We start from the raw sequence: 56,457 nt of genomic DNA on the forward strand, positions 1-56,457 counted from the left end.
GTGGCCGAGGATCGGCGAGGGCAGCGGATGCTCCTTGTCGCGGCCATGGGCGAGCGGGTCCTTGAGCGGTGCGCGGTCCACCTCGGGCCCGCAGTCGCCCGGCAGATGGACGGGCCCGCCGATGGGGTCGGTGAGCCGGTACAGGTTGCGCCAGCAGGCCACGTCGTGGTGCAGCGAGGTGAGCGCGGCGGGCCCGAAGTGGGCCGGGAACCAGCGCCCGTACAGGCGCTCCAGCGGTGAGCCGTACGTCAGCAGCGCGACGCGCCGCCGCACGGACGGCTCCAGCTGCCAGGCGGCGGCTGCCGCGAGGACGCTGCCCTGGGAGTGCCCGGAGATGACCAGGCGGCCGCCGGTGGCCTCGGTCCAGGTGGCCATCCGCCAGGTCAGGTCGGGCACGGCACGCTCGGCGTAGCAGGGCGGCGCGAAGGGGTGGGAGGCACGCGGCCAGAAGGTTCCGACGTCCCAGAGGATGCCGATGGTGCGCCGTGCGGCCTGGTCCTTGTAGGCGCGCCGCCCCCAGGTGACGAACAGCAGGAACCCGAATCCGATCAGCCAGGAGCCGAGCGCCTGGGCGGTCTCGGCGGCGCCCTGGACGAGCCCGTAGGAGGACCGTGAGGCCTCTCCCGGTGTGTCGTCGGTGAGCTGCGCTCCGGCGAGCGCGGTGGCGCCCAGGAGCAGCGTCGCGGCGGAGGTGATGCCGAGGATGCGTGGTGCCCGGTCGGTGAGGGCGGCCATCGCGCGCATGCTCGCGATCCGGCGGGTGCGCGCGGCGTCCATGGGCGCGCCGGAAGCGTCCGTGTAGTCCTGCTCCACGGCTGCCAGCTCGGCGCGGCGCAGGTGCAGGGTGCGCCGGGCCAGCCAGCCGATCAGGCCGAGGACGACCAGGATGACGGCCGGGATCACGGATGCCTGCCAGGTCAGCAGGACGGGCGGGCCCTCGATGGTGCCGCCGGTGCCGTCCAGCCAGTCGGCGACGCGCTGGGACACACCGCCGGACATCACACCGCCCAGCGCGCAGGCGAGCGTCGCCACGGCGGGCCCGGCCAGGCCGCGCATGGCGGCGCGCGGGTCCGGGTGGGAGCGGTACAGCAGGTGGGCGACGACGGCCAGCACGACGACGATGAGGCCCTGGAGGAGGGCGAGGATGCCGAAGGTCGTGTCGCCCGGAAGCCGCCCCGCCGATGCCCATCCGGGTCGGGACCAGCAGGCGTACACGGCCGTCAGGAGCAGCAGGGCCAGCGCGCCGCCCGGCAGGAGACGGACGAGGCGGGCGTCCAGTGCCTGGTCGAGGCGTCTCTCGCTGCGTCCCCGGCGGCACACCACCCACACCACGGCGACGGCACCGGCGGCCAGCGCCACGTACAGGAGCCCGGCGAGGGTCGCCAGGGTCGCAGGTCCGCCGGGTTCGCGGTCGTGCCGGGCGGCGGCGGAGCCCAGGGCGGCGGCGACCGTCAGCAGGCCGGCCGCGGTGTGCGCGGCGCGCAGCCGGGCGACCAGTCGCCGTCCGTACCAGAACCCGGGGCGCCCCAGCGCGGTACGGATGTTCTCGTCGGCGGGCTCGGGGGCGTGGGCCGGCGGTCGCTGGGACTCGTAGGCCCTCCAGGTGCGGCGGGAGAGAAACCACAGCAGGCCGGTGAGGGCGGCGGGCACCACGGCGGCCAGGGCGAGGCGACGGCCCGGCACGCTCCACCAGCCGCCGCCCGACTCGGTCGGCGCGAGGAAACCGAGCCATGAGTGTGCCTGGGCACACGCGCGCGTGCCCGCGCACTGCCAGGCCGTGAGGTCGAGGGCGACCTCGCAGGCGGCGGCGACCAGCAGGACGGTCAATGTCAGCCCGGCGAGACGCACCAGGAGGCCGTAGAGACGGACCGTGCGCTGTCGGTTGCGGGCGGTGGGACGCATCCAGTGGGCGAGGTTGACCACCATGAACGGCAGCAGCAACAGCCACAGGGCTCGGGTGCCGTTGCCGGAGGTGAGGTTGCACCAGACGTACGCCTCGCGCACCGGGGCGCCGCTCGGGTCGGCGGGCCGGTCCTCCGCGTCGGCGTCGTCCGCGCGCCGGAAGACGGCGGCCGTGTCGTCTCCGCTGATGCGGACGGTCCGCGGGTCGTTGAGCATCTTGTCGGGTGTGGCGCCGCCCACCCCGTGGACGAGTAATTCCAGGGCGATGCCGCTGGTCGCCTCGGCCACGCTGTTCGCCCCGGTCTTCGGGACTCGTTCCTGTGCAGGTTCCACTGTTCGCACTTCCCCCGTTGCTGGTGCTTCCCCCGTGCCGCGCCGACGGCCCGTGTCCTGTGGTGAACGACGCCGGGCGGGACTGGAGGATCTCCGCCCGGTGGGCTTCGTACACCTCTCGTCACGGAATCTCCCCGATCCGTGTGACGAGCGAGAAGCCCGTGTTGCCAGGGTGACATGTTCGCGTCGTCACGGGCAGTGGCGCGACGAGTGGTGGCCCATGCGAGTATGGGACGTCCGCCGGGCCGGTAGCAGGAGGAAAGTCCTTGTCGGAGCGGGTTCGCAACAGGTTCGCAGCGGGTGTGCGGGACGTGTCGGAGTTGGTGGGGGCGAGTGGACCGGCAGGCCCGGAGGAACCCCGGAAGGACGTGGAGCGGTCGTGAATGACAACCAGAACCTCCTCGCGGAGCAGCGCCGCGCCCTGATCCTCGACGAGGTACGGCGTCGCGGGGGCGTGCGCGTCAACGAGCTGACCCGCAAGCTCGGCGTGTCGGACATGACGGTCCGCCGGGACCTCGACGCGCTGGCCCGCCAGGGCGTCCTGGAGAAGGTCCACGGCGGTGCGGTTCCGGTGGTCGAGGCGAGCACGCACGAGCCGGGGTTCGAGGCCAAGTCCGGCCTCGAGCTGACGGCCAAGGAGGACATCGCGCGGGCCGCGGCGGAGCTGGTCTCGGCGGGCTCGGCGATCGCGCTGTCGGGCGGTACGACGACGTACGCGCTGGCGCACCAGCTGCTGGACGTGCCGGATCTGACCGTCGTGACCAACTCGGTGCGCGTGGCCGATGTCTTCCACACCGCGCAGCGCGTGTCGGGGCAGCGGCAGGGGGCGGCGACGGTGGTGCTGACCGGTGGGGTGCGGACGCCGTCCGACTCGCTGGTGGGGCCGGTGGCCGACCAGGCGATCGCGTCGCTCCACTTCGATGTGCTGTTCCTCGGGGTGCACGGGATATCGGTCGAGGCGGGGCTTTCGACGCCGAACCTGGCGGAGGCGGAGACGAATCGGCGGCTTGTGCAGTCCGCTCGGCGGGTGGTTGTGGTTGCCGACCACACCAAGTGGGGGACGGTGGGGCTCAGTTCGTTCGCGGCGTTGGAGCAGGTGGATACGTTGGTGACGGACTCGGGGTTGGTGCCGGAGGCTCGGGGTGAGGTGTCGGAGCATTTGCGGCGGCTTGTTGTCGCCGGGGAGGTCAGTGGTTGATGGGGGCGCCTGAGGGGGTGCCTTGGTAGGTGCGTTTGCGGGTGCGGGGGTGTTGTGGCTTGTCGCGCCCGCGCGGCGGAGCCGCAAATGTCACAGCCCCGCGCCCCTTTAGGTCAGTTGGGCCAGCTGCCTGTTTTCAGGAAGTCCCCGATGGTGCGGAGGTATGGGGCGATGTCCAGCCCTTGGTCGGCCAGCCACGTATCTGAGTAGTACTTGTCCAGGTAGCGGTCGCCCGGGTCGCACAGGAGGGTTACCACGCTGCCCTGTTGGTGCTGGGCGACCATCTCGGCGACGATCTTGAGGGCGCTCCACAGGCCCGTGCCCGTGGAGGCGCCCGCCTTGCGGCCGATGGTCTGTTCCAGGGCTCTCACCGCGGCGATGCTGGCCGCGTCCGGGACCTTCATCATGCGGTCCACCGCGCCGGGGACGAAGCTGGGTTCCATCCGGGGGCGGCCGATTCCCTCGATGCGGGAGCCGCAGTCGCAGGTGACGTCCGGATCGCCGGTGGTCCAGCCCTCGAAGAAACAGGAGTTCTCCGGGTCGGCGACACAGATGCGGGTGTCGCGCTGCGTGTAGTGGACGTAGCGGGCCAGGGTCGCCGAGGTGCCGCCGGTGCCGGCCGTGGCGACGATCCACGCGGGTTCCGGGAAACGTTCCAGCTCCAGTTGACGGAAGATGGATTCGGCGATGTTGTTGTTTCCGCGCCAGTCCGTGGCCCGTTCCGCGTAGGTGAACTGGTCCATGTAGTGGCCGCCCGTCTCCGCCGCGAGGGCTGCCGAGGCCTCGTACATCTTGCGGGGGTCGTCCACGAAGTGGCACCGTGCGCCGTGGAACTCGATGAGGCGGCACTTCTCGGCGCTGGTCGTGCGGGGCATCACCGCGATGAAGGGCACGCCGATCAGTTTCGCGAAGTACGCCTCCGAGACGGCGGTGGAGCCGCTGGACGCCTCGATCACCGGGCGGCCGGGGCGGATCCAGCCATTGCACAGTCCGTAGAGGAAGAGCGAGCGGGCGAGGCGGTGCTTGAGGCTGCCGGTGGGGTGGGTCGACTCGTCCTTCAGATACAGGTCGATTCCCCACTTGTCGGGCAGCGGGAAGCGCAGCAGGTGGGTGTCGGCCGAGCGGTTGGCGTCCGCCTGGACCTTGCGGACGGCCTCTTTGAGCCAGGCACGGTAGTCGGCATCGCTGCGGTCGACGTCGAGCGTGTCGACGGTTTCGGCGGTCCCGGTGGGGTCGGGGATGCTCACGTCAGGCTCCTTGTGGTGCGCTCGCCGACGGCTCCTCGGGCAGCCGGACACATCGATCATAGACACCTTTCACACGCCTCTCACCTGCATAAACACACCTTTGGGTGCCCCAAAGGCAGGCCTGGGGCGAGGGGGTGGGGACGGGGCTCGACGGTGCCCGGAACCACCGGGGCGCATCCCGGTGAGTGCTTCCGCCGGTTGTCCGAGAGCGCCGTACGCACTGGTGCTCCTCGCCGGGGGCAGGCAGACTGCACGGCACGGGGGCGCACACTGGATCACGTACCGACGCGGGATCACCATGTATCCCGGCGGGGGCCGACTAGGGGGCGGAGCATCATGGCGGAGCCGGAGTTCACGGCCACGGGCGTGCGGATCGGGAAGAGGCTGCGCTCCCTCACCCGGGCCGGACAGGTCCGGATCAGCGGCGGCAGGCTGGAGCTGCTCACCAGTTACGGCAGCGAGATCGACAGCGCTCCCGTGCAGGCGGTGCGCGCGTCGAAGCCCTGGTTCGCGAACGACGACCGGGCGCTGGCGGACCTCAACGGCACGCGCTACCAGCTGACTCTGGGGGAACACGACCCGGCGCCGGGCCAGCCCGGGCCGCCGACGGCGCGCAGGTTCATCGAGGCCGTACGCAGGGCGGCGGGGCGCGGGCACTGAACAGGGCGGGGACCGCGAGGCCGCACCTCGCGCGGACACCGGGCGTGCCCGGCCGACCGTGCCGCGAGTTGCGGGTTTCCGCCCCCTGAGCCACGCTTGTCACACATCACTCTGGGTTTACCGGCGATAACGCTGCGAACCAGCCCGCCGGCCACCGACAGCAGGCGGCCATTGCACGCAGGCACTCTGCTGGATCCGATCTCGTGTCTTCTTCCGGACCTCAATTCGGGGAGTCGCAAGCCGTGATCAGTCACCCAAGCAGGCACTGCACGGTGGAGCTCCAAGCCCTGCCGTCGCGGATCGGCCAGGTCCGCAGAATCGTCTCTGCGCAATTGCGCTACTGGCATCTGGACCCCTTGATAGACCGGGCCTCGCTCGGTGTGACCGAACTGCTGACCAACGTCCACCGGCACGCCCAGCCCGACAAGCTGTGCACCGTGGAGATCGAGGTGCTGCTCGACCGGCTCACGGTCTCGGTGCACGACCACGACCCTCGCATCCCGGAGTTGCGGGACGCGGATCCCACCGCGACCTGCGGACGGGGTCTGGCGATGGTCGCCGCGGTGAGCGAGAGCTGGGGAGTGCGCCCGGACGGCGAGTCGGGCAAGGTCGTGTGGTTCACGCTGCCGACGGTCACGCCGGTGGTGACGGCCCCCGAGACCAGGCCCACGACCGCCGCGCCCGTACGTCAGCCGTTCGAGGAACAGCTGTGCGACGCTGCGGGGTTCGACGAGCCGCCGTACGACAAGGGACACACGCCGGGGGTTCACCGGCGCAGGCCGGAACACGCGCCCGCCCGGTCGGCCGTTGCCGGCTGACCGGGCGGTGACCAGCGGGGTCCCGCCTCCCGCCTCCCTCCTTGATCGCGGTCGTACGTCATTCGGTGGCGACGGGCCGCAGTACGTCGAGGCGGGCCGCCCGCCTGGCCGGGCGCAGGCCCGCCAGGGCGCCGGCCGCGATGCCCACCAGGGCGACGATCACGAGCTGCGTGGGCGGCAGCGCGAAGGCGAAGTCGCTGTCGCTCGTGCCGTCCGAGGCCTTCACCAGCACCCAGCCGAGGAAGCCGCCGAGGGCCAGGCCGCCCACCGTGGCGAAGGCGGCGACGAGGACCGACTCCCAGCGGACCATGGCGCGCAGTTGGGCACGGGTCTGACCGACTGCCCTCAACAGGCCGAGTTCGCGGGTGCGTTCGTGGATGGCGAGGGTGAGCGTGTTGGCGATGCCGAGCAGGGCGATGAGCACCGCGAGGGCGAGCAGGGCGTAGACGAGGGTGAGCATCATGTCGATGCCTCCGGCCGACGACCGGGCGAACTCGTCGCGGGTCTGCACCTCGGAGTCGCCGTACCGTTCGGCGACCTGTTCCACGGCGGCCTTGCCCGCGCCGGTGCCGACGCCGTCCCTGAAGGACACCGCGATCAACGTGTCGGAGTCCTGGATGCGGTGCGGCGCCCAGGCTGCGCGGGTGATGACGTAGTCACCGGCGAGTTCCGAGCGGCCGTAGACCGCGCGGACCGTGAAGTTCTCCTTCTCACCGTCGGTGAAGGTGAGTCGGGTGGTGTCGCCGGTCTTCAGACCCTGCCGGTCCGCCTCCGCCTCGGTGACGGCGATTCCGTCGGTGCCGAGGCTGTCGAGTGAGCCGCGGATGTGGCCGAGGTCGAAGAGCCGGGCGAGGACGGCGGGGTCGGTGACGGTCAACGCCCTTCCCCTGCCGCCGACTTCGGCGACACCTCGGCCGAGTCCCACCGCGTCCGCCACCTCGGGGCGCTGGGCGATGGCGGGCGCGAGGCGGGGGCTGAGTCCGCTGCCGCCGGCCCCGAACGACGGGGTGCTCACGGCCACTTCGCCCGCGAAGGACCGCGACACCGTCTGGTCCGTGGTGGCCTTCAGCGAGGCGCCGAACACCGTGAACAACGAGACGACGGCCACGCCGATCATCAGGGCGCTCGCGGTGGCGGCGGTCCGCTTCGGGCTGCGCAGGGCGTTGCGCCGGGCGAGCCGTCCGGTGACTCCGCGCAGTCTGTCGAGGGGGCCGCCGAGCACGCGTACGGCCGTGGTCGACGCGACGGGGCCCAGCACCACGAAGGCCGCGAGAGCCAGGACCGCGCCAAGTCCCGCCAGCCACAAGGACGGTGAGAGCAGGACGCCGGTCAGGGTCATCGCGATCGCGAGGGCGCCGAGACCCGCGCCGATGACCGCCCGGACTGGTGAGGCGTCCGACTGGTCGACGGCCGTCTCGCGGAGCGCGGCCAGGGGTGCGGTGCGTCCGGCGCGTACGGCCGGCAACAGGGCGGAGCCCAGACAGACCACGGTACCGACCGCCAGCGGCAGCAGCATGGACGGGAGGCTGATCACCAAGTCGCCCTCAGGGAACGGGAATCCGATGGCCGGGAACAGTGCCTGGAGGCCCGCGGCGACGCCGATGCCGCCGGCGAGGCCCGCGATCGACGCCGTCACGCCTACCGCGCTCGCCTCCATGAGGGTGGCCGCGCCGATCTGCCGTCGGGAGGCGCCGAGGGTCCGCAACAGGGCGTTCTCGCGGGTGCGTTGGGCGATGACGATCGCGAAGGTGTTGTGGATGGAGAAGGTCGCGACCAGGATCGCCACGCCCGAGAAGACGAGGAGGAAGAGGGTGAAGACGGTCAGGAACCGGCTGGAGATCATCTCCGTGTTCTCCTCGGCCGACTGCTGGCCGGTAATGGCCTCAACTCCCCCGGGCAGTACGGGAGTCAGTCGGTCGACCAGCTCCCGCGGACCGATCCCCGGGCCCGCCCGCACCAGGATGGTCGCCGCCTCGCCGGGCCTCGCGGTCAGGTACCTCTCGGCGTCGGCCCGGGTCATCCCGGTGAACGTCACCTGGGCCATGCCGTCCTCACCGGCGAAGGTCGCGAGGCCGACGATCGTGACCCTGACCGGGTCGGGCGTACGCAGGATCGTCGTGTCGCCGATGTTCAGGCCGCCCTTCTCGGCCGTACCCCGGTTGACGACGACCTCGCCGGACATCACCGGGGCTCGTCCTTCGGCGAGTTGGTACGGGTTCAGCTTCGGGTCGGTGATCCAGTTGCCGGCGACGGTGGGCGGGCCCTTTCCGCCGACGGGTTCGCCGTCCGCGCCGATGAGCTGGCCCGCGCCCTGGATGTCGGGCGCGGCGGCGGCGACCCCGGGCACCCGCTCGAGGGTCTTGACCAGTTCGGTGGGGACCGGCCGGCGTACGCCCGCGCTCTCGCCGGGGGCGGTGATGGCGTCGGCGCTGCGGACGACGGCGTCGGTACCGCTCGTGGCCTCGCCGAACATCGTGTCGAAGCCGGCCCGCAGGGTGTCGCCCATGACCAGGGTCCCGGCCAGGAAGGCAACGCCGAGGAACACCGCCAGGAACGTACCGGCGAAGCGGCGTCTGTGGGCGCGCAGTGAGGACAGGCCGATGCGGAGGGTGGGGCGGAGGGCACGTGGACGACTGTTCATGACGGCGCCTCGAAGGCTTTCAGCCGGTCCAGGACCCGGTCGGCGGTCGGGGACTCCATGCGGTCGACCAGTCGGCCGTCGGCCAGGAAGAGGACCTGGTCGGCGTGGGCGGCGGCGCCCGGATCGTGGGTGACCATGACGACCGTGCGGTCCATCTGTCGCACCGCGCGGCCGAGCAGGCCGAGGACCTCCTGGCCGGAGCGCGAGTCGAGGTTGCCGGTCGGCTCGTCGGCGAAGACGACATCGGGCCGCCCGCCGAACGCCCTTGCCACGGCCACGCGTTGCTGCTGGCCGCCGGAGAGTTCGGCGGGACGGTGGTGGAGCCGGTCGCGCAGGCCGACCACGTCGATGAGCGCGTCGACCCACGCCGGGTCGCCGTCCTCGCCCGCCAGGTCGGTCGGCAGGGTGATGTTCTCCGCGACGGTCAGTGTCGGTACCAGGTTGAACGCCTGGAAGACGAAGCCGATCCGGTCGCGGCGCAGGAGGGCCAGGCGCCGGTCGTCGAGCGCGCCCAGGTCGGTGTCGCCGATGAACGCGGTTCCGGAGGTGAGGGTGTCCAGGCCCGCCGCGCAGTGCATCAGGGTGGACTTGCCGGAACCCGAGGGCCCCATGATCGCGGTGAAACGACCGGCCGGGAAGCCGACGCTCACCCCGTCGAGGGCCCGTACGGCGGTGTCGCCACCGCCGTACACCTTCACGGCGTCGACGACGTGTGCCGCCGTACGGGTCGTGGTGGCGGTGGTGGTCACAGCGCACCGCCCTTGCCCGGGCGGCCGCCCGTGGCACCGAACTGCTCGTCCAGGACGGAGAGGCGCCGCCAGTACTCGTCCTCGTCGATCTCGCCGGAGGCGAAGCGCCGGCCCAGTACGGCGAGCGGCGAGTCGCCGGAGAGCCGGCGGTCCTGGGCGTCGCGGCGACCGCCCATGGCACTCCACGGGCCACGGCGTCCGCGCCATACCGTGCGGCGCAGGACGGTGACGACGCCGATCACGACGGCCGCCCAGATCAGCGGGAAGAAGAGGATCCACGGCCCGGGGCCGCCGTTCCAGTTCGCGAGGGTCTGCATGTCGAGTCATCTCCCGGATCGGGTTTTTTCGGTGATGACTCGAGGTTCACGCGGGGTGGGGGTCCGGGTCGTCGTACGGCCGGGGGCAGTGCGCGTACCTCCCCGGGAGTACGCGGGCCCTTTGCGGCTGCTTCCCCGGGGTGTCGGACTACGTCAGCGCGCCGAGGGGGTCGTCAAGCACCGGCTGCCACGCCAACTCGGCCGCTCCGACAAGGCTGTTGTGGTCCAGTGTGCAGGCCAGGATGGGGACGCCACCGCTGCTGCGGCCCCACAGGCTGCGCTCGGCGACCACCGCGCGCAGCCGGCCCGGGTCGGCGTCGAGGAGGGTGCGGTGCAGGCCGCCGAGGATGATGCGGTCCGGGTTGAGGATGTTCACCAGGCCCGCCAAACCCAGGCCGAGGCGGTCGATCAGGGTCTCGACAGCCGTGCGGACCGCCGGGTCCGGTTGCCGGGCGCGGATCAGGTCGTTGGCCTGCTGGAGCAGGGACACCTCGGGGCCGGGGTCGCGGCCCGCCGCCGTGAGGAAGGCGAGCGGATCCGCCTCGACGTCCAGACAGCCCCGGCTGCCGCAGTGGCAGGGGCGCCCCTCGGGGTTGACGGTGAGGTGGCCGACCTCGAGCGCGAGACCCGAACTGCCGGTGTGCAGGCGCCCGTCGAGGACCAGCGCGCCGCCGACACCCCGGTGGCCGGTGGCCACGCACAGCAGGTCGCGGGCGCCGCGTCCGGCGCCGTGCCGGTGTTCAGCGAGCGCGGCGAGGTTGACGTCGTTGCCCGCGAAGGCGGGTCCCGCGATGCCCGCGGCCCGTACGCGCTCGGCGAAGATCTCCCGTACGGGTGAGCCCGCCGGCCAGGCGAGGTGCAGGGGGTTCAGGGCCAGGCCCTCGGGTTCGGCGACGGCGGACGGCACGGCGAGACCGGCGCCCACGCACCGGCGTCCGGTGTCACGCAGCAGTTCGGTGCCGGCGTCGACGACCGAGCCGAGCACCTTCGCCGGGTCGGCGTCCACGGCCTCACAGCCGGGCGCGGTGGCGACGATCCGTCCGCCGAGCCCGACCAGCGCGGCCCGGAACCCGTCGGCGTGCACCTGGGCGGCCAGGACGACCGGTCCGTCCTCGGCGACATCGAGCCGGTGCGAGGGACGCCCCTGTGATCGGGAGGCCGCGCCGGGCCGGGCGTCCACGGTGATCAGCCCGAGCGCCTCCAGTTCGGCGGCCACCGCGCCGGCCGTCGCCCGGGTGACCCCCAGCTCGGCGGTGAGCACGGCCCGGGTGGGCGCCCGGCCGGTGTGCACGAGCTCGAGGGCGGGCCCGAGCGCACCGCGCCCCCGGTCCAACCGCGTCCTTGAGGTCGTCGAGGTCGTCACCTCAGCCTTGCCGCTCATGAGGGCGAGTCTCCCATGATCCGTACGAACGGTGACCGCGCCCTCAACTCAGAACCCGCTGACCCGAAGGGTCACGTTCAACCGGCCGGTCAGCCCCAGTTCGGGCGGCGCCGTGCCCTCGTACACCCGGGGCACTCCGTGGTAGGCGAGCCGGGACGGGCCCCCGAACACGAACAGGTCGCCGCTGCGCAGCTCGACGTCCCTGTACGGGCGGGTCCTCGTCCCGGTGTTCCCGAAGCGGAAGACACAGGTGTCGCCGAGGCTCAGGGACACCACGGGCGCGTCCGACTTCTCGTCGCTGTCGCGGTGCATGCCCATGCGGGCGTCGGCGTCGTAGAAGTTGATCAACGCGATGTCGTAGTCGACGTCACCCTCGTACCCGGCCGTCCTGGTCGCTTCCCTGCCCAGCTCGCCGAGCCAGTCCGGGAACGGCTTCACGGGCGCGCCGTCGCCGTCGGCGACCGTGCGGGCGTAGCCGTACGGGTACCAGTGCCAGCCGAGACACACCTGGCGGGCGGTCATGGTGCCGCCGCCGGGCGTCCGGACCGTGCGCAGGCCGGCGGGCGGGCGCGCCCAGTCGCGGCAGGCGGCCAGCAGCTCGCGCTGACGCCCCGCGTCCAGCCAGTCCGGCACATGCACCGCGCCCGGCGCGATCTCCGTACGGTCCCTGGGGAACAGCTCGGCGTCCATGGTTCCCATCCTGCCCGATGGGGTGTGAGCTGCGGCTCGGTAGGGTGGGGCCACGATGAACGACCGTATGACGACTCCCTGGTCCGAGCTGACGCTGACCCGTTTCCCCGCCGACCCGCGTGAGCGGCTGCGGGCGTGGGACGCCTCCGACGAGTACCTTCTCGCGCATCTCGCGCAGGCCGGCACCGATCTGTCGGGCACGGTCGTGATCGTCGGTGACCGCTGGGGCGCCCTGACCACGGCGCTCGCCGCGCACCGGCCGACGCAGATCACCGATTCCTTCCTGGCCCAGGAGGCGACCCGGGCGAACCTGCGGCGGGCCGGTGTGGACGAGGATTCCGTACGGCTGCTCACCACCCGGGACGCTCCGCCCGAGTCCGTCGACGTGCTGCTGCTGCGGGTGCCGAAGAGCCTGGCGCTTCTCGAGGACCAGTTGCTGCGGCTGGCACCCGCGCTGAACGAGGGCACCGTCGTCGTGGGCACCGGCATGGTGAAGGAGATCCACACCTCGACGCTGAAGCTGTTCGAGCGGATCATCGGCCCGACCCGGACCTCTCTCGCGGAGCGGAAGGCACGGCTCATCCACTCCACGGTCACCGTCGGTCGGTCGGCGGAGCGGAGTGCCAGTCCCTGGCCTCACCGGTACGCGCTGCCCGACGGCATCGGCCCGGCCTCCGGGCACACGGTCGTCAACCACGCGGGTGTCTTCTGCGCCGAGCGTCTCGACATCGGGACCCGTTTCTTCCTCCAGCATCTGCCGAAGCCGTCGGGAGGCGCCCGGGTGGTGGACCTGGGCTGCGGAAACGGTGTGGTCGGTACGGCGGTGGCGCTGGCCGCGCCGGAGGCCGAGCTGCTGTTCGTCGACGAGTCGTTCCAGGCGGTGGCCTCGGCGGAGGAGACGTACCGGACCAACGAACTGCCCGAGGAGCGTGCCGAGTTCCGGGTCGGGGACGGGCTGGCGGGGATCGCGGACGGGAGTGTCGACCTCGTCCTCAACAATCCGCCGTTCCACACCCATCAGGCGACGACGGACGCCGCGGCCTGGCGGATGTTCACCGGCGCGCGCAGGGCGCTGCGGCCCGGGGGTGAGCTGTGGGTGATCGGCAACCGGCATCTCGGCTACCACGTCAAGCTGCGGAAGCTGTTCGGCAACAGCCGGCTCGTCGCCAGCGATGCCAAGTTCGTGGTTCTGAAGGCCGTCAAGCAGTGAATTTCGACCACTTCATGAAGCGGTGGTGGCTGACTCTCCCCGGAGGGCGCGTGGTGACGCGCCGAGTTCGCGGCGGCATGCCTTGTTGAAGGCCTGCAGGTCGGGGATGCCGACGGAGGCGGCCACGGCGGGGATGGAGAGCGTCGAGGCGCGCAGCAGGTGGTGGGCCCGGTCGAGTCTGCGGCGGCGGATGTAGCCCACCACCGTGTCATCGGTCGCGGCCTTGAACAGCCTGGTCAGGTGGTTGTGCGAGACGCCCGCCGCCTGGGCGACGGCGGGCACGGTGAGCGGGCCGGCCAGGCGCCCCTCGATGTACACGATGGCGGCGGTGACCGCCGGATGCGGGCCGGGGCCGGGGCGTTCGGTGTCCGGGGTGAGGTGGGCGATGCGCCAAAGCGCCGTCCAGATCTCGGCTCCGGTGCGCTCGGGGGTGCGCGGTACGGCGGCGATCGCGGAGAGCAACAGGTCGGTGAGGGTGGGGAGTTCGGGGCCTGCGTCCTGGACGACGGGCACCGTGCGGGAGGGGCCGACGGCGGGGATGCGCAGGTGCGCGTAGAGGTGCTCGGAGCGGCCCTGGTAGCGGAACCGGACCGTGGTGCCGGGCGGTACGAGGCTGACACGGCCGGGGCGGACGATGTGCGGTGTGCCGTCGACGACGAGCTCGGCCTCGTACTGGTAGAGGTGCAGCTGCCACAGCTCGGGAAGCCGGAAGACGTCGGTGCGGCTCGCGACGCCGTGCACGCCGACGCCGGCGTTCGCCACGTGGGGCGGCCGGCCGAGGTACAGCTCCGTTTCACGCATGGTGAAAAACTACCAGCCGCGGGAGCCTGTCAGCCGAGCACAGCCCTTGGGCTCGCGCCCAGTCGGCGGCGGCCCGGGGCGCGGCTGGGTTCTCGACCTATGGCAACCGCGACGCGTCGTCCATGTGGCTCACACGGCGCTTCTGCCGTTGTCCAGCCGTTCGACGCGGGCCACGTTCTCCCGGTCCTCGGGGTCCTCGCTCGCCTCGGCGGCGAACCAGGCGTCGAGGATCTCCTTGAGGAGCGGTTCGGAGGTCAGTCGAAGGCTGAGCGCGAGCACGTTGGCGTCGTTCCAGCGGCGCGCGCCGTCCGCCGTGTAGGCGTCCGTGCACAGGGCCGCGCGTACACCGGGCACCTTGTTCGCGGCGATCGACGCGCCCGTACCGGTCCAGCAGCACACCACGGCCTGGTCCGCGGTCCCGGCGGCGACCTCGCGGGCCGCGGCCTCGGAACAGGCGGCCCACTGGGGATCGGCGCCGGGGCTCAGCGCCCCGTACGTCACCACATCGTGTCCGCGGTCGCGCAGTTGCCCGAGGAGGGCGCGCGCCACGGGTTCGTCCATGTCCGAGGAAACGGAGATCCGCATGCCCCGAGACTACCCAGCCGTGGAACGACCGGCCGCCGCCAGTCGCGGGATGAGCGCCTCGGCGTTGCCCCGGTTGACCGCGTACAGCTGACCGGGGTCCCAACCGGCGTAGGTGTCGAGCCCGTTGTCGAAGCCGGCGCCCCATTCCTCGGGAAGCATGGGGAAGTCGCTGCCGAAGAGGATGTGCTCGGGGTTCGCGAAGGCCAGCAGCGAGGGCAGCGCCGCCGGGCTGCCGGCGAGGGCGGTGTCGAAGTAGAAGCGGCGCAGATCGGCGAAAAGGTCCTCGGGGGTGCTCTCGGGTACGAGGTGGCCGGCGAGGGCCAGCCGGTGGGCGGCGTACGGCAGGAAGCCGCCCGCGTGCGGAAGGATCATCCTGATCCGGGGGTGGCGGCGCGGCACCCCGCACATGACCAGGTGCAGGGCGGTCCGCGTGGTGTCGTAGGGAAAATCGACCAGTGGGCCGGGCGGCAGCGCCGGGTCGGGAGGGCCCGGCGGGGCCGTGGGGTGGACGAGTACGACGGCGGACCGGCGATCCAGCTCGGCCCACAGGGGTTCGAACTCCGGATCGCCGAGGTAGCGACCCTGGGCGTTGGACAGGACCATCACGCCGTCGGCGTTCAGCTCGTCCAGGGCGTGGGCGGCCTCAGCGAGCGCGCCGTCCACGTCCGGCAGGGGCAGCACCGCGAACAGGCCGAAGCGGTCGGGCCGGTTCTTGACCAGTTCGGCGGTGTACTCGTTGACGTTTCGGGCCCCGGTGCGGGCGCCGTCCAGGTCACCTGGGGCGGCGAGGGGCGCGGCGTAGGACAGCATGCCCGTGGCGATGGACCGGCGGTCCATCATCTCGAGCGCGCTCGCCTCGTCCCACGCGGGCGCGGGCCAGCCGAGGCCGGCCGCGCGCCCGGCCATCGCGCGCGCACGCTCGGGCGGGATCAGGTGCTGGTGGACGTCGATGCGGGTGGAATCCGACCGGATGGGGTCCGTCATGGGTGCCGCGCCTCCTCATACGTGCCGCAGCTGTTCGCATTTCGGCCCATGCGGTACGTGTGTGCGAAATCGGCCACCAAACGACGATACGCGACATGAGGTCCACGCCACATCTCGGCGGATCCCCTGCGGTCAGCCTCCGCTCTCGGGAGAGCAGCAGCCTTCCCGTCGCATCTGGTGGCTGACCTCCAGCCAGTCCTCGGCCGACGCCGCGAGCTGTGGGGCGTGGGCGCGCGTGGCGGTGGGCCCGAAGGCGTCGACCAGGTCAGCCTGCTCGAAGGGGACTCCGCCGCGCAGGACCGCCACGGTGCGGATCAGGGTGGCGAAGTCGGTGAACGGGTCGCCGTCCACGATGGTCAGGTCGGCGAGCTTGCCCTCCTCCAGGGTGCCCAGGTCGGCGTCGGCTCCGAAGACCCGTGCGGGCAGCAGGGTGGCGGTGCGCAGTGCCTCCGCCGGTGACAGGCCGGCGCGGTGGAGTGCGCGCAGGGAGAGGTGGAGGTGCAGGCCGACAGGGACGAGCGGCTGGTCCGTGCCGAGTGCGACCAGACCGCCCGCCGCGAGAATCCGACGGTAGATGTCCAACTCCCGGTCGAGGGTTGCCAGTTGGTTTTCGGTCGGCGGCAGTGCGGCCTGTTGCCGGACGAGCGCGGTGTCCCACGGCGGCATGAGTGTCGTCACGCGCTGGTCGTCCGCGAGCGCCGGGTCGGCGCCCAGCAGGGGAAGCGCGGTGAACGGGGTCGCGACGAGGTGGAAGTCGGTACGGGTGTAGATCTCGACCAGGTCCTGGTACGCGCGCCCCGTGGCGGTGGTGGCGTGCCCGAACTCCAGTCGCTGCGTGGCCTGCAGATGGGTCGTCAGATCCTGGCCCAACTGGACGCCGGGACTGCACAGATGGCTGCCGCTGCGCACTCCGAGCCGCTCGCGGGCGAAGTCGGCGGCCTCCTTCATCACCCAGCCGGGGGCTCGTACATAGGTCTTCACGAAGTCCCACTCCAGCGCCTTGGCACGCGCCAGCGATCGGTGCAGGCCCTCGGGGGTGCGGTGGGCGCGGGCCATGCTGTAGGCGACGCGCGTTCCGTCGAGCAGTTCACCGGTGGACAGCAGTCGTGGTCCGGCGAGATCGCCGGCGGCGACGGCCTCCCGGATGCGGGCCTGTTCGTAGGCGAAGCCGCCGAGCGAGACGGCCGTGGTGATGCCGTACGCGACCTGCAGCGCGGTCTGCCGGCCCCCGTAGGTGGACTGCCAGGGGTGGGTGTGCGCGTCCCACAGACCCGGGATGACGGTGCGGTTGCTCGCGTCGACCCGGCGCACGGCCGGGCGGCCCGCGCGGTGCGGGGCGACCTCGGCGATCCGGCCGTCGCGGATGACGACATCGATGTCCTCGCGGACGTCCGTCCCGGTGCCGTCCCAGAAGCGGCCCGCGTGCACGACCGTGTCGGCCGGGCGGGGCCTGCGGTAGTCCAGCGGGACGCGGACGGTACGAGTGCCGCCGTCGGCGATGTCGATCAGGCGCAGGGTGCCCGCCGAGAGGTAGAGGAGGGTGCGGGCATCGGCGGACCAGGAGGGGTGGTCGGCGGCCTCGGTGGTGAGCCTGCGGGGCTCGCCGTCCGGGGTGCCGTCGGCGCGGACGGGCAGCAGCCACAGTGCGGACTCGGCGACGACGGCCATCCAGCGGCCGTCCGGGGACCAGACGGGGCCGGAGTCGTAGCGGTCGGCGAGCGAGGTGTGCGGGGCGAGGGCGTGCAGGGCGGCGGTGCCGGTGGTGGTGTCGACGACCCGGATGAGGTTGTAGCCCTCGCGGAAGCGCTGGTTGACCCGGTTCCGGTCGCACAGGGCGACGTACCGGCCGTCCGGCGACCAGCTGGGGCGGCCGGGCAGGCCGCCCGCGCCGAGCGCCGCGGCGAGGACGCGTTCGCCACCGTCCGGCAGGTCGCGCACCACGAGGTTGCCCGACATGTCGAGGCAGGCGAGCCGGCTCCCGTCGGGCGAGAGGGCGGGGAAGACCCGGCCGCCTCCGGCGAGGACGGTCTCCGCGCCGGAGCGGAGGTCGCGGCGGCGCACGGCGAACAGTCCGTCACGGTCGTCGGCGTACACCAGCGCTGTGCCGTCGGAGGTCCAGGTCGGCGCCACCACATAGCGTGTGGCGGGGACTTGGAGAACCTTGCGGGGCGGACGGCCGCCCTTGACACCGACGGTCCACAGCGCGTTCAGCGCGGCGAAGGCCACGGACCGGCCGTCCGGGGAGAGCGCGGGCAGATGCAGGGCGCGCACGGGTCGGACACCGGTGCCCGCGCTGTCGAAGTCGTACGCCTTGACGCGGTAGTCGGGCCGGTGCACGGGCAGTGCGGCCGTGAACGGGATCTCCTCGCCGTCGTCCGGCGCGGCCGGGTCGACCAGGCGGAAGTGGCCGTCGATGTTCAGCAGCAGCCGCTCGCCGTCCGTCCAGCGGGGCGGCGCCGGGAGGACGTCGCCCTCGACGGCGACCGGGGTGCCGTCCACGACGAGGGTGCAGGTGGCGGCGGGGGCGGCCGTGGTGCGCAGGTAGGCGAGGCGTCCGCCGGGTGAGACGGCAGGGGTCATGAGTTGGGCGCCGGAGTCGTCGGTGTGCTCCGTGGTGACCGCGCCCGAGCCGTCGGCGGCGACGGACGCGACGGTGGCAGCGCGGAGGGTGCCCGGCGCCGGAACGGTCCCGCGCACGAACAGCACCCGCCGGCCGTCGGGCGACCAGGTCGGGTCGAAGTCCTCCCAGGCGGTGTCCTGCCCGGGACCCTGCTGCCCCGGCCGCCCGGTGAGCCGGGTCAGCTCGCCGGTGCGCACGTCGACGACCCAGACGCGGTACGGGGCGCCGGTCACGGTGTCGCCCCCGCGCTCGGAGGCGAAGGCGATCCTGGTGCCGTCCGGCGACCAGGCGGGACCGCGGTCGTCCCACGGCCCGTCGGTGAGCTGCCGGAGCCCGGTGCCGTCGGGCCGGAGCGTCCAGAGGTGGAAGCCGCCGCCCCGGTAGGCGCATACGACGAGTCGGCTGCCGTCGGGCGAGAACTGCGGGCGGGTGGGTTCGAGACCGGGCGAGGTCAGCGCGACGGCGTTTCCTCCGCCGCGCGGCACGGACCACAGCACGTTCTGGATCTCGGCGACCAGCCGGTCACCGGAGGGGGCGAGGGTCGCGGAGCCGCCGGTGGCGGCGGTGAAGGTGAGGATGGTCGCCTTACTGGGCTCTGCGTACGCGACCGGCGTACCGACGGTGGCGAGTGCGGCGGCGCCGGCGGTGGCGCCCGCGGTGGCCTGAAGGAATCTGCGTCGCGAGAGTGGGCCGGACCCGGTGTCGTCGTCCGTGGTGTCCTTGGTGTTCGAGGTGATGTCTTCGGTGGCCAAGAGGGCTCCCAGTGCGCGGAGTTGGCGTGTGGGGCAGGTCAGGCAGGAACGATCACTGACCAGAACGTACGGGGCGGAAGCCTCCTCGGGCGACCCCGCCCTGCGTTATCGGCCGAATCTTCACTCCGACGAGAGGGCCGACACGGAGGGCCGACGTGATGTCGGAGGTCTTGTCGCCCGCTGCTCGTAAATCTAGACTCGGGCAAAATGAAGCTAGTTCAGTTCAGGAACCAGGGAGCAGACTCATGCTGGGTTCCCTCAGCGGCAAGACCGTCCTGGTCACCGGCGCGGGGCAGGGCATCGGGCGGGCCATCGCAGTGCGGATGGCCCAGCAGGGCGCGTCCGCTGTGGCTGTCGCCGACCGGAACGAGGAGACCGCTGCCGAGACCGCGGAGCTGGTGCGCGGTGCGGGGGCGCGGGCCGAGGCGATCGTCTGCGACCTGCGCCTGCGGGGCAGCATCGAGGAGTCGGTGGCGCGTACGGCGAGGTGCTTCGACGGACTCGACGTCCTGGTCAACAACGCGGGGGTGATCGAGACCGCGTTCACGTCGGACCGGGAGCGCGGGGTCGACTCGCTCTCCGAGGAGGTCTGGGACGCCGTGTACGAGGTCAACCTCAAGGCGGTGTGGCTGACCACCAAGTTCGCCGCACCTCATCTGCGCCGGTCGTCGCGGGGGCCCGCCATCGTCAACACCGCCTCCGTGTCCGGTCTCACCGGCTTCCCCAACGCCCCCGCCTACGGCGTCACCAAGGCCGGTGTCATCCATCTGACGAAGGTGACCGCCGTCGACCTGGCCCCGGTGCGCTGCAACTGCTTCTGCCCCGGCGTCATCGACACCCCACTCGCCCAGGACTACCTCGCCGCCGCCCAGGACCGTGCCGCCATGGAACGGGAGCTGACCGCACCGCAGTTGGTGAAGCGGCTCGGGCAGCCCGACGAGGTCGCCAAGCTGGCCTGCTTCCTCGCCTCCGACGACGCGGCGTTCATCACGGGGGCGTCGTACGTGATCGACGGCGGCGCCCTCGCCTGGCTCGGGGTGCGGACTGAGGACGCGCGACACCACTGCTGATCATGGAGAGATGAGGGGATTCGATGCCATCGAGGCTGGCTGGGAAGACGGCTCTGGTGACCGGCGCCACGGGAGGCATCGGGGACGCCGTCGTGCGGCGGCTCGCGGCGGAGGGCGCGGCGGTCGTGGTGACCGACCTTGACGCGGACCGCTGCGGGAAACTCGCCGAGGAGGTCGGGGGCGGCGCTCTGGGACTGGCCCTGGACGTCTCCGACGAGTCGGCGTGGCGTGAGGTCGTCGCGGCGGCGACCCGTGCACTGGGCGGCCTGTCGGTGCTGGTCAACAATGCCGGAATCGCGACGATGCACACGGTCGAGACGGAGACCATGGAGTCCTGGGAGCAGGTGCTCGGTGTGACCCAGACCGGGGTGTGGCTCGGCATGAAGTACTGCGGCGAGGCCATCGAGCGCTCCGGCGGTGGCTCGATCGTCAACGTCGCGTCGATCTTCGGCACGGTGGGTGGGTTCGGGTCCCAGTTCTCGTACCACGCGGCCAAGGGCGCTGTGCGGGTGATGTCCAAGAACGCCGCGTTGCACTGGGCGAAGCGTGGTGTCCGGGTGAACTCGCTGCATCCCGGGTTCATCGAGACGGCTCGGTCGCGTGAACTGTGGCGTGACACACCGCGGTTGACGGCGATGGTCGAGGGGACACCCCTCGGGCGGCTCGGTACGCCGGAGGAGGTGGCCGCGGTGGTGGCGTTTCTCGCGTCCGAGGACGCGAGCTTTGTGACGGGGTCCGAGTTGTATGTCGATGGGGGGTGGACCGCGCATTGAGGGAGCGTTCGGAGGGCGTTGGAGGGGGCCTCAACGGGCCCCTTCCTCGAACGCCGGACGCCAGGAGCCCGCGGCAGTGTACTGGTTGACGCCGTCGGTCGGTGTGCATCGGGCCTGGGTGCGGGCGACCAGTACGTCCAGGTGGGCCGCCGTTTCGTTGACGGCGAGCATCTGGTTGAAGTCGTTCAGGTCGGTGAAGGGCAGCTTTCGGCGGGTCCAGCCCAACTCGCCCGCCACCTCGTACGCGGTGCGTGTTCGCTCGCCGAGCACGGTCAGTGTTTCGGTGAGCCGGTCGTCGTGATGGGCGAGGAGTTCCTCGGCCCGTGCGTGCACGCCGGCACCGGCAGGGCCGTGCGCGGGCATGAGTTGGGCGTCGGCGAGGGTGGTCATCCGGCGCAGCGAGTCGAGGTAGTCACCCAACGGCAGTGCGCCGCCGCCGAGTTCGAACCCGATGGACGGGGTGATGTGCGGCAGGACATGGTCCCCCGAGAACAGCAGTCCCCTCGCCCGATCGAGGTACACGACATGGCCCCGGGTGTGGCCGGGCGTCGGAACGACCGTCAATCGCGTGTCCCCGAACCGGAGTTCCTCCTCCTGCAGCCAGCGGTCCGGCGCCTCCCACACGCTGGGGTCGAAGCCGCCGTGCTCCATCGCCCCGACCCGTTCGGCGAGGTCGTGGGCCCCGGCCCGGCGCAGGGTCTCGAGCGAACCGGCCGGCTGGTCCGAGCGCAGCTCCCCCAGCAGTTCGAGGCCGCGCCGCTCGCCCGCGCCGAGGTAGACCCTGGAGCCGAGCAGTCTGCGCAGTTCGACGGCCTGGGTGTAGTGGTCCCGGTGGATGTGGGTGACCAGGATGTCGCTGATCTCGCCCAGGTCGTGGCCCAGTCGGGCGAGGGCGTCCTCAAGCGCCTTGCGGGACTCGGGGATCGACCACCCGCCGTCGATCAGGACCAGCCCCTCCGTCAGCCCCTCGAGCGCGTAGACGTTGACGGCCCGAAGTCCGTCGTCCGGCAGCGGAAGCGGAATGCGGTGGACCCCGGGTCGTACGGTCTCGGGTCCGCCTTCCGCCCACCGTCCGCGGTCGAAGCGAGGGGTGGGGGTCGTGGGGGTGGCGGGGGTGGTCATGCATCTCCTTGCGGGTGCTGGTCCTGTGGTGCGGCGAGCCGTGCGTGCAGTTCGCGGGCGAGCCCACGGGCTCCCGACCGGTCGAGCTTGCCCACCGTGGTCTGGGGCAACTCGCTGACGGTGAAAGCGAATTCGGGCCACTTGGCCTTGGACAGGCCGGTGCGGGCGAGATGTTCGCGGAGCTCGTCCAGGCCGAGTTCGGCACTGCTGTCCTCGGGCACGAGGAGGACGGCGGCGCGTTCGCCGAGGAGAGGGTCGGGGAGCGGGGTCACACAGACGCGGGCCACCGCCGGGTGGGTGGCGACGGCGCGTTCGATCTCGGTGATGTCGAGGTTGCGTCCGCCGCGGATGATGACGTCCTTCTCCCGGCCCATGACGGTGACCGTGCCGTCCTCGTCGGTCGTCAGGAGGTCTCCGGTGGGGAAGAAGCCGTCCGGGGTGAGGGCCGGCGGTTCGGTCTTGCCGTCGCGTGCGTAGCCGAGGAAGAGGGACGGGCCGCGGACCTGGGCACGGCCGGTCGCGCCCGGTCCCAGGACGGTGCCGTCGGTGGCGACCGCCCGCAGTTCGGTGCCGGGGAAGGGCCGTCCGTCACGGCCGAGGCGGATCTCCTCGGGGTCGCCGGGTCGCGGCGAGGTGTGTCCGAGGCACTCGGACATGCCGAAGACCCGCAGGATCCTGGTTCCCAGAGAGCGTTCGGCACGGGCGAGGGCACCGCGGTCCATGGGGCCGCCGCCGACGGTGATCGAGCGAACCCCTTCGAGAGCCTTCGAGCCGCCGGCCGCCGAGCCCATCTGGAGGGCCATGGTCGGTACGCACATGGTCCACCGGACGTCATGGCCTGCCATCCGCGCGAGCGCCTCCTCGCGGTCCCAGTGGCCGGTCAGGACCAGGGGTCCGCCCAGCATGAGCGCGAGGCACACCCCGAAGCAGTAGGCGGCGGTCGAGGAGAGCGGGACCACGGCGGCCACCGCGTCGCCGTCGCGCAGACCGTTGACGTCGATCGTGCAGGAGCACGCGTAGCGCAGGGCCTCCTCGGACTGGACGACCCCCTTGGGCCGTCCGGTGGAGCCGGAGGTGAGTCCGATGACGGCGCCACCCGACCAGCGGGAGACATCCCGGGGGCCGAGTCCGGCCCGTACCGTCCAGCCGTCCAGGACCGCGGTGGTCCACGCGTCCGGCACGGCCCGCTCGACGCCCCACTCCTCCATCGCGGGCGGTTCGGCGATCACGGCGTCCGGCCTGATGTCCTCCATCGCGGCGGCGAACTCGGCCGGCGTCGTGTGCCGGTTGACCAGGGCCAGCACGCCGCCCGTCAGTCCGACGGCGAGGGTCGCGGCGACGGTGCGCCAGGAGTTGTCGGACTGGAGGAGCACCGTGCCGGCCGACACCCCCTCCGGGGTCATCGCCTCGGCCAGATCCGCCGCACGCTGGAGCAGGTCACGGGCACCGTACCGGCCGTGGTCGTCGACGACCGCCGTGAAGTCGGCCCGCCGGGACCGGTCGTAGAACTCCTGAACTGTCTGTCGCATCCGCTTGCTCGCCTCTTCGCGAAGGAGTGAAGCATCGTTTTGGGGGCGCGGGCCGGGGGCCGGTACCTCCGTGCCCCGGGCCGGCCCTGCTCAGCCCGCGTACATCTCCGTCTCGCCGCCCATGACGGCGATCCGGCGTCCGCGCATGTCACCCACCTGGGCGACGGCCGCCGACCACTCCGGGCTCCGCAGCGCCTCGCGCAGGTCGTCGGCGGTGTCGAAGCCCAGGACGGAGAGGCCGTCCCAGCCCTCCGAGCGCGGTTCGAGGGCCGCGTCGAGGTCGGTGTGCCGCCAGGACCTGAGCCCGGGCAGTTTGCGGGTGAGTTCGGCGTGGTCGCCGCGCCACCAGTCCATGAACTGCTCATGGGTCCACTCGGGTGGCCGGGCCGCCAGCAGTACGAGGTTGTACATCGGTCCCCATCAGGTGAGTCGGGTCAGTCAGGTGAACAGGACCGCGGGCGACCGCCCGATCAGCAGGCGCCGCACCCGGCCCTCGTCGTCGAGCCGGGCCGAGGCCACGAAGGTCGCCTCCGGTACGCCCGACCTGCGCACCTCTCCGAGGTACAGCTCGTCCCGGCCTACGGCGGACGCGGTGAGCAGGTGATGGGTACGGACGCCCACCTCTCGCTGGGCGAGGTAACCCTCCATCTCCGCCAGGCCGCCGTGGAAGTCGGTGCCCGCGTCGCCTCCGGTGGAGAACAGGATGGAGAAGGAGAAGTCGTCGGCGATGAGATCGAGGATCCGGTCGGCGTCGTCGCTGTCCAGGATGCCGAACCAGTTGGTCAGGAACGGCGCGGCGGAGGTGGAGGGGGTGGTCACGGCCGGTCCACCAGGTCGAAGTCGGTGGTGAAGAACGACTGGTAGCGCGCCATCAGGCCGGTGGGCGAGATCCGCACCGCCGACAGGAACGCACCTGTGGTCACCCCCTGCTCGACGACGAAGCCGTACGCCGTCTCGACGTCGGCGTCGACCGCGTACCGCGTGATCTCGTGGGTACGGTCCACCGCGGCGCGCCCCGCGATGTACTCGGCGAAGTCCGCACGGGACGTACCGGTCCGCCGGCCGCCGGGGAGGGCGATGAGGAACCTGAAGTCCGGCTCCAGGAGTTCGAGGGCTTTTTCCGGGTCCTGGCCGTCCATTCTGGCCATGTATTCGCGAAGCACCATTGCCTACCGCTCTCCCTCAGCGCCGTGAAACAACCTGAGTTCAATTCAGTTTGACTGTAAGGCAGGCGCCCCGCCGCCGACAAGAGGCGGGGCGTCCTCGACAGGGCCGCCTTTGACGGACCCCTGCTCAGCCCGGTACCGAGGACTCCTCGGCGACCATCCGCACCACGCACCCCTCGATCATCTCGCTGATCTCCGGCAGGGCGATCGCGCCGGTCGGGCGGTACCAGCGCCAGACGCTGACGATCATGCCGAGGACGGCGAGACCGAGGGTGTGCGCGTCCCGGACCGGGAAGGCGCCCTTGGCCATGCCGCGCATCAGCAGGGTCGTCCAGTCCCGCTCGACCATCTGCACCAGCTGACGGGCCGCGACGCGCTCGGTCTCCTCGCGCTTGGACTTCCGCGGGGTGGCGAGCAGGGACATGTTGGCCTGCAGGATGCGCATCTGGCGGATCTCGTGGTCGGTCACCGCGAAGGCCGACCGGACGGCCGCGCGCAGTTCCGCAACAGGCTCCGTCTCACCGTTCGTCACCTCGACGAACATGTCGTGGGAACGCTGGAGTTCCAGCCGCATGATGGTGAGCAGACAGTGGGCCTTGGACTCGAAGTAGTGGTAGAGGGCGGTCTGCCCGATGCCGACCCGGTCGGCCACCTCCGACCACTTGGTGTTCTCGTAGCCGTCCTCCCCGAACCGCTCGACCGCGGCCACGAGAATCGCGGCACGCTTCGACCTGGGCCCCTCCTCCGGATCCACGATCCGTGCCCTTGCCATCGTCTCTCCCTCTGCTCCACGACCGGTACCGGTCACCGGCCGGTCGTCCGAGAGTAGACCCAAGTTCAAGTCGGTTTCGAATCGACGATCACCCGGGTCGCCCGTGTGCCGTCCGACCGCGTGCCGTCCGACCGCGTGCCGTCCGACCGCGCGGCATCGGGCCGTGCGACGTCGGGACGGGTGAAGACCGCCGGGCGCCCCTCGATGAACGCCGCCACGCCTTCCCGACCCTCGGCGGACACCGCGGCGGCGGAAAGGTGACGGGCCTCCGCCTCGAGGTGTTCGGTGAGGCCCACGGACGACGCCCGGCCGACCAGCCACCGGGTCACGCCGTACGCCCCCGTGGCCCCGCGCGCCAGCACTGCCGCCGTCTCGACGGCCTCCTCGTACAACCGCTCGGGCTCGACGACCCGGCTCACCAGTCCCATCTCCAGCGCCTCGCGGGCCGGCACCCGCCGGTTGGTCAGCAGCAGGTCCAGGGCCCGCCGTGGTCCGACGAGCCGGGGCAGTGTCCAGCTGGTCCCGGCGTCCGGTGTGTATCCGATCGCGGTGTACGCGGCCATGAAACGGGCGTCGCTCGCCGCGAGGCACACGTCTGCCGCACTCGCGAGGCCCAGCCCCGCTCCCGCGACGGCCCCCTGGACGGCGGCGACCAGCGGAGCGTCCAGACCCGCGAGGGTCCGCAGCGCTCCGTGGAGGGCGTCGGTGACGGCGGCGAGATGTCCGGCCAGGCGTTCCCCGGGCAGCGCGGCGAACTCCTTCAGGTCGCCACCGACGCAGAAGGACGGGCCCCGGCCAGTGAGCAGCACCGCGCGCGCCCGCGCCTTCTCGCACTCCCGGGCTGCGTCCAGCAGCGCCCGGGCCGTCGCCAGGTCGATCGGGTTGCCCGCGCCCCGGCACATCTCGACGCGGACCAGCCGGTGGTCGTCGACCTCGACCGTGACCCTCATCGCGCCGTCCACCCGCCGTCCACGGTGAGCACATGGCCGGTGCAGTACGAGGACGCCTCCGAGGCCAGGAAGAGCAGAGCCCCGTCCAGCTCTCCCGGCTCGCCGCCGCGCCCCAGCATCGTGCCGCGTTCGACCCACCGCCGGGACCGTTCTTCGGAGAACAGTTCCTCGGTCATCTCCGAGCGGAACCAGCCGGGGGCCAGCGCGTTGACCCGCACCCCTGACGGGCCCCACTGTCCCGCCAGTTCACGGGTCAGTCCGATCAGCCCGGCCTTGGAGGCGGCGTAGGCCGCGCCACCCAGCGGGGCACCGGAGACCAGGCCCAGGACGGACGACACGTTCACGACCGATCTCGTACCGGCGGACGAGGGCTCCGGGTTCGTTGCCGGCGCTTCTGCCATGAGCCGGGCGAGATGGAAGGGCGCGACCAGGTTCACGGCGAGTACGTCCGCGAAGTCGTCGGCGCTCTCGTCCTCGGCGTGTACGGCTCCGGGCGCGCCGGCGTTGTTGACGAGCACGTCGATCCGGCCACTCTCGTCGAGCGCGGTCGCGATCAGTCCCAGCCGGTCCTCCTCCCGTAAGACGTCGCAGACGACGGGGTGGATACGTGGGCCGGTGTCGGCGAGTTCCTTCAGCCTCTCCGGTCTCCGGGCGGCGGCGAACACGGTGGCACCGGCCGAGGCGAGGACTGCGGCGAACCTGGCTCCGAGACCGGAGGACGCCCCGGTGACGACGGCCGTCCGCCCCCGCAGGGAGAACAGGTCCGCCACCAGCGCGGCCGCTGGACCGGTCACGGGCGTCACCCCTCCACCCCGATCGGCAGCACCGTCGCCCCGCCGTCCAGGACCAGCGTCTGTCCCGTCATCCAGGACGAGGCGTCGGATGCCAGGAACAGGGCCGCGTGTGCCACGTCCTCCACGGTTCCGAGCCTGCGCAGGGGCAGTTTCGCGGTCAGGATCGGCTCTCGTGGCTCCCAGACGGCTCTGGCAAGCTCGGTCTTGATCAGTCCGGGCGCGATCGCGTTGACACGTGCCTTCGGGCCGAGTTCGTAGGCGAGTTGCCGGGTCATGTGCAGCATGGCCGCCTTGGTGGCGTTGTACCAGCCGATGTGGGGATCGACGACCAGTCCACCGACGGAGGCGATGTTGACGACCACTCCCCCGTGCTCCTCCATCCAGGCCCGCCAGGCGTGTCTCGTCCAGGCGAGCATCCCGTACTGGTTGACCCGTACCGTCTTCTCCGCGCGTGGCAGGTCGAGGTCGATGAGGTCGCCCATGTAGGGATTGGTGGCCGCGTTGTTGACCACGATGTCGAGGCGCCCGAGACGGGCCACGGTCTCTTCGACACACCGTTCGGCGTCGGCCGGCTCTCCCGCGTTGGCGATCGTCCCGTGGACCTCGCCGTCGCCCTTGACACACAGCAACTCCGCGCGGGCGGCGGCGAGTCCGTCCGGTTTGCGGGCGGCGACGACCACATGGGCGCCCGCCTCCCGGTACGCCTTGGCGATGCCGAGGCCGATGCCCCGGGTGCCACCGGTGATCACGGCGACCCGGCCGCCCAGTACCTGCTCGTTCACGCCGACTCCTCGGGGTACTTGGCCAGTTCACGCCGGGCGACCGTCCGCAGATGCACCTCGTCGGGCCCGTCCGCGATCCGCAGTGCCCGGGTGATGGCGTAGAGCCGCGCGAGTACGGTGTCGTCGCTGACGCCTGCCGCACCATGGGCCTGGACCGCGCGGTCGACCACTCTGTGGGCGACCTCCAGAGCGGCCACCTTGATGGCGGCGACCTCGGTACGGGCCGCCGAGTTGCCCTGGGTGTCCATCAGCCAGGCCGACTTGAGGACCAGCAGCCGCAGCTGGTCGATCTCTATGCGGCTGCGCGCGATCCACTCCCGTACGACCCCCTGCTCCGCGAGGGCGCCGCCGAACGCGGTGCGGGTGAGGGTGCGGCGGCACATCAACTCCAGTGCGCGTTCGGCGAATCCGACGGCCCGCATGGCGTAGTGCATGCGCCCGGGCCCCAACCGCCCCTGGGCGAGGGCGAATCCGTCGCCCTGGCCGCCCAGCATGGCCGCCGAAGGCACCCGTACGTCCTCGAAGAGGACGTCACCGTGGCCGCAGCGGTCCGTGTAGCCGAACATCGGCAGGTCGCGCAGAACGGTGATGCCGGGGGTGTCCCGGGGGATCAGCAGCATGCTCTGCTGCCGGTACGTCGGCGCGTCCGGGTCGGTGACGCCCATCAGGATGATCAGCCGACAGTCGGGGTCCATGATGCCGGACGTGTACCACTTGTGGCCATTGACCACGTACTCGTCGCCGTCCCGGGTGATCCGGGTGCGGATGTTGCGCGCGTCGGAGCTGGCGACCTCCGGCTCGGTCATCGCGAAGCACGAGCGGATCTCGGCGGCGAGCAACGGCCGTAGCCAGCGGTCCTGTTGGGCGAGGGTGCCGTTGAGCGCGAGGAGTTCCATGTTGCCGGTGTCCGGGGCGGAGCAGTTGAACACCTCGGGTCCGATCACCGACCGGCCGGCCAGCTCGGCGAGGGGCGCGTATTCGAGGTTGGTGAGGCCGGCGCCCAGGCCGCCGTGTGCGAGGAAGAGGTTCCAGAGTCCTTCGGCGCGCGCCTTCTCCTTCAACTCGCGCATCACGGGCGGGAGTTCATGGGGGTCGGCCGCCTCGGCGAGTTGCCGGTCGTAGACGGCTTCGGCGGGCAGGACGTACTCCGCCATGAACGCGGTCATACGGGCGCGGAGTTCTTCGGCCTTCGGAGAGAGTCCGAAATCCATGGGTGGCGCTCCTTCAGGGCCGGGGGGCGAGGATGTCGCGCGCCGTGCGGATCATGGCCGCGATCGTCGGCGGCAGCCGCTCCTGGTCGGGGTCGTGGTGCTTGCCCTCGCGGTGTCGGCGCAGGTTGTGGCCCATGATCGCGGCCATCTTGGTCCGGGCCAGGGCACGGAACCAGTCGAGGGCGGGGGGTTCGGGGCGGCCGTCGAGGTAGGCGGCGAGCAGCTCCCTCTCGCCGGGCAGGCCGGGCACCGGGCATCCCAGCCGGGGGAAGTTGCGGTGGTCCGCGAAGAGAAGGAACCAGGCGAGGTCGATTCGGGGATCACCGACGGCCCAGATCTCCCAGTCGACGACGGCTGCCGGCCGCTCGCCCCGGCACAGCACATTGCCGAGGCGGAAGTCGCCGTGGGTCAGCACGGGCGGGGTGGCGGACGGCACGCGGGTGGCGAGCGCGTCCAGCAACTTCTCTGCACCGGGGCGGAGTTCGTGCGGCACGGCCCGCATGGTGCGGGTCCATCGCTCCAGTTCGCCGACCGGGTCCAGTGGCGGTTCGGCCACCGGCTCCGTTTCAGTACCGTGCAGGTCCCGCAGTACGTCGGCCAGCGCCAGCATCCGGGTCCGGCACAGTCCGGGATCGAGCCGGTGCTCGTCGAGGACCGGCTCGACGGCCTCGCCCGCCACGAACTCCATGGCGAACCAGGCGGGTTCGTGTTCGTCGACGGCGGCGACCTGGGGCACGGGCACCGGCGATCCGGCCAGCATGTTCAGCACCCGGGCCTGCCGGAGCACGTCGTTGCGGCCGACCGGACGCTGCCCGGGCGGTACCGCCTTCACGACGTACGACGTGGTCCCCGCCGTGATGGCGTACGTGAGCCCGGAGTGGCCGCCGGGCAGCGTGCGCAGGTTCCCGAAAGGCTCGCCCGGATGTCGGACGGACAGCTGTGCGCGGACCCTTGCGGCGAGTTCCGTCGCCTCGGTCGCGGTGCTCAACTTCCTCCTCCCTTCGGCTCCTTGGGCAGCCCCAGTACGCGTTCGGCCAGGATGGTGCGCTGGATCTCGTCGCTGCCGCCGGCGATGCGGTAGCCGGGAGCGCCGAGAAGGTGTTCCGTCCAGGCGAAGGTGCCCCACTCCCCCGTGTCGGCGGCGAGCCGCGGCCCCAGCAACTGCTGGACGAGGTCGGTGGTGGCGCGCATGGTCGCGGTGGCGTGGAGTTTGCCGACGGATGCCTCGGCGCCCGGTGCGCGGCCGGCGACCAGGGCTGCCGTGACGCGCAGGCCGATGAGCCGCTGGACGAGGGAGCGGACGAACAGGTCGGCCGCCTGCTGCTGTTCGCCGCCGGTGAGCGGCCGGGGCAGGTACCGGGCGAGTTCGAGAGCGCGGTCGGCGTTGTCCAGGCCCAGGCCGCCGGAGTCGAGGCGTTCGGCGGCGAGCACGGTGAGAGTGACCCGCCAGCCCTCACCGACGGGGCCGAGCCGGTCGGTGTCGGGGACGAACACGTCGTCCAGGTGGACCTCGTTGAAGCTGGAGCCGCCGGTCATCTGCCGGATGGGCCGTACGGTGACGCCCGGCGCGTCCATCCGGACGAGGAACACGGTGATGCCCGCGTGCTTGGGGGCGTCCGGATCGGTGCGGCACACGGCGACACCCCAGGTGGCGACTTTGGCACCGGACGTCCAGATCTTGTGGCCGCGCAGTATCCAGCCTTCTCCGTCCGGTACGGCACGGGTGCGGACGGCGGCCAGGTCTGAGCCCGCCTCCGTCTCGGAGAAGAGCTGGCAGGCGAGTTCGTCGGTGCGCAGCATGGGCCGTAGCCACCGCTGTTTCTGCTGATCCGTACCCCAGATCCGGATCGCCGGGGCGACGAGCTGCTGGGTGACGGGGAAGATCTCGGTGCGCCGGGGCACTTCGAAGGCGGCTTCCTCCACCCGGTACAACTGCTCGTAGTAGGTGGGCAGTTCACGCCCGCCGTACTCCTTCGGCCAGTCGAGGGCGCCCCAGCCGTGGTCGTACCGGGTGCGTTCCCACTCCCGTGTGCGGTCGGTGTGCTCGCGTTCCTCGGCCTCGGTCCGGTTCTCGAAGACGGCCACCGAGTCGTCGCCGCGGCCCCACTCCTGACGGGCGGTGCGGGCCTTCGCCGCGCCGGCCAGCCAGTGCCGGGCCTCGGCGCGGAACTCCTCGGGGTCGGGGGTGCCGTCCATGATCCTCCCTTTAGCGGGTCAGTACGGTGCAGGCACTGACGCCCGGGGCGCCGTACACATGGGTGAAGCCGCTCGACGGGCCGCCGGGCACCTGGCGTTCGCCCGCTCTCCCGCGCAACTGCTGGACGATCTCGTGGACCTGCCGCAGCCCGGAGGCGCCGATGGGCTCGCCGTTGGCGATGCAGCCGCCGTCGGTGTTGACCGGCAGGGCACCGTCGATCGCGGTCGCGCCGGAGGCGATGAGCCCCTCCTGGTCCCCGTGCTCGCAGAATCCGCACTCCGCCAGATGCATCACCTCGGCGCCGCTCTCGGTGTCCTGGAGTTGGCACACATCAATGTCGCCGGGCCCCAACCCCGCCTCCTCGAAGGCAAGTTGTGCGGCATCCGTGCTGACGCTGCTCGGTGTGCCGGACGGCGCCCAGGGGCTGAACACCTCGAACGAACCGAACCTGCGAGTCCGTACGACGGACGACCGCAGCGCGACCGGGGTGGCATCCAGCTCACGGGCGACCGCCCGACCGCACAGGATCAGGGCGACCGCACCCTGGCCGGGCGAGCAGAACATGTACCTGGTCAGCGGGTCGTTGACCATGCCGGACGCCAGGATCTCGGCCGCGTCGAGCGGTTGGCGGCGCCAGGCGTGGGGGTTGCGCGCCCCGTTCGCGTACGCCTTCTCGGCGACCAGCGCGAGGGTGCGTGCGCTGATCCCGTGGTCGTACATATAGCGCTGGATCTTCATGGCGAAGAACTGGGTGGTGACCATGAGCCCGTCGCGGCCGTACGCCTCGTCGAGCCCCCAGTCGGCCGGCCGGGGATCGAAGGCTCCGCGCGGGTGTTTGTCGAAGCCGACCGCGAGGGCGACGTCCGCCGCGCCGGAGCGGATGGCGTTGACGGCCGAGACGAGCGCGCTGCCTCCGGTCGCGCATCCGTTGCGTACGTTGACGAACGGCACGCCGGTCAGGCCGAGTTCGGCCACGAGTGTGTCGGCGTTCCCGGCCGCGTCGCTGCCGCCGTACGCCGCCCGGACCCTCGACCACGGCAGCCCGGCGTCGGCGAGGGCGGCCCGTACGGCTCGCACGGCGAGTTGCCTGCCGGTCGCCTCCGTACGGGCGAAGGAGGTGATCCCGGCGCCGCAGATCATGACGTCCTCGGCACTCATGGTGCGCCGCCCACGGCAGTGGCCCTGGGCACACCGTCCCCTGCGCCGATCCGCAGCCGCATGCCGATCGTGACGGCCTGAGGCGGTATGTCGAGGACGGCCAACACCCTTACCTCGTCACCGAGTTCGATGTATCCGAGGGTGAACGGGGTGAACCCGGCGGCAGGGGCGACGTACGGCGGTGACTTGGGTGCGTACCGCTGTACCGTCCATGTCCACAATGTGCCCGTGTCCGAGAGGAGGCCCGGCTGAGCCGGGCCCCCGCAGCGTGGGCACGCCGGGTCGGCCGGGTACACGGCCACGGCGCACGCCGCGCACCGGGAACCACGCAGCCTGCCGTCGGCGCGCGGTTGCCCCGCGACGCTCAGCGGCCCTTCCACTGTGGCTCCCGCTTCTCGAGGAATGCCGCGACGCCCTCCGCCGCGTCCTCGGAGTTGAGCATCACGCCGACCGCGAGGTGCTCCATGACCATCAGGGACTGGATGTCGGCGTCGAGGCTCCGGTCGATGGTCATCTTGGTGATCCACATGGTGAACGGGCTCTTGTCGATGAGCTGGTCGGCGAACTCCTCGACCGTCGCGTCCAGCTTGTCCGCGGGCGCCGAGGAATTGATGAGGCCGAACTCCGCGGCCTCGACCCCGCTGAGCAGCTTGCCGGTGAGCATGAGCTCCTTGGTCTTGCGGACGCCGATCATTCGCGGCACGCGGTAGATGGGGCCGGCGCCCCCGAACAGCGCCCGGCGGATGTGGAAGTCGCCGATCTGGGCGTCGTCCGCGGCGATCGCGAAGTCGCAGGAGATCATCAACTCGAAGCCGCCCGCGGTGACATGGCCTTCCAGTACGGCGATCGACGGGGTCCTCATCGAGTAGAGCCGGTCGCAGACCTTCGCCGAGAGCACGGCGACGTCGATGGCGTTGGACCGGCCGACGAAGTCGGCCTGGAGGCTGTCCAGGTCGAATCCGGAACAGAAGGTGTTGCCGCGCCCGCGCAGGATCAGCACGCGCAGTTCGGGGTCCGCGTCGACCTCGGTGATGATCTCGTCGAGTCGTTCGAGGATCGGCACCGTCACACAGTTCTTCTTGTGCGGCCGGTTCAGCCAGACCCGTGCCACGTGACCGTCCCGCTCGAACTGGATCTCGTCTTCGACTGCCATGAGCTCCTCCAACCTGAACTGAATTCAGTACGATTCTGGATGCGGTCGCGGACCCTGTCAATGGACGGGGCCCGACGATCAGGCGCCGCGGCCGGTGAGGCCGAGCAGTCCGGCCAGGCGCAGTCGGTGGTCGGCGGCGGTGCCCAGCAGCGCCTCGTCGGCCCGGGCGCGGCGGACGTACAGGTGCGCCGGGTGCTCCCAGGTGAAGCCGATCCCGCCGTGGAGCTGCACGTATTCGATGGCCGCCAGGCGATAGGCGCCGGTGCAGACCACCGCCGCCGCACTCGCCGCCACCGGCACCTCGTTCGTCTGACGGGCGAGACAGGCGCTCGCGTAGGCCGCTGCGGACCGGGCGCCCTCGATCTCGACGAGCAGGTCGGCCAGCCGGTGCTTGACCGCCTGGAAGGAGCCGATCGCTCGACCAAACTGAGTTCGGTGCGACACATATGTGAGTACGGCGTCCAGGGCGTGCGAGCTGCCACCGACGTGCTCGGCGGCCAGCGCCGCCCGGCCGGCGTCGAGGACGGCGTCGACGATCCCCCGTACCTGCCCGGGCTCGCCGACCGGATCCGCCGGCGCCCCCCGGAAGCGGATGAGGGCCTGGCGGCGCGTCGGATCGAGGACGCGGCGGGCGACACGGTCGCAGGTCGCGGCGTCCGGCTCGCAGGCGAACAGGCGTTGCCCGTCCGGCGCCCGGGCCGCGACCAGCAGCAGGTCGGCATCCTCGCCGTCGGGCACGAAATCGGCCTCGCCGCGCAGTACCCAGCCGCCGGGACCACGCTCGGCGGTCACCCCGGCCGGGTGCAGGAACCCGGCGACGGTGGCCGTGAGCGCGCCGGAGGCGATACCCGGCAGCCGGCGCGCGCAGGCCTCCCGGTCGCCGCTGTACGACAGGGCGTACCCGGCGAGGACGACAGTGGAGAGCAGCGGCGCGGGGCACAGCACCCGCCCGGTCTCCTCCAGGGCGACGGCGAGTTCGGCGAAGGTGCAACCGGCGCCGCCGTACTCCTCGGGCACCGCGAGCCCGTGCACCCCGATCTCGGCGGCCAGCCGGTCCCACAGCGACCGGTCGTGTCCGCGCGCACTCCGCGTCTGGGTGCGCACCTCCTCGGGCCCACAGGTCTCGGCCAGCAACTGACGGAGCACCTGGCGCAGTTGACGTCGTTCGTCGCTCTCCAGCAGCAGCGCGGGATCGGCATCGAGCCGGAACATCCAAGCCTCCTCAGATCGTGAAGCGTCCGCCGTTGGCGAGGAGGACCGCGCCGACGAGGTTCACTGCCTCGTCGCTCGCCAGGAACACGGCGATGTCGGCGATCTCCTCCGGCGCGGCGTACGGGCGTACGCGCGGATCGGCGAACCCGTGGCGCAGGGCGGCCGGGGTCCTGGCGGCCATGCCCGTCTCGGTCGGCCCCGGCGCCACCGTGTTGACGCGGACACCGAAGGCGATCGCCTCCTTGGCGACGGACTGGCTCAGCGCGTGCGCGCCCGCCTTCGAGGCCGCGTAGTGCGGATAACCGGCCTGGGTGTCGTAGGCCGAGGACGAGCCGACGGTGACGACGGCTCCGGACCCGCGAGGCGCCATGGCCCGAAGGGCGGCACGCAGGACATGGAAGGTGCCGTCCAGATTGACGCGCGTCACCCGCCGCCAGGCGTGGTCGCCGAGCCTTCCGGTCACCTCCGGGGGCCGGTCGGCGATCCGGGCCTCGGCGATCCATTCCTTTGCCGTGGGATCGTCGACTCCGGCCGCGTGCACCACGACGTCGATCCTTCCGTGCCGTTGCACGACCTCACCGAAGACCTGGTCGACCTCGGCGGACTCCGCGACGTCGACGGTCAGTGGGTGCGCTCGCGCCAGTTCCTTGGCGACGGCTTCGGCCGCACGGCCGTCGATGTCCGCGGCGAAGACCTCGGCGCCCTGCGCGGCGAGCCGCCGCACGACCGCCGCGCCGATGCCGGATCCGGCGCCGGTGACGAGGGCGACCTGTCCGTCGAAACGTCCCGGGTACTCACCGCCCATGCGCGATCCCCTCTCCCCTTGACAGTTCCTGAACTGACTTCATTTTTGCTAGCGTCTCAGGTATGTCAACAGCCAGGACAAGAGCGGTCAGGCTGACCCGCTGGGGCGGCCCACCGGTCGTCACCGAGGTGGCTCGGCCCGTCCCGACAGGTGAAGAAGTCCTGATCCAGGTGGAGGCGGCGGGCCTGTGCCGTTCGGACCTCCATGTCATCGACGCCCCGGCGGGCAGCCTCCCCTACCGAACCCCGTTCACCCTCGGGCACGAGACCGCCGGCCGGGTGGCGGCGCGGGGTCCTCGCGCCGCGGGACCCGCGATCGGCGAGCGCGTGGTCGTGTACGGCCCCTGGGGCTGCGGGAGTTGCGCGCGCTGCGCCGCCGGGGCGGAGAACTACTGCGATCGGCGTGCGGCGCTGGACGCGGACCGGGCCGGCACGGGGGTGGGGCTCGGACGCGACGGCGGTATGGCCGACTGGCTGCTCGTGCCGTCCGGGCGGCTGCTGGTCCCGGTGGGTGAGCTGTCCGCCGTACAGGCCGCGCCGCTTTCGGACGCCGGACTGACCGCGTACCACGCTGTCGCCACCGTCAGGAGCGCGATCGGCGAGGGCGCGAGTGTGGTCGTGCTCGGCATCGGCGGGCTGGGGCATCTGGCCGTCCAGATCCTGCGCGCCACGACACCCGCACAGGTGCTGTCCGTGGACGTACGGGAGGAGGCGCTCGCCCTGGCCGACCAGTGCGGCGCACACTTCGGCACACTCCTTCGGCCCGACAGCACGGCGGTCCTGCGACGCCTGACGGGAGGGGTCGGGGCGGTCGCCGTGCTCGACTTCGTCGGCAGCAACGCCAGCCTGGACCTTGCGACCGGCGTGCTGCGGGCGGGCGGAGAGCTGGCCATGGTGGGAAGCGACGGCGGGGAGGTGACAGTCCGCAAACCCGGAGCGCTTCCTCCCGGGACGCGGATCTCCCTGCCCTTCTGGGGCACCCTGCCCGAGCTGGAACAGGTCGTCGCCCTGGCACGCGGGGGCGCCCTGAGGGTGGAGGTCGAGCGGTTCGCGCTGTCGCGTGCGCTGGAGGCGATCGAGGGACTGCGCTCCGGCGGCGTACGGGGACGCGCGGTTCTCGTACCCGACTGACTCTCTCGACGGCACCACCTCCTCGACCGCGCTACCTCCTCGACCGCCCGCGCCCCGCGATCCGGCCGAAACCCGTACCGCTCCACGGCACTCGGTCCACCCCACCGAAGCCGACCCATCGACTCCAGAAGTGAGTTCAATTAGTGTCTTGCCCCATCCCGGTGACACAAGCGCGGACAGAGGCGGTGAGCCCGCTATGGGCGCGGAAGCAGTGGATCTTCTGGTGATAGGCGGCGGCATGGCCGGCCTCTCGGCCGCCGCCCAGGTGGCGGCCGAGGGCGGCACGGTGGCGCTGGTGGAGAAGGCGGAACGCACCGGCGGCTCCGCCCGTTTCGCGGGTTTCGTATGGACCGCCCCGACCGTCGAGGAGTTGCGCCGGGTCAACCCGGACGGCGACCCGGAACTGGCCGAGGCCCTGATCGACGGGTTCGCCGACGGCGTCGCGTGGATCAGATCGCTCGGTGTGGAGTGCCGGCCGCCGGTGCCCGTACTCGGCTTCGGTCGCGGCCACCAGGTCGACACCCATCACTACCTCGACACCTGTGAGCGGCTGATTCGCGACCGGGACCAGGAGGTGCTGACGGCCACCTGGACACGCGCCCTGCTGACGGAGAACGGTGTGGTCAAGGGGGCGGAGTGCCTCCTGCCGGACGGATCCACACGCCGGATCGAGGCCGCCTGGACCCTGCTCGCCACCGGCGGCTTCCAGGGCGATCCGGCCATGCGCGCCGAGCACATCCACCCTCAGGCCGCGGGCATCGGGCTGCGGGCCAACCCGGAGAGCCGCGGCGACGGCCTCGCGCTCGGCCGTGCCGTGGGCGCGGCGTTCGACGGAACGGACGCCGGGTTCTACGGGCATCTGATGCCCGCCGGTGTGTCCCTGGCCGACCCGGCACGTTTCGTGGACCTGGCGCTCTACTACAGCGAGCACGCCCTGCTGTTCGACATCACGGGCGAACGCTTCGTCGACGAGACGATGGGCGACCACCTGACCGCCATGGCGCTGCTGGAACGGCCCGGCGCCCGTGGCCTGCTGGTCGCCGACGCGCGGGTGCACCGCGAGTGGATCAGCGCCTCGTACGTGGAGGGCATCCCCGGCGTGGACAAGTTCCGGCTGTGCCATCGCGCCGGGGCCCGCAGCGCGGTGGCGGAGAGCCTGGACGACTTCGCGTCGATGCCCGAGGAGTGGGGCTATCCGGGCGCCGTGATCCGGGACCGCGTCAAGGAGTTCAACGCCACCACCGGCGGCGGGGCGCCGGTCCCGGGGCGACTCCTCGACGGCCGCCCGCTCGACGAACCGCCGTTCTACGTCCTCGAAGCGGCACCGGCGATCACCTTCGCCTTCGGGGGCCTGCCGATCGACGCCGGAGCGCGTGTCCTGTCCGCGGACCCGGCCGGGCACCGCACGATACCCGGCCTGCTCGCGGCCGGAGCGGACACGGGCGGACTGTACCGGCGGGCCTACGCCGGCGGTCTCGCGCCCGCCCTGGTGTTCGGCCTGGCGGCGGCATGGACCGCGCTCGGCGGGACACCGGCGTCCGCCGGACACTGAATTCCCGACGGGCCGCGCGGCATAAATCCTGTGCACAAGGCTTGCCCGTCCGGCACCGGAGTGCCTAGCGTACTGAATTGAGTTCACTTTAACTCGCTGCTCGGCTCCATGACTCGCAAGGTGAGCGGGCTTTCTGGCGTGTGGCGCGAAACGCCCTCTACCCCGGGCTCCCCGTGTCCCTGGTTCCGCAGGATCCGAGTTGCCGAGTTCCCAAGATCCCAAGTTCTCCGAGGGAGTGACTGTGAGTCAGTTCCTGCTCGTCCTGGTCAGCGGCGTGGCCGGCGGAGCCGTGTACGGCCTCATGGGCCTGGGGCTGGTCATCATCTACCGGGCCACGGACGTCGTGAACTTCGCGATGGCGTCCCTCGCGACCCTCGGCCTGTATGTGGCGGTCTCCCTCCACGACCGGGGCGTGGCGACGGTGCTCGGCATCCTCGCCGCCGTCTCGATCACCGTGGCGGCCGGTCTCCTGGTGCGCGAGACCGTGATCAGGCCGCTGGGGCAGGGCCAGCTGTTCTCCGCGCTCGTCGTGACCATGGGTGTGTCCCTCGTCGTGGAGAGCATGGCCGGATCGATCTGGGGCGACCAGCCCAGGTCCTTCCCCAGCCTGGTCGACGGGACGGTCCGCTGGTCGGGCGCCGCGGTGCCCGTCCAGAGCCTGGTGACGATCGCCGTCGCCGCCGTGGCGATGGCGCTGGTGGGTTATCTGTTCGCGCGCACCACGCTCGGCTCGGCCATGCGGGCGGTGGCCGAGTCCGCGGAGACGGCCCGCGTCGTCGGCCTCGGCGCGCAGCGCATCGCCAGGCTCTCCTGGGCCCTCGGTCTGGGTCTCGCCGCGCTCGCCGCCTGTCTGTACGCGCCCCGTTCCGGGCTCGTGCCCACCGCCCTCGTCGCACCGCTGTTCCGGGCCTTCGCCGGGATTTTCCTGGGCGGCCTGACCAGCATGTACGGCGCTGTCGTCGGCGGGCTGACCATCGGCGTCCTGGACAACCTGGCGGCGAACTACGTCTCCGCCAGTTTCCGGGACACGTTCGTGTTCTCGTTCACCGTGCTGGTCCTGCTGATCCGTCCGCAGGGCATGTTCGGCACCCGCACCTTCCAACGGGTCTGAGGGGTCGCATCCATGGTCTTCAACCGTTCCCTCCTGGCGAAGGCCGCCCTGGGGCCGGCCGCCGGCGCGGTGCTCATGGCGTTCATGGCGTCCGGCGCCGTCCCGGCGTACCAGATGTACTCGGTGGGGCTGGCGGCCGTGTACACCATCGTCGTGCTGTCGGTCGGCCTGCTGGCCGGCTGGTCCGGCATCTGGTCGGTGGGCCACCCCGCGTTCTTCGCCATCGGCGCCTACTTCGCCGCGTACGGCAGCGGCCATGACTGGACCCTGGAGGCGGTGGTCCTCGGGGCCGTCGCCACAGGTGCCGTCCTGGGCGGCTTCATCGGGTACGCGGGTGCCCGGTTCTCGGTGCTCTACATCGCCCTGCTGACGCTCGCCTTCACCACGGTGACCCTGGAACTGGTGAACCGCTGGAGCAGTGTGACCGGCGGCGACCAGGGAGTTCCGGTGCTGCAGCTGCGCAGCGCGCTCGGTCTCGGCACCCTGCTGGGCGGTGGCACCCACGCGCAGTACCTCGCGGTGGGCGCCGCCTCCGTGGTGCTCGGACTGGCCGTGCCGGCCGCCGCGTCGGGGCTGCGGATGCGGCTGGTGGCCGCCAAGTCGCATCCCCTGGCCGCCCGTACGATCGGTATCGCGCCCGAGGCGCAGTCGTCGCTGTCGTTCGCGGTGAGCGGCGCGTGCACAAGCTTCGCGGGGGTGCTTCTCGGCCTGCTGACCGGGTTCGTCAGCCCGGATCCGTTCTCGCTGACCTTCGGCATCTCGCTGATCGCGGCGTGTGTGCTCGGCGGGGTGGGGACAGTCGTCGGCGCGGTTGGCGGCGGTGTCTACCTGACCTGGAATCCCTCGCTCTCGTCGGCGGTCGGTCTGCCCCAGCCGGTGGTGCAGGGCCTCGTGCTGATCGGGGTGCTGCTCTTCCTGCCGGGCGGAGTCGTACCGTTCCTCGCCAGGCCCGCGCGCGGTGTCCTGCGACGCGTTCTGCGGCGGCCGATCGTCCGGCGCCCGTCGGTCTCCGAGCCGTCGGCGGACCTCGTACCGCTGCTGCCCGCGACTACCGACAGCCCGGTCCTCCTCCGTCTGGAGCACCTGTCCGTCTCCTACGGCGGGCTCAAGGCTCTGGAGGACGCCTCGTTGTCGCTGCGGCAGGACGAGATCCTGGCTGTCATAGGTCCCAACGGGGCCGGTAAGACCACCCTGTTGAACGCCCTGTCGGGGCTGACCGGCAACGGCCGGGTGAGCGGGTCCGCCGAGTTCGCCGGGCGGCCGTTGCTGACGGCGAGGGCGACCGCGCGGCGCCGGCTGGGCATCGGCCGTACGTTCCAGCACGCGGAGGTCTTCTCCGAACTCACCGTCGCCGAGAACGTGTTGTGCACCCGCCGCCGGGTCACGGCCCGGGACCGGGCCGAAGTCCTGCGGCTGCTGGATTCCGTGGGCCTCGCGGAGGTGGCGGACCGCCGCCCGACGGAGCTGCCGTTCGGCCTGCAGAAACGCCTCGACCTGGCGCGCGCGATGGCCGGGGAACCTCGGCTGCTGGTACTGGACGAGCCGTTCGGCGGCCTCGACGCGGGTGAACGGGCGCTGCTGGCCGGGCACATCAGGCGACTGCACGCGGGTGGGACCGCCGTGGTGGTCATCGACCACGTCCTCGACGACCTCTTCTCCGTCGCCCACCGGGTGATCGCGTTCGACTTCGGACGCACGATCGGCGGAGGCACCCCTGACACCGTCCTCCAGGACCCCAGGGTGCGGTCGTCGTATCTGGGAACGGTCGGCGGCAGGGCTCAACTACCGGAACAGGTAGGCGAGTCGAGCATGCTTCGGCTGCGCGGGATCGGCCACGCCTACGGCGGTGTGACCGCCCTGCGGGGCGTCGACCTCGATGTCCGCAAGGGAGTCGTGCTGGGGATCGCGGGCGCCAACGGCGCCGGCAAGAGCACCCTGGCTGGCATCCTGCACGGCTCCCTGAAACCCGCCCAGGGCGACCGGGAGACAGGTGACGCGGTCCGCACCAGCCTGGCACCGGAGGGGCGGGCCCTGTTCAAGACGCTTTCCCTGCGCGAGAACCTCGAAGTCGCGGCCTACGCGGCGGGGATCACCGGCGCTCCCCTGCGCGAACGGCTGGAGGAGACCGTCGAGTGGCTGCCCCCGCGGCTGCGCGACCGGATGAACGCCTCCGCCGCGGGGCTGTCCGGCGGCGAGCAGCAGATGCTCGCCATCGCCCGGGCGCTCATCGTCCGGCCCGACGTTCTGATCGTCGACGAACCGGCGCTCGGGCTGGCCCCGGCCCTGGTCGACGAGGTCTACGACCGGCTGGTGCGGCTGGCCCACGACGGCCTGACGGTCGTACTGCTGGAACAGCTCCTCAGCCGCGCCATGTCCGTCTGCCACGAGGTGGCCGTGCTGCACGAGGGCGTCGTCGCGGCCCACGGGCGGCCGGGCGAGGCCGGGTTCGCGGACCTGGCGGAAGCGGCGTACTTCAGCGGCGGCCCGGCAACGGCCGCCCCGACCGTGGCGGACGACGCCCGGATCTCCCCAGTTGTATGAAATCCCGTTGTGAACGAGGTGGACCGTGTTCCGGACAATGAGAAGATTCCGCCGCGCCGCAGGAACCACAGCCGTTCTGGCCGTGGTGGCACTGACGGCCAACGCGTGCGCCGACCAGGACTCCGCCGGAGCCGGCGGAGGTAGTCCGTCGGAGATCCACATCGGCGCGTGGCTCCCCCTCACCGGTGCCACCGCCGCGTACGGCGTGCCCCAGCGGGCGGGCGCCGACGCGTACTTCAAGATGATCAACGCGTCCGGCGGCATCAACGGACGCAAGGTCCGGTGGACCGTCAAGGACAACGCGGCCGACCCGCAGCAGACCGTGCAGATCGCACGCGAACTCGTCGGCCAGGACAAGATCGTGGCCGTCGTCAACGCCAACGGCACCTCCCAGGCCGAGGCCGCCTTCCCCTTCGTCCTCACCCAGTCCAAGGTCCCGATCCTCAACGAGGTCGGCGGCAGCGAGTCCTGGTACGACCCGCCGCGCCCCGGCCTGTTCGGCACCCAGACCCTGTACGAGGACCAGGCCGCGGCGGTCGCCGCGTGGGCGGTGCAGGACGGCGCGAAGAAGATCCTCGTCGTGCACAGTGACCCGGCAGCGTTCGTGAACGTGGCCGAGCAGGTCGAGCCCGTGGCCAGGAAGGTGGACCCCTCGGTCGAGGTCGAGCGCCTGCCGGTCAAGTACCAGACCACCGACTACACGCCGGTGATCAGCAAGGTCAAGGCCGCGAAGACCCAGGCGGTGATCCTCATCCTCACCTCTCCCGAAGCGGCCGCGTTCATGAAGGAGGCCAAACTCCAGGGGCTCTCCCTGCCCACCTACGCCTACGCGCCGGTGGCAGCCGAGTCGACGATCGCCCTGGCCAAGGACGCCGCCGAAGGCGTCAAGGCGGTTCAGCTGGTCAAGGCGCCCTCGGACCCGGATCCCTCGGTGAAGGAGTTCCGGACGGCGATGGCCGAGTACGAGCCCGGTCAGGACGCCGGATTCCTCGCACTGTGGGGCTGGAGCAACGCGAAGGTGTTCGCCGAGATCGCCAGGACCGTCAAGGGGACCGTCACGCCCCAGGCCCTCAGCGAGGCGTACCAGAAGGCCTCCGCCGTGGACCCTGGCGTGTCGCCGGTGATGAAGTTCGGGACGAGCAGCCATCTCGGTACGCGCAGTGTGCAGAGGGTGGAGGTGAAGAACGGCGTCTGGACGTCCGTCGGCGACTTCTACACTCCGCCGGCACGCGACTGAACCCAGTCGGCCCCCGGCTTCGACGGGCCGGGGGCCGGGTGTCAGCAGCAGCGGCTCTGGGGGTGGTTCTCCCGGTGCAGGGTGCGCAGTACCTCGTACTCGCGCCGGGTGGGTACCGGGGCCTGTGGGTGGTGGCCGAGGTGGCGCTCGCGGTAGCGGTCGTACTCGGCCTCGCCGGTCAGCTCGCGCAGGTACCAGTGCAGGTACCGAAGGAAGCGCGGGTACCGGAGGAAGGCCCGGGGCCGGGCCTTCACGAGCCGGCTCCCACCAGCGGTTCGGCGGCATCGTGGCGCACATCGATGCGGGATGCGACGTACGGCGCCTCGGTCGTCGGGAGCGGTACGGGGGAACGTACGGCTCGTACGCACACCACGGCCGCGTTGGCGATGACCACCGCGACCAGCAGCAGGAACAGGGCGATCAGGACGCCGTCGACCGTGGAGTTGGTGACCACGGTGTGCATGTCGTCGAGGGTTTTGGCGGGCGGCAGGACCTGGCCGGCGTCGATCCCGTCGGCGTACTTGGCGCGCTGGGCGAAGAAGCCGACCCGGGGATCGTCGGAGAAGATCTTCTGCCAGCCGGCGGTGAAGGTGATCGCGACCACCCAGGCGAGCGGAACACCGGTGACCCAGGCCCAGCGCAGCCGGCCGGACTTGATCAGTACCGTCGTGCAGACGGTGAGGGCGACGGCGGCCAGCAGCTGGTTGGCGATGCCGAACAGCGGGAAGAGCTGGTTGATTCCGCCGAGCGGGTCGGTGGCGCCGGTGTACAGGAAGTAGCCCCAGGCGGCCACGACGAGTCCGCTGCACAGCCAGATGCCGGGCTTCCAGTTGACGCGGCCGATGGGCTTCCAGACGTTGCCGAGCATGTCCTGGAGCATGAAACGTCCGACCCGGGTGCCCGCGTCGACCGTCGTCAGGATGAACAGTGCTTCGAACATGATCGCGAAGTGGTACCAGAAGGCCTTCAGGGCTGATCCGCCGAAGACGCCGGAGAAGATCTCCGACATACCGACGGCGAGGGTGGGCGCGCCGCCGGAGCGGGCGATCAGTGTCTGTTCCTCGACGGCCTTCGCGGCCTGGGTCAACTGGTCGGGGGTGATGGTGAAGCCGAGGCCCGCCACCGCGTGGGAGGCGGATTCGGCGGTGGTGCCGAGGAGTCCGGCGGGGGCGTTCATCGCGTAGTAGAGGCCGGGTTCGAGGGTGGCGGCGGCGATCAGCGCCATGATCGCGACGAACGACTCCATCAGCATGGCGCCGTAGCCGATCATCCGGACCTGGGACTCCTTCTGGATCAGCTTCGGAGTGGTCCCGGAGGCGACCAGCGCGTGGAAGCCGGACAGGGCGCCGCAGGCGATGGTGATGAAGAGGAACGGGAAGAGCGATCCGGCGAAGACCGGGCCCGTGCCCGAGGAGGCGAAGTCGCTCACCGCGTCCGCCCGCATGACGGGCGTGGCGACGACGACGCCGACCGCGAGCAGCGCGATGGTGCCGATCTTCATGAAGGTGGAGAGGTAGTCGCGGGGTGCGAGCAGCATCCACACCGGGAGGACGGAGGCGACGAAGCCGTAGCCGACCAGACAGAACACCAGGGTCGTCGGGCTGAGGGTGAAGGTGTCGGCGAGGGAGGAGTTCTGGATCCAGCTGCCGCCGATGATCGCGAGCAGCAGCAGGGCGACCCCGATGAGGCTGGTCTCGACGACCCGGCCTGGCCGGACGACATGCATCCAGAAGCCCATGAACAGGGCGATGGGGATGGTCATGGCGACGGAGAAGGTGCCCCACGGCGAGTGGGCGAGCGCGTTGACCACGACCAGGGCGAGCACCCCGAGCAGGATGATCATGATGGCGAAGACGGCGATCAGGGCAGCGGCGCCGCCTGCCCTGCCGATCTCGTCGCGGGCCATCTGCCCGAGCGACTTGCCGTCCCGGCGCATGGACAGGAACAGCACCACCATGTCCTGCACCGCTCCGGCGAAGATCACTCCGGCGACGATCCACAGGGTGCCGGGCAGGTACCCCATCTGGGCCGCGAGGACCGGTCCCACCAGCGGTCCGGCACCGGCGATGGCGGCGAAGTGGTGGCCGAGAAGCACCCGGCGGTCGGTCGGCTGGAAGTCGACTCCGTCATCGAGGCGTTCGGCGGGGGTGGCCCGGTTGTCGTCCGGCTCGAGTACACGTCGGACGACGAAGCGGGAGTAGAAGCGGTAGGCGATGGCGTACGAGCCGAGGGCGGCCATCACCAGCCAGACCGCGGAGATCTCCTCGCCCCGGGCCAGCGCGAGGACACCCCAGCCGACGGCCCCGACCAGGGCGACGGCGGTCCACAGCAGCATCGAGCGCGGGGACATACGGGAGGGACCCGAGGGCCTGGACGGCGGGTCTTCCGGCGCCGGGAGAGCGGATTCGGGCATGGCTGATACGGGCATGGCGGCTCCTCACCTTGACGGTGTGGTGGGTGATGGCTGAGCAGCTGGTCGGCTGTGCGCGGCTCAGCGGGGTGACGTCGGTGGTCGACCGGACGGCCGACCGGACCCGGTCAGGGGTCGCGGCCGTCCTTCCTGGTCAGCGCGTAGGCGGCGAGCAGGCAGAGCGCGCTGCCCGGGACCCAGGCGAGCTGGTACCAGTAGAAGAACGGTGTCCCGGTCAGACGCGGGCTCGCACCGGCGTACCAGGGGACCCACAGCAGTCCTGCCGTGGGCGCGAGGAGCAGCGCGGCGACGGCGACGCGCCGTAGCCGCTGGTGTTCGATCCGTGGCATGACCTGCGCTCCCTTCCCGCTCGCTGGGTGTCTGTGCAAGAGTTGCCCGCCCGCCGGAATCGGTTGACACCGAATTTCCAGAAGATTTCCCGCCGGTTCCCTGTCATCCGAACCGGCCACCCGCGCAACTCTCCGGCGAGGGGTTCCAGGCACACCAAGGACGGTGACCCATGGCGGACAGCGCCATGACCACGACGTTCCTCGCCGTGATCGGCGGGGCGTCGCTGCTCGCCGTGACCGCGCGCCGCCTGCGCCCCAACGACCGGCTGCCTTCGCTGGAGGGCTGGGCGCTGGCCGACCGGAGTCTCGGCCCGGTGTGGACCTGGCTGCTGCTCGGCGGCACGATCTTCACCGCGTACACCTTCACCGCGGTGCCCGGCCTGGCGTACGGCAACGGCGCGCCCGCCTTCTTCGCGGTGCCGTACACGGTGATCGTCTGCCCGCTCGCCTTCGTCCTGCTGACCCGGCTGTGGGCGGTGGCCCGGCGGCACGGTTATGTCACGGCCGCCGACTTCGTGCGCGGGCGGTACGGTTCTCCGCCGCTCGCCCTGGTGGTCGCGCTGACCGGGATCCTCGCGACGATGCCGTACCTCGCCCTTCAACTCCTGGGCATACGTGCCGTGTTGACCGCCGGGGGCCTCTATCCTCGGGGCGCCGCCGGGGACCTGGTCATGGTGGCGCTGTTCGCCGGGCTCGCGGTGGCGACGTACCGGCACGGGCTGCGCGCACCGGCTGTCATCTCGGCGCTCAAGGCGGTGGCCGTGTTCGTGTCGCTGGGCGCCGTCTGCTGGCTGGTCCTCGACCGGTTCGGTGGCCCCGGACCTGTCTTCGACGGGGCGGCGCGCCGCCTCGGCGGCACGGACGCCGCGCACTCCCCGCTGCTCCTGTCCCCCGCGCAGCAGCCGGCGTACGCCACGCTCGCCCTCGGCTCCGCGCTGGCGCTGCTGATGTACCCGCATGTGCTCACCGCCGGTTTCGCGGCCGACGGCACGCGCACTGTCCGCAAGGTCGCCGTGGCGCTGCCCGCGTGGACGGGGCTGCTGGCGCTCTTCGGTTTCCTCGGCATCGCCGCTCTGGCGGCGGACGTTCGAGCGCCGGAGGGCGGGGCCGAGGCGGCCGTGCCGATGCTCGTCGACCGGTTGATGCCGGGGCCGCTGGCGGGGCTGGTGTTCGGCGCGATCACTGTGGGCGCGCTGGTCCCGGCCGCGGTGATGTCGATCGCGGCCGCCACCAGTTTCGTACGCAATGTGTACGTCGAGTACGTGCATCCGACGGCCACGCCCAAGCGGCAGGTGCGCATCGCCAAGGCGGTGTCGCTGACCGCGAAGGTGGGGGCCGTGGCATTCGTGTTCGGGCTGCGCGACCAGGACGCCGTCAATCTCCAGCTGCTCGGCGGGGTCTGGATCCTGCAGATCTTCCCGGCCGTCGCCGTCGGGCTGTTCACCGGCCGGCTGCATCCGCGCGCGCTGCTCGCCGGGTGGGCCAGCGGTATGGCGGCCGGCACGTTCCTGGTGGTGCGCGAGGGCTTCTCGTCCATCGTGCCGTTCGGTCCGGCCGACCAGCCCCTGCAGATCTACGCGGGGCTCGCCGCCCTCGTGCTCAATCTGGCCGTCGCCGTACTCGGCACCGCGGTCCTCGAACGTCTCGGCGTCCCGCGCGGCGCCGATATGACCGACCTGCCGTCCCGCCTGACCGTCAGGCGGCGCCCAGAGACGGGAGCGAACCACCCGTGAGACGCAGACAGCACCCTCCCCTGCCGGTGATGCCCCCGCTGGCTGCGGCTGTGGCCGATCCGGCCGTCGCCACGGCGCCGCCCGTTCCGCGGCCCGCCTCCGTGAGCGAGGTCCTCGCTCCCGCGACGGTCGATCCGGCCGAGGCCGAACGGGAGGCGGCCCTCTCGGGTCTCTTCGAGCTGCACTATTCCTCGATGCTGCGACTGGCCGTCCTGCTCGGCGCGGACGACCCGGAGAACGTGGTGGCCGAGGCCTACTACCAGCTCTATCGGAAGTGGCGCCGCCTGCGGGAGACCGGGGCGGCGGAGGCGTATCTGCGTTCCACCGTGTGCAATCTGACCCGGATGCGCATACGTCACCTCCAGGTCGCCCGCCGTCATGTGGAGAACCCACCGCCGCCGGACGACGCCGTCGCCTCCGCCGAGAGCACCGCTCTGCTCCACGACGACCAACGTGTACTGATCGGCGCCCTCCAGCAGCTGCCCGCCCGACAGCGCGAGGCGCTCGTCCTGCGGCACTGGATGGGCCTGAAGGAGAGCGAGATCGCCGCCGCGATGGGCATTTCCTGCGGCTCGGTCAAGACACACACCGCACGCGGCATCGCCGCTCTGACCCAGGCGATGGAGACACGGCGATGAACGACACCAGCCCGGACCGGGCCCACGAGGACATCACGGAGCCGGATCTCCCGGAACGGCCCGACACGCATCGGCACGACACGCAACAGGGCCGCACGGAAAGGGAGTTGCGCGCCGCCCTGGAAACCCTCGCCGGCGGGGTGAGTGCCTCCCCCTCCCCCGACGCCTTCCGCACGGCACGCGGCGACTGGCTGCGCCGGGAACGCCGCAGACGGCTCGTCCTCGCCGTCCTGACCGCCGTCGTCTTCACCCTCGCCGTACTGATCGGCCTGTGGGTCCTCAACCACGCCCCCGCCGACCCCGGCGTCATCTTCTCGGGCACCCGCAACGCGGTGGTTCCCGGCGCGGTGTCGGGTGTCTCACCCTGACCGGTGCTCTTGCCCCGGCCGACGTCACCGCCCTAGCCTCAGTTTGTGCCACAAATAAACAAAACCCGAACGCACAACGCCGTGCCCGGGAACACCCTCACCCGCCTCCGGATCGCCCTCACCGTCTTCTTCGCCCTCGACGGCTTCGTCTTCGCCGGCTGGGTCGTACGCATCCCCGCCGTCAAGGAGCAGACCGACGCCTCCGCGAGCGCCCTCGGACTCGCCCTTCTCGGCGTCTCCGGCGGGGCCGTCGTCACGATGATCCTCACCGGGCGCCTCTGCCGTCGCTACGGCAATCATCAAGTCACCGTCGTCTGCGCCGTGCTTCTCTGCCTCAGTGTCGCGCTGCCGCCGCTCACCCACTCCGCCCTCGCGCTCGGCGCCGTGCTGCTGATCTTCGGCATGGCCTTCGGTGGTATCAACGTGGCCTTCAACAGCGCCGCCGTGGATCTCGTCGCCGCGCTGCGCCGCCCGATCATGCCCAGCTTCCACGCGGCTTTCAGCCTCGGCGGCATGATCGGCGCCGGGCTCGGCGGACTCGTGGCCGGCGTGCTGTCCCCCACGCGCCACCTGTTCGGCCTCACCGTGATCGGCCTGATCGTCACCCTCTTCGCGGGCCGCACCCTGCTGCGGCACCCGTCGCCCGGTGCACCGGCGGCCTCCGCGCGCCCGGCCGGCCCGCCACGCCGCATGGACTCCCGCACCCGCCGACTGGTGACCGTGTTCGGCCTGATCGCCCTGTGCACTGCATACGGAGAAGGCGCCCTGGCCGACTGGAGCGCCCTGCACCTGGAGCAGGACCTGGACGCCACACCGGGGCTCGCGGCGATCGGCTACTCCTGCTTCGCGCTCGCCATGACCATCGGCCGGCTGACCGGCACGACGCTCCTCGAACGCCTGGGCCAGACCCGCACCCTGGTGCTCGGGGGCACGACCGCAGCCGTCGGCATGCTCCTCGGGGCACTCGCGCCGTCCCTGTGGGCGGCGCTGGTGGGCTTCGTGATCACCGGGCTGGGGCTCGCCAACCTGTTCCCCGTCGCCGTCGAACGCGCCGGCGCGCTGGCCGGGCCCGACGGAGTGGCGATCGCGTCCACGCTCGGGTACGGCGGCATGCTCCTGGGCCCGCCCGCCATCGGCTTCATGGCCGACTGGTTCTCCCTGCCCACCGCCCTCACCAGCGTGGCCGCACTGGCCGCCCTCGCCGCCCTGATCGCGGTGACGACGCGCCGCACGGCGACGGACTGACGACACATCACTCGGGTCGGGCCCGACTCCTCGGGGGTCTTTCGGCGGACGCGACGTCGTTCTCGTCGACGTCCGCTGTCGGCCCCGCCGACTGGCTCCCGGCCCCCCAAGCCACGAACGCGCCGCTGACGCCCCCGATCTGAAGACAGGTCACTCCGGCCCGTCCGAACACCGAACACCTCGTCAGGCGAATCGACCGGCCCCGCGGATCCCTGGACCGCAGGCCCACGAAGGTGCCGCGAGATCGAACTCAGAGAACCAGGTCCGGCCGTCCACGATCTTCCCGGCGTACCTGCTCCTGCCCGCACTCCGACCGCACGCAAAACCCGGTTGCCCGGCCCGAGCAGCGCTGCGAAAGTCGTGCCCATGTCTGTCTTCTCCGCGTACGACGGAACCAAGCTGGCCTACCGCGTACTCGGGGAGGGACCACCGCTCGTCTGTCTGCCCGGCGGGCCGATGCAGGACTCCGTCTATCTCGGGGACCTCGGCGGTCTGTCCGCGCACCGGCGCCTGATCATGCTCGATCTCCGGGGCACCGGCCGGTCGGCGGTACCGGAGGACCCCGCGTCCTACCGCTGCGACCGCCTCGTGGACGACGTCGAGGCACTCCGTGAGCACCTCGGCCTCGACCGGCTGGACCTGCTGGGCCACTCCGCCGGCACGAATCTGGCCGCGCTGTACGCGGCCGGACACCCCGAACGCGTCGGCAGACTCGCGCTGATCACCCCCAGCATGGCGGCCGTCGGCATCACCGTCACGGGAGACGTCCGGGTCGGGACGGCCCGGCTGCGCCGCGACGAACCGTGGTTCCCGGAGGCGTTCGCGGCGCTGGAGGCGCTCGTCGCCGGCCGGGCGGGCGCGGACACCTTCCAGGCCGTCGCCCCCTTCTGGTACGGCCGTTGGGACGAGGCCGCCCGTGCCCACCGGGCCGCCGAGGACGTGCAGCGCAACAACGAGGCCGCGGCCCTCTTCGCCGCCGAGGGTGCCTTCGACCCGCCCGCCACCCGCGCGGCTCTCGCCCGTCTCACCGCTCCGGTCCTCGTGCTGGCCGGGGAGGTCGACCTCAACTCCCCGCCGCCCGCGGTGGCCGAGCTCGCGGGACTGTTCCCGTACGCCGAGTCGACGGTCCAGCCGGGTGCCGGGCACTTCCCGTGGCTCGACGACGCACAGCGGTTCGTGACGACCACCGAAACGTTTTTGAGCCACTAGGCAACCGCGATCCCGAACCGTATCTCTCATCCCTCATCCCTCATCTCTCATGCCGCATTGGAGACAACCTTGATCGAGACCGCGCGATTCGTGGAAACCCTCGCCGCCGAGGGCCAGTTGCTCGCTGACGCCGCCGAACGGGCGGGGACCGACGCCAAGGTGCCCACCTGTCCGGACTGGCAGGTGAGCGACCTGGTACGGCACACGGGCATGGTGCACCGCTGGGCCGCCGCCCATGTCGCCGAGCGGCGCATGACCCCCAACCGTCCCAGCGGTCCGCCCGACCTCGACGGCGATGCGCTGCTCACCTGGTTCCGGGAAGGCCATCGCATCCTCGTCGACACCCTCGCCTCGGCACCGCCCGACCTCGAGTGCTGGACTTTCCTGCCCGCCCCCTCGGCACTCGCGTTCTGGACCCGGCGGCAGGCCCACGAGACCTCCGTCCACCGGGTGGACGCCGAGTCCGCCCTCGGCACCGCGCGCACCCCGCTCGATCCGGACTTCGCCACGGACGGCATCGACGAGATCCTGCTCGGTTTCCACGCCCGCACCAGGAGCCAGGTCCGCACGGACGAACCGCGGGTACTGCGTGTCCGGGCGACCGACAGGGACGACGCGCTGTGGACCGTACGCCTGACATCGGAGTCGCCGGCCGCCGAGCGAGTCACAAGGCAGGCGGATCGGTCCGCCCAGGACGCCGACTGCGAGGTGAGCGGGACCGCCGCCGAGCTCTATCTGGCCCTGTGGAACCGGCAGCCGTTCCCCGGGGTGAGCGGCGATCCCGCACTCGCCGCTCTGTGGCAGGAGAAGTCCGCCATCTGAGCCGAACGGTCGTTTGTTGCACGAGCATTACATGCATTTGCATTCCTGCGTGTGCATGTACTGGCTCCGTCAACGCATTCCTGAGGCCGGTGACCCGGAGGGCCCCAGCGCCACTGCTGAAGTTGCCCCTGTCCGACAACGTACTTGGAGGACTTACCGCCGGACTGGCGGGACGTCAAGCCTGTGGAGACCTTGTCAGACCGCCCTCGGGTGGCAGAGGCCGATGAAGCAGGAACCCAAGGGAGCATCGCGTAGCGGTGCAGACCGGAATCTCCTGCGTTCACACAGGTGAGGATGTCAAATCCTGGGATACGGCGGACTCCTGCCTATCGGCGGCAGGAACCCCGACCTGCTCGGCCGCCGTCAGGTGTTCCTGACGGCGCTCGGCGTCTTCGCCCTCGCCTCGCTGCTCGGCGGGCTCGTCGACTCGGGCCCACTGCTGATCGCCAGCCGCTTCGTCAAGGGGCTCAGCGCCGCCTTCACCGCCCCGGCAGGCCTGTCCATCATCACCAGGACCTTCGCGGAGGGCCCGCTGCGCAACCGGGCCCTGTCCATCTACACCACCTGCGCGGCCACCGGCTTCTCGATGGGCCTGGTGCTCTCCGGCCTGCTCACCGAGGCCAGTTGGCGACTGACGATGCTGCTGCCGGCGCCGGTCGCCGTACTCGCCCTGTTCGCGGGCCTGAAGCTGCTGCCGCGCAGCGAACGCGAGAAGGACCACGACGGCCACGACGTCCCCGGCGCGATTCTCGGCACCGCCTCGATGCTGCTCCTGGTCTTCACCGTCGTACAGGCCCCGGAGGTCGGCTGGGCATCGGCGCGCACACTGCTGTCCTTCCTCGCGGTGGCGGTACTGCTGACCGTCTTCGTCCGCGTCGAGCGGCGCTCGGCCGGGCCGCTCGTCCGGCTCGGGGTGCTGCGCTCCGGCAACCAGCTCCGCGCCCAGCTCGGCGCGTTGACGCTGTTCGGCTCGTATGTGGGATTCCAGTTCCTGGTGACCATCTACATGCAGTCGCTGCTCGGCTGGTCGGCGCTCCACACGGCGCTCGCCTTCCTCCCCGCGGGTGCGGTCGTCGCCCTGTCCGCGACGAAGATGGGCGCGATCGTCGACCGGTTCGGCACCCAGCGGCTGATCGTGGCGGGCTTCGCGCTGATGATCACCGGGTACGCCCTGTTCCTGCGGGTCAGCCTCGACCCGAGCTACACCACCCTGATCCTGCCGTCGATGCTGCTGATCGGCGGGGCCTTCGCGCTGGTCTTCCCGTCGCTGAACATCCAGGCCACGAACGGCGTCGAGGACCACGAACAGGGCATGGTCTCCGGCCTGTTGAACACCTCGGTCCAGGTGGGCGGCGCCATCTTCCTGGCCGTCGTGACGGCGGTCGTCACCGCGGGCACGCCCGACAACGCCTCGCCGCAGGCCGTCCTCGACGCCTACCGGCCCGGGCTGATCGTGGTCACGGGCGTCGCCCTCGTCGGCCTGCTCGTCTCACTCCCCGGTCTGCGCACCCGGCGGCCGAGCCGGTCCGTCGTCGTCGCGAAATCCCCTCAGCGGCAGGAGGAGACGGTGACCGAACCGGTGGCGGCCCACGACTGACAGGGTTCCAGCGTCTGTGCCCGGCCGGGCGGCTTGCCCGGACGGGCACCCGCTTGTTTACTCGGCGGATGGACAACTACGGGGCACACATGGGGCAGGGCCGCACTCGGAGCACCCAGGCGCGGCGGGACGCGGTCACGGTGGAGATCGGATACGCCCTGTGCAGCGCCGCGTTCCTGGCGGCGCTCGTGTTCGCGGTGGTGGCGGGCCCCGCCTGGGTCTTCGGGCTGTCGGATGCCGCGCAGGGCCCGCTTGTCGGCTCGGGGGCGACGCTGGGCGCCGTCCTGTTCGCGGTGCGCGTGGTGAGTGTGCTGAACCGCTTCACGCGTGAGAACGACCGCACCGGCGTGACTCAGCCGAGCCAGCCCGGCCGCACCAACCCCGACTCGTAGGCCAGGACGACCAGTTGGGCCCGGTCGCGGGCGCCCAGCTTCACCATCGTGCGGCTCACATGGGTCTTCGCGGTGAGCGGGCTGACGACGAGGCGCCGGGCGATCTCCTCGTTCGACAGGCCGATTCCGACGAGGGCCATCACCTCGCGTTCCCGCTCGGTGAGCGCGGCGAGGGCGTCGGCGGCGGCCGGCTCCTTCGAACGGGCGGCGAACTCGCCGATCAGACGCCGGGTGACCCCTGGCGAGAGCAGCGCGTCACCCGCGACCACCGACCGGACAGCGCGCAGGAGTTCGTCCGGCTCGGTGTCCTTCACCAGAAAGCCGGAGGCGCCGCTACGGATCGCCTCGAAGACGTACTCGTCGAGTTCGAAGGTGGTCAGCATGACCACCCTGACCTCGTTCAGCGCCGCGTCGCAGGTGATCCTGCGGGTGGCGGCGAGCCCGTCCAGCACCGGCATCCGGATGTCCATCAGGACGACATCGGGGCGCAGTTCGCGTACGGCGCGCAGAGCCTCCTCCCCGTCGGCGGCCTCCCCGGCCACCTCGATGTCCGGCTGCGCGTCGAGCAGCGCCCTGAACCCCGCGCGGACCAACGACTGGTCGTCGGCGAGCAGTACACGGATCACCGGTCCTCCTTCACCCTGAGCGGCAGCACGGCCAGCACCCGGAAACCGCCGTCCTCGCGCGGCCCCGCCTCGATCGTGCCACCGAGGGCGGCGGCCCGCTCCCGCATCCCGGCCAGCCCGTTGCCGCTGCCACCCGCGTCGGCGCCGGTCGCGGGCCCGTCGTCGTCGACACGCAGCCGCAGAGCGCCGTCCGCCTCGTCGACGTCGACCCGCACGCGCGCGTGCCGCGAACCGGAGTGCCGTACGACATTGGTGAGTGCCTCCTGGACGATCCGGAAGGCGGCCAGATCGGCACCCGGCGGCAGCTTCGGGACCGTGCCCCGCACCTCGACGGTCAGCCCCGCCCCGGCCGCCTGCTCCACCAGCTCGGGCAGACGGTCCAGCCCGGGCGCGGGAGCGCGCGGCGCGTCCCCCGGCGTACGCAGTGTGTCGAGCACCTGGTGCACCTCGCCGAGCGCCTCCTTGCTGGCGTCCTTAATGGTGGTGAGCGCGGTGCGGGCCTGCTCGGGGTCGGAGTCGAGCAGCGCGAGACCGACCCCCGCCTGCACGTTGATCACCGAAATGCTGTGCGCGAGTACGTCGTGCAGCTCACGCGCGATCCGCAGCCGTTCCTCGTCGGCGCGTCGCCGCGCGGCCCGGGCGCGCTCGGCCCGCTCCCGGTCCCACTGCTCCCGCCGTACCCGGACCAGTTCGGCGACCGCCACGATGGCCACCACCCAGGCGGCGACGACGGCCTCCTGCCCCCAGGAGGCGGCCTCGTCCCCGGACGGCGGCAGCCACTGGTACAGCCAGTGCGCGATCAGCACATGTCCCGCCCAGAGCATTCCGACAGCCGTCCAGGCCGTCTTCCGGTGCCCGGCGACGACAGCGCTGAAGCAGCCCAGGGCCACGGTCAGGAAGACCGGCCCGTACGGGTATCCGGCGCCGAGATAGACCATGGCGGCGGTGGCGGTGCCGAAGACGACGAGCACAGGGTGCCGCTGCCGCCACAGCAGCAGCCCCGAACCGACGACGAGCAGGAGACGCGCGAAGAGGTCCAGGTGGGCGCGGTCGTCCGCCTGTTGCCCGGCGGCGAACCTCGAGCCGGCCAGCACGAAGGCGGTCACCAGCACCGTGGACCGCCAGGGCCACCGACCGACCCCCCGGTCCGTGCCGGATCCGTCCGCACCGTCCCGCCGGCCCCACCACCGAGGCGGGCCTCCGCCGCGCCCGCGCTGCTCGTCCATGTCGGCCACGCTAGACGGCACCGCCCGGCGTCGGCGTCCGCCGGACGAGGTGATCACTCGTACTCCCCGGGGAGTACGAGGCCGAGACCGCCCCTCCCCCGATCCCGCCCCTACTTCTCCCTCTCCCCCTGGCCCCCCTGTCCCTCATGGCCTTCCTTCTCCGGGAACACCAGGCCCACCTCATGCGCGATCCGGCTGACGGCATAGCGGAAGAACGTCTCCCGGTCCTCGATCACCCGGTTGAACTGGCCGAACAGTTCGAACCCGATCAGCCCGTACAGCTGGGCCCAGCCCGCGACGAGCACCACCGACACCTCCGGCGGCAGGTCGGGGGCGATGAAGGCGCCCACCCGGTCGGCCTCGGACCGCAGTTCGGCCGGAATCGGGGGCCGCGCCACGCCGGTGTGGCGGTGGGCGTCGCGCACGATGCCGATCAGCAGGAGGCCGACGCGCGAGGCGGCCGGCACGGTCGTCTCGGGCGCCTTGTAGCCGGGGACCGGCGAACCGTAGATCAGCGCGTACTCGTGGGGATGGGCGAGCGCCCACTCGCGCACCGCCTCGCACACCGTGACCCAGCGCCGCAGCGAGGTGGTCTCCGCGACGGCCGCGTGGGCGGACTCGGCGGCCTCACCCATGGAGTCGTAGGCGTCGATGATGAGAGCGGTCAGCAGGTCGTCCCGGCTGGGGA

Annotated in this window: 52 protein-coding genes and 1 pseudogene (2 of these 53 running past the window's edge); 19 read left to right on the plus strand and 34 right to left on the minus strand. The window is 71.6% G+C overall.

Going from position 1 to position 56,457, the window contains the following annotated elements; genetic code table 11:
• Window positions 1-2,235, minus strand: partial view of a hypothetical protein gene (locus tag PV396_RS10520; RefSeq protein WP_416071372.1) — the 5' portion only. Its footprint begins 135 nt before the window's first position; only the first 2,235 of its 2,370 coding nucleotides appear in the window; the start codon lies at window positions 2,233-2,235; its stop codon lies off the left edge, out of view.
• 379 nt (window positions 2,236-2,614) lie between these two features.
• Here PV396_RS10520 and PV396_RS10525 point away from each other — a divergent pair, with 379 nt between their 5' ends.
• A complete protein-coding gene (locus tag PV396_RS10525) occupies window positions 2,615-3,433 on the plus strand; it encodes a DeoR/GlpR family DNA-binding transcription regulator (RefSeq protein ID WP_319202893.1) in 819 nt (272 codons plus the stop codon).
• Between the two features lie 113 nt (window positions 3,434-3,546).
• Here PV396_RS10525 and PV396_RS10530 read toward each other — a convergent pair whose 3' ends face one another.
• On the minus strand, window positions 3,547-4,680 hold the full coding sequence (locus PV396_RS10530) for a PLP-dependent cysteine synthase family protein (protein ID WP_416071373.1): 1,134 nt from the start codon (window positions 4,678-4,680) through the stop codon (window positions 3,547-3,549).
• 336 nt (window positions 4,681-5,016) lie between these two features.
• Between PV396_RS10530 and PV396_RS10535 the strand changes: the two genes are divergently transcribed.
• Together PV396_RS10535 and PV396_RS10540 are read left to right on the plus strand one after the other, a co-directional pair.
• Entirely contained in the window at window positions 5,017-5,340 is a 324-nt protein-coding gene (locus PV396_RS10535) for a hypothetical protein (protein WP_319202895.1), read from the plus strand.
• A gap of 242 nt (window positions 5,341-5,582) precedes the next feature.
• Window positions 5,583-6,158, plus strand: a complete 576-nt coding sequence (locus PV396_RS10540; protein ID WP_319202897.1) for an ATP-binding protein — start codon at window positions 5,583-5,585, stop codon at window positions 6,156-6,158.
• A 58-nt stretch (window positions 6,159-6,216) separates the two neighbouring features.
• Here PV396_RS10540 and PV396_RS10545 read toward each other — a convergent pair whose 3' ends face one another.
• The 5 genes from PV396_RS10545 to PV396_RS10565 all read right to left on the minus strand — a co-directional run bounded on the left by PV396_RS10545 (window position 6,217) and on the right by PV396_RS10565 (window position 11,936).
• Window positions 6,217-8,799, minus strand: coding sequence for an ABC transporter permease (locus PV396_RS10545; protein ID WP_319202899.1), 2,583 nt, complete (start codon window positions 8,797-8,799; stop codon window positions 6,217-6,219).
• Window positions 8,796-9,548: an ABC transporter ATP-binding protein gene (locus tag PV396_RS10550; protein WP_319202901.1), complete on the minus strand. Its 753-nt coding sequence runs from the start codon at window positions 9,546-9,548 to the stop codon at window positions 8,796-8,798. Before PV396_RS10550 ends, PV396_RS10545 begins: the two co-directional genes overlap by 4 nt.
• Window positions 9,545-9,865 (minus strand): SHOCT domain-containing protein, encoded by a 321-nt coding sequence (locus PV396_RS10555; protein ID WP_319202903.1) that lies wholly within the window; start codon window positions 9,863-9,865, stop codon window positions 9,545-9,547. The genes PV396_RS10550 and PV396_RS10555 overlap by 4 nt, the downstream gene beginning before the upstream one ends.
• 148 nt (window positions 9,866-10,013) lie before the next feature.
• Window positions 10,014-11,246 (minus strand): ROK family protein, encoded by a 1,233-nt coding sequence (locus PV396_RS10560; protein ID WP_319202905.1) that lies wholly within the window; start codon window positions 11,244-11,246, stop codon window positions 10,014-10,016.
• A 48-nt stretch (window positions 11,247-11,294) separates the two neighbouring features.
• Window positions 11,295-11,936, minus strand: a complete 642-nt coding sequence (locus PV396_RS10565) for an alpha-ketoglutarate-dependent dioxygenase AlkB (protein ID WP_319202907.1) — start codon at window positions 11,934-11,936, stop codon at window positions 11,295-11,297.
• A 55-nt stretch (window positions 11,937-11,991) separates the two neighbouring features.
• On the opposite strand from PV396_RS10565, the gene PV396_RS10570 reads away from it, so the two are divergent.
• On the plus strand, window positions 11,992-13,146 hold the full coding sequence (locus tag PV396_RS10570; RefSeq protein ID WP_319202909.1) for a methyltransferase: 1,155 nt from the start codon (window positions 11,992-11,994) through the stop codon (window positions 13,144-13,146).
• A gap of 12 nt (window positions 13,147-13,158) precedes the next feature.
• On the opposite strand, the gene PV396_RS10575 is transcribed toward PV396_RS10570, so the two are convergent.
• From PV396_RS10575 to PV396_RS10590, 4 genes are all read right to left on the minus strand, one after another.
• Complete coding sequence (locus PV396_RS10575; RefSeq protein ID WP_319202912.1) at window positions 13,159-13,947, minus strand: AraC family transcriptional regulator; 789 nt, start codon at window positions 13,945-13,947, stop codon at window positions 13,159-13,161.
• A gap of 129 nt (window positions 13,948-14,076) precedes the next feature.
• The gene (locus PV396_RS10580) at window positions 14,077-14,532 is read right to left on the minus strand and encodes an RpiB/LacA/LacB family sugar-phosphate isomerase (protein WP_319202914.1); all 456 of its coding nucleotides are present in this window, start codon (window positions 14,530-14,532) and stop codon (window positions 14,077-14,079) included.
• Window positions 14,533-14,541: 9 nt separating this feature from the next.
• Window positions 14,542-15,516 (minus strand): amidohydrolase family protein, encoded by a 975-nt coding sequence (locus PV396_RS10585; RefSeq protein WP_319202916.1) that lies wholly within the window; start codon window positions 15,514-15,516, stop codon window positions 14,542-14,544.
• 132 nt (window positions 15,517-15,648) lie between these two features.
• Window positions 15,649-18,873: an amidohydrolase family protein gene (locus PV396_RS10590; protein ID WP_319204054.1), complete on the minus strand. Its 3,225-nt coding sequence runs from the start codon at window positions 18,871-18,873 to the stop codon at window positions 15,649-15,651.
• Between the two features lie 260 nt (window positions 18,874-19,133).
• Between PV396_RS10590 and PV396_RS10595 the strand changes: the two genes are divergently transcribed.
• Window positions 19,134-19,958, plus strand: a complete 825-nt coding sequence (locus tag PV396_RS10595; RefSeq protein WP_319202918.1) for an SDR family NAD(P)-dependent oxidoreductase — start codon at window positions 19,134-19,136, stop codon at window positions 19,956-19,958.
• A gap of 23 nt (window positions 19,959-19,981) precedes the next feature.
• Entirely contained in the window at window positions 19,982-20,731 is a 750-nt protein-coding gene (locus PV396_RS10600) for a glucose 1-dehydrogenase (RefSeq protein WP_319202920.1), read from the plus strand.
• A gap of 30 nt (window positions 20,732-20,761) precedes the next feature.
• Here PV396_RS10600 and PV396_RS10605 read toward each other — a convergent pair whose 3' ends face one another.
• The 17 genes from PV396_RS10605 to PV396_RS10685 form a co-directional block, all read right to left on the minus strand.
• A complete protein-coding gene (locus PV396_RS10605; protein ID WP_319202922.1) occupies window positions 20,762-21,853 on the minus strand; it encodes an MBL fold metallo-hydrolase in 1,092 nt (363 codons plus the stop codon).
• Window positions 21,850-23,382 carry a class I adenylate-forming enzyme family protein gene (locus PV396_RS10610; protein ID WP_319202924.1) on the minus strand — a complete coding sequence of 511 codons (1,533 nt, stop codon included), beginning with the start codon at window positions 23,380-23,382 and terminating at the stop codon, window positions 21,850-21,852. Before PV396_RS10610 ends, PV396_RS10605 begins: the two co-directional genes overlap by 4 nt.
• 90 nt (window positions 23,383-23,472) lie before the next feature.
• The gene (locus tag PV396_RS10615; protein ID WP_319202926.1) at window positions 23,473-23,793 is read right to left on the minus strand and encodes an EthD family reductase; all 321 of its coding nucleotides are present in this window, start codon (window positions 23,791-23,793) and stop codon (window positions 23,473-23,475) included.
• A gap of 27 nt (window positions 23,794-23,820) precedes the next feature.
• On the minus strand, window positions 23,821-24,201 hold the full coding sequence (locus tag PV396_RS10620) for a nuclear transport factor 2 family protein (protein ID WP_319202929.1): 381 nt from the start codon (window positions 24,199-24,201) through the stop codon (window positions 23,821-23,823).
• On the minus strand, window positions 24,198-24,548 hold the full coding sequence (locus PV396_RS10625) for a nuclear transport factor 2 family protein (protein ID WP_319202931.1): 351 nt from the start codon (window positions 24,546-24,548) through the stop codon (window positions 24,198-24,200). The genes PV396_RS10620 and PV396_RS10625 overlap by 4 nt, the downstream gene beginning before the upstream one ends.
• A gap of 127 nt (window positions 24,549-24,675) precedes the next feature.
• The gene (locus PV396_RS10630; protein WP_319202933.1) at window positions 24,676-25,320 is read right to left on the minus strand and encodes a TetR/AcrR family transcriptional regulator; all 645 of its coding nucleotides are present in this window, start codon (window positions 25,318-25,320) and stop codon (window positions 24,676-24,678) included.
• 65 nt (window positions 25,321-25,385) lie between these two features.
• Complete coding sequence (locus PV396_RS10635) at window positions 25,386-26,270, minus strand: enoyl-CoA hydratase/isomerase family protein (RefSeq protein WP_319202935.1); 885 nt, start codon at window positions 26,268-26,270, stop codon at window positions 25,386-25,388.
• The gene (locus PV396_RS10640; RefSeq protein ID WP_416071374.1) at window positions 26,267-27,064 is read right to left on the minus strand and encodes an SDR family NAD(P)-dependent oxidoreductase; all 798 of its coding nucleotides are present in this window, start codon (window positions 27,062-27,064) and stop codon (window positions 26,267-26,269) included. Before PV396_RS10640 ends, PV396_RS10635 begins: the two co-directional genes overlap by 4 nt.
• A 5-nt stretch (window positions 27,065-27,069) precedes the next feature.
• On the minus strand, window positions 27,070-27,846 hold the full coding sequence (locus PV396_RS10645; protein WP_319202939.1) for an SDR family oxidoreductase: 777 nt from the start codon (window positions 27,844-27,846) through the stop codon (window positions 27,070-27,072).
• Window positions 27,843-29,057, minus strand: coding sequence for an acyl-CoA dehydrogenase family protein (locus tag PV396_RS10650; RefSeq protein WP_319202941.1), 1,215 nt, complete (start codon window positions 29,055-29,057; stop codon window positions 27,843-27,845). Before PV396_RS10650 ends, PV396_RS10645 begins: the two co-directional genes overlap by 4 nt.
• Before the next feature lie 13 nt (window positions 29,058-29,070).
• Window positions 29,071-30,045 (minus strand): phosphotransferase family protein, encoded by a 975-nt coding sequence (locus PV396_RS10655; RefSeq protein ID WP_319202943.1) that lies wholly within the window; start codon window positions 30,043-30,045, stop codon window positions 29,071-29,073.
• Window positions 30,042-31,253 (minus strand): acyl-CoA dehydrogenase family protein, encoded by a 1,212-nt coding sequence (locus PV396_RS10660; RefSeq protein WP_319202946.1) that lies wholly within the window; start codon window positions 31,251-31,253, stop codon window positions 30,042-30,044. The genes PV396_RS10655 and PV396_RS10660 overlap by 4 nt, the downstream gene beginning before the upstream one ends.
• Window positions 31,254-31,263: 10 nt before the next feature.
• Window positions 31,264-32,412 carry a thiolase family protein gene (locus tag PV396_RS10665; protein WP_319202948.1) on the minus strand — a complete coding sequence of 383 codons (1,149 nt, stop codon included), beginning with the start codon at window positions 32,410-32,412 and terminating at the stop codon, window positions 31,264-31,266.
• Window positions 32,409-32,792, minus strand: coding sequence for a Zn-ribbon domain-containing OB-fold protein (locus PV396_RS10670; protein WP_319202950.1), 384 nt, complete (start codon window positions 32,790-32,792; stop codon window positions 32,409-32,411). Before PV396_RS10670 ends, PV396_RS10665 begins: the two co-directional genes overlap by 4 nt.
• Window positions 32,777-33,565, minus strand: coding sequence for an enoyl-CoA hydratase/isomerase family protein (locus PV396_RS10675; protein WP_319202953.1), 789 nt, complete (start codon window positions 33,563-33,565; stop codon window positions 32,777-32,779). The genes PV396_RS10670 and PV396_RS10675 overlap by 16 nt, the downstream gene beginning before the upstream one ends.
• A 78-nt stretch (window positions 33,566-33,643) precedes the next feature.
• Window positions 33,644-34,777, minus strand: coding sequence for an acyl-CoA dehydrogenase family protein (locus PV396_RS10680; protein ID WP_319202955.1), 1,134 nt, complete (start codon window positions 34,775-34,777; stop codon window positions 33,644-33,646).
• A 10-nt stretch (window positions 34,778-34,787) separates the two neighbouring features.
• The gene (locus PV396_RS10685; protein WP_319202957.1) at window positions 34,788-35,582 is read right to left on the minus strand and encodes an SDR family NAD(P)-dependent oxidoreductase; all 795 of its coding nucleotides are present in this window, start codon (window positions 35,580-35,582) and stop codon (window positions 34,788-34,790) included.
• 62 nt (window positions 35,583-35,644) lie between these two features.
• Between PV396_RS10685 and PV396_RS10690 the strand changes: the two genes are divergently transcribed.
• From PV396_RS10690 to PV396_RS10710, 5 genes are all read left to right on the plus strand, one after another.
• Window positions 35,645-36,712, plus strand: coding sequence for an NAD(P)-dependent alcohol dehydrogenase (locus PV396_RS10690; RefSeq protein ID WP_319202959.1), 1,068 nt, complete (start codon window positions 35,645-35,647; stop codon window positions 36,710-36,712).
• Between the two features lie 196 nt (window positions 36,713-36,908).
• Window positions 36,909-38,264, plus strand: a complete 1,356-nt coding sequence (locus PV396_RS10695; RefSeq protein ID WP_319202961.1) for an FAD-dependent oxidoreductase — start codon at window positions 36,909-36,911, stop codon at window positions 38,262-38,264.
• A gap of 241 nt (window positions 38,265-38,505) precedes the next feature.
• On the plus strand, window positions 38,506-39,375 hold the full coding sequence (locus PV396_RS10700) for a branched-chain amino acid ABC transporter permease (RefSeq protein WP_319202964.1): 870 nt from the start codon (window positions 38,506-38,508) through the stop codon (window positions 39,373-39,375).
• A 12-nt stretch (window positions 39,376-39,387) separates the two neighbouring features.
• Window positions 39,388-41,916 carry an ATP-binding cassette domain-containing protein gene (locus PV396_RS10705; RefSeq protein ID WP_319202966.1) on the plus strand — a complete coding sequence of 843 codons (2,529 nt, stop codon included), beginning with the start codon at window positions 39,388-39,390 and terminating at the stop codon, window positions 41,914-41,916.
• Window positions 41,917-41,953: 37 nt separating this feature from the next.
• Window positions 41,954-43,153: an ABC transporter substrate-binding protein gene (locus PV396_RS10710; RefSeq protein ID WP_319202968.1), complete on the plus strand. Its 1,200-nt coding sequence runs from the start codon at window positions 41,954-41,956 to the stop codon at window positions 43,151-43,153.
• A 41-nt stretch (window positions 43,154-43,194) separates the two neighbouring features.
• On the opposite strand, the gene PV396_RS10715 is transcribed toward PV396_RS10710, so the two are convergent.
• From PV396_RS10715 to PV396_RS10725, 3 genes are all read right to left on the minus strand, one after another.
• Entirely contained in the window at window positions 43,195-43,407 is a 213-nt protein-coding gene (locus PV396_RS10715; RefSeq protein WP_319202971.1) for a YbdD/YjiX family protein, read from the minus strand.
• Window positions 43,404-45,581 (minus strand): carbon starvation CstA family protein, encoded by a 2,178-nt coding sequence (locus PV396_RS10720; RefSeq protein WP_319202973.1) that lies wholly within the window; start codon window positions 45,579-45,581, stop codon window positions 43,404-43,406. The genes PV396_RS10715 and PV396_RS10720 overlap by 4 nt, the downstream gene beginning before the upstream one ends.
• A 110-nt stretch (window positions 45,582-45,691) precedes the next feature.
• Window positions 45,692-45,913, minus strand: coding sequence for a DUF3311 domain-containing protein (locus PV396_RS10725; protein ID WP_319202975.1), 222 nt, complete (start codon window positions 45,911-45,913; stop codon window positions 45,692-45,694).
• A 170-nt stretch (window positions 45,914-46,083) separates the two neighbouring features.
• Between PV396_RS10725 and PV396_RS10730 the strand changes: the two genes are divergently transcribed.
• The 8 genes and pseudogenes from PV396_RS10730 (at window position 46,084) to PV396_RS10765 (ending at window position 53,917) form a co-directional block, all read left to right on the plus strand.
• Entirely contained in the window at window positions 46,084-47,646 is a 1,563-nt protein-coding gene (locus PV396_RS10730; protein WP_319202977.1) for a sodium:solute symporter family transporter, read from the plus strand.
• Window positions 47,643-48,284, plus strand: coding sequence for a SigE family RNA polymerase sigma factor (locus tag PV396_RS10735; protein WP_319202979.1), 642 nt, complete (start codon window positions 47,643-47,645; stop codon window positions 48,282-48,284). The genes PV396_RS10730 and PV396_RS10735 overlap by 4 nt, the downstream gene beginning before the upstream one ends.
• Window positions 48,281-48,652: a hypothetical protein gene (locus tag PV396_RS10740; RefSeq protein WP_319202981.1), complete on the plus strand. Its 372-nt coding sequence runs from the start codon at window positions 48,281-48,283 to the stop codon at window positions 48,650-48,652. Before PV396_RS10735 ends, PV396_RS10740 begins: the two co-directional genes overlap by 4 nt.
• Window positions 48,653-48,733: 81 nt before the next feature.
• On the plus strand, window positions 48,734-49,897 hold the full coding sequence (locus PV396_RS10745; RefSeq protein WP_319202983.1) for an MFS transporter: 1,164 nt from the start codon (window positions 48,734-48,736) through the stop codon (window positions 49,895-49,897).
• Between the two features lie 366 nt (window positions 49,898-50,263).
• Window positions 50,264-51,106, plus strand: a complete 843-nt coding sequence (locus tag PV396_RS10750; RefSeq protein ID WP_319202985.1) for an alpha/beta hydrolase — start codon at window positions 50,264-50,266, stop codon at window positions 51,104-51,106.
• 72 nt (window positions 51,107-51,178) lie between these two features.
• On the plus strand, window positions 51,179-51,928 hold the full coding sequence (locus PV396_RS10755) for a maleylpyruvate isomerase family mycothiol-dependent enzyme (RefSeq protein ID WP_319204056.1): 750 nt from the start codon (window positions 51,179-51,181) through the stop codon (window positions 51,926-51,928).
• A gap of 301 nt (window positions 51,929-52,229) precedes the next feature.
• A pseudogene (locus tag PV396_RS10760) lies at window positions 52,230-53,525 on the plus strand (MFS transporter); the annotation flags it as partial.
• A gap of 68 nt (window positions 53,526-53,593) precedes the next feature.
• Window positions 53,594-53,917 (plus strand): DUF6332 family protein, encoded by a 324-nt coding sequence (locus tag PV396_RS10765; RefSeq protein ID WP_319202987.1) that lies wholly within the window; start codon window positions 53,594-53,596, stop codon window positions 53,915-53,917.
• Here PV396_RS10765 and PV396_RS10770 read toward each other — a convergent pair.
• From PV396_RS10770 to PV396_RS10780, 3 genes are all read right to left on the minus strand, one after another.
• Window positions 53,878-54,543: a response regulator transcription factor gene (locus PV396_RS10770; protein ID WP_319202989.1), complete on the minus strand. Its 666-nt coding sequence runs from the start codon at window positions 54,541-54,543 to the stop codon at window positions 53,878-53,880. The two genes, PV396_RS10765 and PV396_RS10770, sit on opposite strands and share 40 nt — an antisense overlap.
• The gene (locus tag PV396_RS10775) at window positions 54,540-55,769 is read right to left on the minus strand and encodes a sensor histidine kinase (RefSeq protein WP_319202991.1); all 1,230 of its coding nucleotides are present in this window, start codon (window positions 55,767-55,769) and stop codon (window positions 54,540-54,542) included. Before PV396_RS10775 ends, PV396_RS10770 begins: the two co-directional genes overlap by 4 nt.
• A gap of 110 nt (window positions 55,770-55,879) precedes the next feature.
• Window positions 55,880-56,457 carry the 3' portion of a TetR/AcrR family transcriptional regulator gene (locus tag PV396_RS10780; protein WP_319202994.1) on the minus strand. It continues 163 nt past the right edge of the window, so only the last 578 of its 741 coding nucleotides appear in the window; its start codon lies beyond the right edge, outside the window — the gene reads right to left on this strand; its stop codon occupies window positions 55,880-55,882.

The sequence above is a fragment of the Streptomyces sp. ME02-8801-2C genome, from assembly GCF_033793965.1.
GTDB lineage: Bacteria > Actinomycetota > Actinomycetes > Streptomycetales > Streptomycetaceae > Streptomyces.

Excerpts from the sequence above, each read along its gene's own strand:
- PV396_RS10625 (WP_319202931.1), bottom strand. The coding sequence starts at position 24,548 with ATGGTGCTTCGCGAATACATGGCCAGAATGGACGGCCAGGACCCGGAA.
- PV396_RS10560 (WP_319202905.1), bottom strand. The coding sequence starts at position 11,246 with ATGAGCGGCAAGGCTGAGGTGACGACCTCGACGACCTCAAGGACGCGG.
- PV396_RS10740 (WP_319202981.1), top strand. The coding sequence starts at position 48,281 with ATGAACGACACCAGCCCGGACCGGGCCCACGAGGACATCACGGAGCCG.
- PV396_RS10585 (WP_319202916.1), bottom strand. The coding sequence starts at position 15,516 with ATGACGGACCCCATCCGGTCGGATTCCACCCGCATCGACGTCCACCAG.
- PV396_RS10580 (WP_319202914.1), bottom strand. The coding sequence starts at position 14,532 with ATGCGGATCTCCGTTTCCTCGGACATGGACGAACCCGTGGCGCGCGCC.
- PV396_RS10615 (WP_319202926.1), bottom strand. The coding sequence starts at position 23,793 with ATGTACAACCTCGTACTGCTGGCGGCCCGGCCACCCGAGTGGACCCAT.
- PV396_RS10575 (WP_319202912.1), bottom strand. The coding sequence starts at position 13,947 with ATGCGTGAAACGGAGCTGTACCTCGGCCGGCCGCCCCACGTGGCGAAC.
- PV396_RS10555 (WP_319202903.1), bottom strand. The coding sequence starts at position 9,865 with ATGCAGACCCTCGCGAACTGGAACGGCGGCCCCGGGCCGTGGATCCTC.
- PV396_RS10695 (WP_319202961.1), top strand. The coding sequence starts at position 36,909 with ATGGGCGCGGAAGCAGTGGATCTTCTGGTGATAGGCGGCGGCATGGCC.
- PV396_RS10630 (WP_319202933.1), bottom strand. The coding sequence starts at position 25,320 with ATGGCAAGGGCACGGATCGTGGATCCGGAGGAGGGGCCCAGGTCGAAG.
- PV396_RS10595 (WP_319202918.1), top strand. The coding sequence starts at position 19,134 with ATGCTGGGTTCCCTCAGCGGCAAGACCGTCCTGGTCACCGGCGCGGGG.
- PV396_RS10635 (WP_319202935.1), bottom strand. The coding sequence starts at position 26,270 with ATGAGGGTCACGGTCGAGGTCGACGACCACCGGCTGGTCCGCGTCGAG.
- PV396_RS10775 (WP_319202991.1), bottom strand. The coding sequence starts at position 55,769 with ATGGACGAGCAGCGCGGGCGCGGCGGAGGCCCGCCTCGGTGGTGGGGC.
- PV396_RS10570 (WP_319202909.1), top strand. The coding sequence starts at position 11,992 with ATGAACGACCGTATGACGACTCCCTGGTCCGAGCTGACGCTGACCCGT.
- PV396_RS10685 (WP_319202957.1), bottom strand. The coding sequence starts at position 35,582 with ATGGGCGGTGAGTACCCGGGACGTTTCGACGGACAGGTCGCCCTCGTC.
- PV396_RS10710 (WP_319202968.1), top strand. The coding sequence starts at position 41,954 with ATGAGAAGATTCCGCCGCGCCGCAGGAACCACAGCCGTTCTGGCCGTG.
- PV396_RS10545 (WP_319202899.1), bottom strand. The coding sequence starts at position 8,799 with ATGAACAGTCGTCCACGTGCCCTCCGCCCCACCCTCCGCATCGGCCTG.
- PV396_RS10650 (WP_319202941.1), bottom strand. The coding sequence starts at position 29,057 with ATGGATTTCGGACTCTCTCCGAAGGCCGAAGAACTCCGCGCCCGTATG.
- PV396_RS10765 (WP_319202987.1), top strand. The coding sequence starts at position 53,594 with ATGGACAACTACGGGGCACACATGGGGCAGGGCCGCACTCGGAGCACC.
- PV396_RS10610 (WP_319202924.1), bottom strand. The coding sequence starts at position 23,382 with ATGCGACAGACAGTTCAGGAGTTCTACGACCGGTCCCGGCGGGCCGAC.
- PV396_RS10720 (WP_319202973.1), bottom strand. The coding sequence starts at position 45,581 with ATGCCCGTATCAGCCATGCCCGAATCCGCTCTCCCGGCGCCGGAAGAC.
- PV396_RS10730 (WP_319202977.1), top strand. The coding sequence starts at position 46,084 with ATGGCGGACAGCGCCATGACCACGACGTTCCTCGCCGTGATCGGCGGG.
- PV396_RS10565 (WP_319202907.1), bottom strand. The coding sequence starts at position 11,936 with ATGGACGCCGAGCTGTTCCCCAGGGACCGTACGGAGATCGCGCCGGGC.
- PV396_RS10705 (WP_319202966.1), top strand. The coding sequence starts at position 39,388 with ATGGTCTTCAACCGTTCCCTCCTGGCGAAGGCCGCCCTGGGGCCGGCC.
- PV396_RS10535 (WP_319202895.1), top strand. The coding sequence starts at position 5,017 with ATGGCGGAGCCGGAGTTCACGGCCACGGGCGTGCGGATCGGGAAGAGG.
- PV396_RS10750 (WP_319202985.1), top strand. The coding sequence starts at position 50,264 with ATGTCTGTCTTCTCCGCGTACGACGGAACCAAGCTGGCCTACCGCGTA.
- PV396_RS10665 (WP_319202948.1), bottom strand. The coding sequence starts at position 32,412 with ATGAGTGCCGAGGACGTCATGATCTGCGGCGCCGGGATCACCTCCTTC.
- PV396_RS10605 (WP_319202922.1), bottom strand. The coding sequence starts at position 21,853 with ATGACCACCCCCGCCACCCCCACGACCCCCACCCCTCGCTTCGACCGC.
- PV396_RS10725 (WP_319202975.1), bottom strand. The coding sequence starts at position 45,913 with ATGCCACGGATCGAACACCAGCGGCTACGGCGCGTCGCCGTCGCCGCG.
- PV396_RS10680 (WP_319202955.1), bottom strand. The coding sequence starts at position 34,777 with ATGTTCCGGCTCGATGCCGATCCCGCGCTGCTGCTGGAGAGCGACGAA.
- PV396_RS10675 (WP_319202953.1), bottom strand. The coding sequence starts at position 33,565 with ATGGCAGTCGAAGACGAGATCCAGTTCGAGCGGGACGGTCACGTGGCA.
- PV396_RS10690 (WP_319202959.1), top strand. The coding sequence starts at position 35,645 with ATGTCAACAGCCAGGACAAGAGCGGTCAGGCTGACCCGCTGGGGCGGC.
- PV396_RS10660 (WP_319202946.1), bottom strand. The coding sequence starts at position 31,253 with ATGGACGGCACCCCCGACCCCGAGGAGTTCCGCGCCGAGGCCCGGCAC.
- PV396_RS10600 (WP_319202920.1), top strand. The coding sequence starts at position 19,982 with ATGCCATCGAGGCTGGCTGGGAAGACGGCTCTGGTGACCGGCGCCACG.